The organism is Pseudomonas sp. DW-iso3 (assembly GCF_058725305.1).
In genome coordinates this window covers 167,355-223,808 of record NZ_JBZXDZ010000007.1, presented here as the reverse complement: position 1 = coordinate 223,808, position 56,454 = coordinate 167,355, and the positions used below count along the sequence as shown (strand labels likewise).

52 protein-coding genes, 1 pseudogene and 1 riboswitch (2 of these 54 running past the window's edge) are annotated in these 56,454 nt (G+C 61.2%); of the genes and pseudogenes, 18 read left to right on the top strand and 35 right to left on the bottom strand.

Annotation, left to right across the window (positions count from 1 at the left end; genetic code table 11):
- On the bottom strand, nt 1-431 hold the 5' portion of the coding sequence (locus AC4PS7_RS21735; protein WP_010207148.1) for a M48 metallopeptidase family protein. The gene continues 70 nt to the left of window position 1, outside the view; the window shows 431 of its 501 coding nt (coding positions 1-431); its start codon is at nt 429-431; the stop codon falls past the left edge of the window.
- Between the two features lie 42 nt (nt 432-473).
- Nucleotides 474-2,579, bottom strand: coding sequence for a putative bifunctional diguanylate cyclase/phosphodiesterase (locus tag AC4PS7_RS21730; RefSeq protein WP_010207149.1), 2,106 nt, complete (start codon nt 2,577-2,579; stop codon nt 474-476).
- A gap of 310 nt (nt 2,580-2,889) precedes the next feature.
- Between AC4PS7_RS21730 and AC4PS7_RS21725 the strand changes: the two genes are divergently transcribed.
- Complete coding sequence (locus tag AC4PS7_RS21725; RefSeq protein WP_492179741.1) at nt 2,890-3,555, top strand: polysaccharide lyase family 7 protein; 666 nt, start codon at nt 2,890-2,892, stop codon at nt 3,553-3,555.
- A 54-nt stretch (nt 3,556-3,609) separates the two neighbouring features.
- Here AC4PS7_RS21725 and fba read toward each other — a convergent pair whose 3' ends face one another.
- The 6 genes from fba to tkt form a co-directional block, all read right to left on the bottom strand.
- A complete protein-coding gene (fba, locus tag AC4PS7_RS21720; RefSeq protein ID WP_003177554.1) occupies nt 3,610-4,674 on the bottom strand; it encodes a class II fructose-bisphosphate aldolase in 1,065 nt (354 codons plus the stop codon).
- Nucleotides 4,675-4,956: 282 nt separating this feature from the next.
- Complete coding sequence (locus AC4PS7_RS21715; RefSeq protein WP_010207151.1) at nt 4,957-5,292, bottom strand: MliC family protein; 336 nt, start codon at nt 5,290-5,292, stop codon at nt 4,957-4,959.
- Nucleotides 5,293-5,353: 61 nt separating this feature from the next.
- Complete coding sequence (locus tag AC4PS7_RS21710; protein ID WP_021492698.1) at nt 5,354-5,581, bottom strand: hypothetical protein; 228 nt, start codon at nt 5,579-5,581, stop codon at nt 5,354-5,356.
- A gap of 29 nt (nt 5,582-5,610) precedes the next feature.
- A complete protein-coding gene (locus AC4PS7_RS21705; protein WP_010207155.1) occupies nt 5,611-6,774 on the bottom strand; it encodes a phosphoglycerate kinase in 1,164 nt (387 codons plus the stop codon).
- Nucleotides 6,775-6,791: 17 nt separating this feature from the next.
- The gene (gene epd, locus AC4PS7_RS21700) at nt 6,792-7,847 is read right to left on the bottom strand and encodes an erythrose-4-phosphate dehydrogenase (protein ID WP_010207156.1); all 1,056 of its coding nucleotides are present in this window, start codon (nt 7,845-7,847) and stop codon (nt 6,792-6,794) included.
- Nucleotides 7,848-7,987: 140 nt separating this feature from the next.
- The gene (gene tkt, locus AC4PS7_RS21695; RefSeq protein WP_010207157.1) at nt 7,988-9,985 is read right to left on the bottom strand and encodes a transketolase; all 1,998 of its coding nucleotides are present in this window, start codon (nt 9,983-9,985) and stop codon (nt 7,988-7,990) included.
- A gap of 258 nt (nt 9,986-10,243) precedes the next feature.
- On the opposite strand from tkt, the gene AC4PS7_RS21690 reads away from it, so the two are divergent.
- From AC4PS7_RS21690 to AC4PS7_RS21670, 5 genes are all read left to right on the top strand, one after another.
- A complete protein-coding gene (locus tag AC4PS7_RS21690) occupies nt 10,244-11,239 on the top strand; it encodes an ArsR/SmtB family transcription factor (protein ID WP_010207158.1) in 996 nt (331 codons plus the stop codon).
- 19 nt (nt 11,240-11,258) lie between these two features.
- A complete protein-coding gene (gene metK, locus AC4PS7_RS21685) occupies nt 11,259-12,449 on the top strand; it encodes a methionine adenosyltransferase (RefSeq protein ID WP_010207159.1) in 1,191 nt (396 codons plus the stop codon).
- Nucleotides 12,450-12,659: 210 nt separating this feature from the next.
- Nucleotides 12,660-13,010, top strand: a complete 351-nt coding sequence (locus AC4PS7_RS21680; protein WP_047542543.1) for a hypothetical protein — start codon at nt 12,660-12,662, stop codon at nt 13,008-13,010.
- Nucleotides 13,011-13,105: 95 nt separating this feature from the next.
- Nucleotides 13,106-14,770, top strand: coding sequence for an NAD-dependent DNA ligase LigB (ligB, locus tag AC4PS7_RS21675; RefSeq protein WP_031291100.1), 1,665 nt, complete (start codon nt 13,106-13,108; stop codon nt 14,768-14,770).
- Nucleotides 14,771-14,809: 39 nt separating this feature from the next.
- Nucleotides 14,810-15,205, top strand: a complete 396-nt coding sequence (locus AC4PS7_RS21670) for a DUF1090 domain-containing protein (protein WP_045791544.1) — start codon at nt 14,810-14,812, stop codon at nt 15,203-15,205.
- 6 nt (nt 15,206-15,211) lie between these two features.
- Here the strand turns inward: AC4PS7_RS21670 and AC4PS7_RS21665 are convergent, their stop codons facing one another.
- The gene (locus tag AC4PS7_RS21665; protein ID WP_010207165.1) at nt 15,212-15,661 is read right to left on the bottom strand and encodes a c-type cytochrome; all 450 of its coding nucleotides are present in this window, start codon (nt 15,659-15,661) and stop codon (nt 15,212-15,214) included.
- Between the two features lie 129 nt (nt 15,662-15,790).
- Here AC4PS7_RS21665 and mltA point away from each other — a divergent pair, with 129 nt between their 5' ends.
- Nucleotides 15,791-16,975 (top strand): murein transglycosylase A, encoded by a 1,185-nt coding sequence (mltA, locus tag AC4PS7_RS21660; RefSeq protein WP_045791543.1) that lies wholly within the window; start codon nt 15,791-15,793, stop codon nt 16,973-16,975.
- Between the two features lie 89 nt (nt 16,976-17,064).
- Here the strand turns inward: mltA and AC4PS7_RS21655 are convergent, their stop codons facing one another.
- Nucleotides 17,065-17,451: an MAPEG family protein gene (locus tag AC4PS7_RS21655; protein ID WP_010207167.1), complete on the bottom strand. Its 387-nt coding sequence runs from the start codon at nt 17,449-17,451 to the stop codon at nt 17,065-17,067.
- 191 nt (nt 17,452-17,642) lie between these two features.
- Between AC4PS7_RS21655 and AC4PS7_RS21650 the strand changes: the two genes are divergently transcribed.
- Nucleotides 17,643-18,902: a cation:proton antiporter gene (locus AC4PS7_RS21650; protein WP_042571432.1), complete on the top strand. Its 1,260-nt coding sequence runs from the start codon at nt 17,643-17,645 to the stop codon at nt 18,900-18,902.
- Here the strand turns inward: AC4PS7_RS21650 and AC4PS7_RS21645 are convergent.
- The 3 genes from AC4PS7_RS21645 to AC4PS7_RS21635 all read right to left on the bottom strand — a co-directional run bounded on the left by AC4PS7_RS21645 (nt 18,896) and on the right by AC4PS7_RS21635 (nt 22,290).
- Complete coding sequence (locus AC4PS7_RS21645) at nt 18,896-19,783, bottom strand: formate/nitrite transporter family protein (RefSeq protein ID WP_010207170.1); 888 nt, start codon at nt 19,781-19,783, stop codon at nt 18,896-18,898. The two genes, AC4PS7_RS21650 and AC4PS7_RS21645, sit on opposite strands and share 7 nt — an antisense overlap.
- A 71-nt stretch (nt 19,784-19,854) precedes the next feature.
- On the bottom strand, nt 19,855-21,786 hold the full coding sequence (locus tag AC4PS7_RS21640; RefSeq protein ID WP_137205780.1) for a patatin-like phospholipase family protein: 1,932 nt from the start codon (nt 21,784-21,786) through the stop codon (nt 19,855-19,857).
- Between the two features lie 99 nt (nt 21,787-21,885).
- Complete coding sequence (locus AC4PS7_RS21635; RefSeq protein WP_010207175.1) at nt 21,886-22,290, bottom strand: acyl-CoA thioesterase; 405 nt, start codon at nt 22,288-22,290, stop codon at nt 21,886-21,888.
- A gap of 198 nt (nt 22,291-22,488) precedes the next feature.
- Nucleotides 22,489-22,595, top strand: a riboswitch (S-adenosyl-L-homocysteine riboswitch).
- A gap of 21 nt (nt 22,596-22,616) precedes the next feature.
- Here AC4PS7_RS21635 and ahcY point away from each other — a divergent pair.
- The 5 genes from ahcY (at nt 22,617) to rhlE2 (ending at nt 29,166) form a co-directional block, all read left to right on the top strand.
- Nucleotides 22,617-24,026, top strand: a complete 1,410-nt coding sequence (ahcY, locus tag AC4PS7_RS21630; protein ID WP_010207176.1) for an adenosylhomocysteinase — start codon at nt 22,617-22,619, stop codon at nt 24,024-24,026.
- A gap of 167 nt (nt 24,027-24,193) precedes the next feature.
- On the top strand, nt 24,194-25,039 hold the full coding sequence (metF, locus tag AC4PS7_RS21625; protein WP_010207177.1) for a methylenetetrahydrofolate reductase [NAD(P)H]: 846 nt from the start codon (nt 24,194-24,196) through the stop codon (nt 25,037-25,039).
- Nucleotides 25,040-25,116: 77 nt separating this feature from the next.
- Nucleotides 25,117-26,199, top strand: coding sequence for a hypothetical protein (locus AC4PS7_RS21620; protein ID WP_010207178.1), 1,083 nt, complete (start codon nt 25,117-25,119; stop codon nt 26,197-26,199).
- Between the two features lie 73 nt (nt 26,200-26,272).
- Entirely contained in the window at nt 26,273-27,064 is a 792-nt protein-coding gene (locus AC4PS7_RS21615) for a substrate-binding periplasmic protein (RefSeq protein ID WP_021492688.1), read from the top strand.
- 221 nt (nt 27,065-27,285) lie between these two features.
- Nucleotides 27,286-29,166 carry an RNA helicase RhlE2 gene (gene rhlE2 / locus AC4PS7_RS21610; RefSeq protein WP_010207180.1) on the top strand — a complete coding sequence of 627 codons (1,881 nt, stop codon included), beginning with the start codon at nt 27,286-27,288 and terminating at the stop codon, nt 29,164-29,166.
- Nucleotides 29,167-29,390: 224 nt separating this feature from the next.
- Here rhlE2 and AC4PS7_RS21605 read toward each other — a convergent pair whose 3' ends face one another.
- Both AC4PS7_RS21605 and AC4PS7_RS21600 read right to left on the bottom strand, forming a co-directional pair.
- Nucleotides 29,391-29,969 carry a YceI family protein gene (locus AC4PS7_RS21605; protein WP_021492687.1) on the bottom strand — a complete coding sequence of 193 codons (579 nt, stop codon included), beginning with the start codon at nt 29,967-29,969 and terminating at the stop codon, nt 29,391-29,393.
- Nucleotides 29,970-30,001: 32 nt separating this feature from the next.
- A complete protein-coding gene (locus AC4PS7_RS21600; RefSeq protein ID WP_010207182.1) occupies nt 30,002-30,553 on the bottom strand; it encodes a cytochrome b in 552 nt (183 codons plus the stop codon).
- Nucleotides 30,554-30,825: 272 nt separating this feature from the next.
- Here AC4PS7_RS21600 and AC4PS7_RS21595 point away from each other — a divergent pair, with 272 nt between their 5' ends.
- Both AC4PS7_RS21595 and AC4PS7_RS21590 read left to right on the top strand, forming a co-directional pair.
- Nucleotides 30,826-32,232, top strand: a complete 1,407-nt coding sequence (locus AC4PS7_RS21595; protein WP_492179739.1) for an adenosylmethionine--8-amino-7-oxononanoate transaminase — start codon at nt 30,826-30,828, stop codon at nt 32,230-32,232.
- A gap of 38 nt (nt 32,233-32,270) precedes the next feature.
- On the top strand, nt 32,271-32,990 hold the full coding sequence (locus AC4PS7_RS21590; protein WP_042571430.1) for a 16S rRNA (uracil(1498)-N(3))-methyltransferase: 720 nt from the start codon (nt 32,271-32,273) through the stop codon (nt 32,988-32,990).
- Between the two features lie 3 nt (nt 32,991-32,993).
- Here the strand turns inward: AC4PS7_RS21590 and AC4PS7_RS21585 are convergent, their stop codons facing one another.
- The 3 genes from AC4PS7_RS21585 to AC4PS7_RS21575 are packed head-to-tail and all read right to left on the bottom strand — an operon-like array spanning nt 32,994 to nt 35,506.
- A complete protein-coding gene (locus AC4PS7_RS21585; RefSeq protein ID WP_010207187.1) occupies nt 32,994-33,896 on the bottom strand; it encodes a transporter substrate-binding domain-containing protein in 903 nt (300 codons plus the stop codon).
- A 25-nt stretch (nt 33,897-33,921) separates the two neighbouring features.
- Nucleotides 33,922-34,272 carry a RidA family protein gene (locus AC4PS7_RS21580; RefSeq protein WP_010207188.1) on the bottom strand — a complete coding sequence of 117 codons (351 nt, stop codon included), beginning with the start codon at nt 34,270-34,272 and terminating at the stop codon, nt 33,922-33,924.
- A 10-nt stretch (nt 34,273-34,282) separates the two neighbouring features.
- Nucleotides 34,283-35,506 carry a D-amino acid dehydrogenase gene (locus AC4PS7_RS21575; protein ID WP_047542537.1) on the bottom strand — a complete coding sequence of 408 codons (1,224 nt, stop codon included), beginning with the start codon at nt 35,504-35,506 and terminating at the stop codon, nt 34,283-34,285.
- A 108-nt stretch (nt 35,507-35,614) separates the two neighbouring features.
- Between AC4PS7_RS21575 and AC4PS7_RS21570 the strand changes: the two genes are divergently transcribed.
- Entirely contained in the window at nt 35,615-36,517 is a 903-nt protein-coding gene (locus AC4PS7_RS21570; RefSeq protein ID WP_021492682.1) for a LysR family transcriptional regulator, read from the top strand.
- 42 nt (nt 36,518-36,559) lie between these two features.
- On the opposite strand, the gene trhA is transcribed toward AC4PS7_RS21570, so the two are convergent.
- Complete coding sequence (gene trhA / locus AC4PS7_RS21565; RefSeq protein ID WP_431480331.1) at nt 36,560-37,177, bottom strand: PAQR family membrane homeostasis protein TrhA; 618 nt, start codon at nt 37,175-37,177, stop codon at nt 36,560-36,562.
- Nucleotides 37,178-37,322: 145 nt separating this feature from the next.
- Here trhA and AC4PS7_RS21560 point away from each other — a divergent pair, with 145 nt between their 5' ends.
- Nucleotides 37,323-38,243, top strand: a complete 921-nt coding sequence (locus AC4PS7_RS21560) for a LysR family transcriptional regulator (protein WP_010207193.1) — start codon at nt 37,323-37,325, stop codon at nt 38,241-38,243.
- A gap of 106 nt (nt 38,244-38,349) precedes the next feature.
- Here the strand turns inward: AC4PS7_RS21560 and madM are convergent, their stop codons facing one another.
- From madM to AC4PS7_RS21500, 12 genes are all read right to left on the bottom strand, one after another.
- Complete coding sequence (gene madM, locus AC4PS7_RS21555; protein ID WP_010207194.1) at nt 38,350-39,114, bottom strand: malonate transporter subunit MadM; 765 nt, start codon at nt 39,112-39,114, stop codon at nt 38,350-38,352.
- Nucleotide 39,115: 1 nt separating this feature from the next.
- Nucleotides 39,116-39,520, bottom strand: a complete 405-nt coding sequence (gene madL / locus AC4PS7_RS21550; protein ID WP_010207195.1) for a malonate transporter subunit MadL — start codon at nt 39,518-39,520, stop codon at nt 39,116-39,118.
- Between the two features lie 67 nt (nt 39,521-39,587).
- On the bottom strand, nt 39,588-40,487 hold the full coding sequence (gene mdcH, locus AC4PS7_RS21545; protein ID WP_047542533.1) for a malonate decarboxylase subunit epsilon: 900 nt from the start codon (nt 40,485-40,487) through the stop codon (nt 39,588-39,590).
- Complete coding sequence (locus AC4PS7_RS21540) at nt 40,484-41,071, bottom strand: malonate decarboxylase holo-ACP synthase (protein ID WP_021492679.1); 588 nt, start codon at nt 41,069-41,071, stop codon at nt 40,484-40,486. Before AC4PS7_RS21540 ends, mdcH begins: the two co-directional genes overlap by 4 nt.
- Nucleotides 41,065-41,835 (bottom strand): biotin-independent malonate decarboxylase subunit gamma, encoded by a 771-nt coding sequence (mdcE, locus tag AC4PS7_RS21535; protein WP_045791539.1) that lies wholly within the window; start codon nt 41,833-41,835, stop codon nt 41,065-41,067. The genes AC4PS7_RS21540 and mdcE overlap by 7 nt, the downstream gene beginning before the upstream one ends.
- Nucleotides 41,832-42,674: a biotin-independent malonate decarboxylase subunit beta gene (locus tag AC4PS7_RS21530; protein ID WP_010207201.1), complete on the bottom strand. Its 843-nt coding sequence runs from the start codon at nt 42,672-42,674 to the stop codon at nt 41,832-41,834. The genes mdcE and AC4PS7_RS21530 overlap by 4 nt, the downstream gene beginning before the upstream one ends.
- On the bottom strand, nt 42,667-42,966 hold the full coding sequence (locus AC4PS7_RS21525) for a malonate decarboxylase subunit delta (RefSeq protein ID WP_010207202.1): 300 nt from the start codon (nt 42,964-42,966) through the stop codon (nt 42,667-42,669). Before AC4PS7_RS21525 ends, AC4PS7_RS21530 begins: the two co-directional genes overlap by 8 nt.
- Complete coding sequence (locus tag AC4PS7_RS21520) at nt 42,966-43,799, bottom strand: triphosphoribosyl-dephospho-CoA synthase (protein ID WP_492179738.1); 834 nt, start codon at nt 43,797-43,799, stop codon at nt 42,966-42,968. Before AC4PS7_RS21520 ends, AC4PS7_RS21525 begins: the two co-directional genes overlap by 1 nt.
- Nucleotides 43,800-45,470, bottom strand: a complete 1,671-nt coding sequence (gene mdcA, locus AC4PS7_RS21515) for a malonate decarboxylase subunit alpha (RefSeq protein WP_021492675.1) — start codon at nt 45,468-45,470, stop codon at nt 43,800-43,802.
- Between the two features lie 164 nt (nt 45,471-45,634).
- The gene (locus tag AC4PS7_RS21510; protein ID WP_010207206.1) at nt 45,635-46,069 is read right to left on the bottom strand and encodes a hypothetical protein; all 435 of its coding nucleotides are present in this window, start codon (nt 46,067-46,069) and stop codon (nt 45,635-45,637) included.
- Nucleotides 46,032-46,661, bottom strand: coding sequence for a nucleotidyltransferase domain-containing protein (locus tag AC4PS7_RS21505; RefSeq protein WP_010207207.1), 630 nt, complete (start codon nt 46,659-46,661; stop codon nt 46,032-46,034). Before AC4PS7_RS21505 ends, AC4PS7_RS21510 begins: the two co-directional genes overlap by 38 nt.
- 61 nt (nt 46,662-46,722) lie before the next feature.
- Entirely contained in the window at nt 46,723-46,962 is a 240-nt protein-coding gene (locus AC4PS7_RS21500; RefSeq protein ID WP_042571422.1) for a DUF6124 family protein, read from the bottom strand.
- Between the two features lie 412 nt (nt 46,963-47,374).
- On the opposite strand from AC4PS7_RS21500, the pseudogene AC4PS7_RS21495 reads away from it, so the two are divergent.
- Nucleotides 47,375-47,650, top strand: a pseudogene (locus AC4PS7_RS21495) (HigA family addiction module antitoxin); the annotation flags it as partial.
- Nucleotides 47,651-47,768: 118 nt separating this feature from the next.
- Here AC4PS7_RS21495 and AC4PS7_RS21490 read toward each other — a convergent pair.
- From AC4PS7_RS21490 to AC4PS7_RS21475, 4 genes are all read right to left on the bottom strand, one after another.
- Entirely contained in the window at nt 47,769-48,224 is a 456-nt protein-coding gene (locus AC4PS7_RS21490) for a chemotaxis protein CheW (protein WP_010207210.1), read from the bottom strand.
- The gene (locus AC4PS7_RS21485) at nt 48,217-54,021 is read right to left on the bottom strand and encodes an Hpt domain-containing protein (RefSeq protein WP_431480329.1); all 5,805 of its coding nucleotides are present in this window, start codon (nt 54,019-54,021) and stop codon (nt 48,217-48,219) included. Before AC4PS7_RS21485 ends, AC4PS7_RS21490 begins: the two co-directional genes overlap by 8 nt.
- 184 nt (nt 54,022-54,205) lie before the next feature.
- Complete coding sequence (locus AC4PS7_RS21480; RefSeq protein WP_010207214.1) at nt 54,206-56,257, bottom strand: methyl-accepting chemotaxis protein; 2,052 nt, start codon at nt 56,255-56,257, stop codon at nt 54,206-54,208.
- Nucleotides 56,254-56,454 carry the end of a chemotaxis protein CheW gene (locus tag AC4PS7_RS21475; protein ID WP_010207215.1) on the bottom strand. It continues 324 nt past the right edge of the window, so 201 of the gene's 525 nt are visible here — the last part of the coding sequence; the start codon falls outside the window, past its right edge — the gene reads right to left on this strand; the stop codon is at nt 56,254-56,256. The genes AC4PS7_RS21480 and AC4PS7_RS21475 overlap by 4 nt, the downstream gene beginning before the upstream one ends.

The following is a 56,454-nucleotide window of genomic DNA, read 5'->3' as shown; positions in this document are numbered from 1 at the left end:
GGCATCATGTACTCACAGAGTTTGTAGAACGCTTTGTTGTGGTCCGATTCCTTGAAGTGCGCCAGTTCATGCACCACGATCATGCGCAGGAACTCCGGCGCGGCCTCCTTGAACAGGGCCGCAATGCGGATCTCTTTCTTGGATTTAAGGTTGCCGCCCTGCACCCGCGAGATGGTGGTGTGCAGGCCGAGGGCACGGTGGGTCAGGTCCAGACGGTTATCGAACAACACCTTATCGATGGCCGGGGCATTGCGCAGGTGTTCCTGCTTCAGGGCCAGGGCGTAGGCGTACAACGCCTTGTCGCTCTGCACGGCGTGGCGTTCGGGGTAACGTTGTTCCAGGTAGGCACCCAATTGGTCCTTGGCGATCAATTGGCGCACTTGCTCTTGCAGAGCGGCGGGATAGGCCTGGAGGTATTTCAGCGCGGTCATGGGGTCTGCAACAGGGTTCGAATGGGCGCCAGTGTAGCGAATTCAGCACGCGCGAGCGCGCGACCAATCAGCCACTTCCTCAGCCATCAACGGCGACGCCGCTATCGGGCCCTGTATAAACGGGCAACCATTGGCCTTGAGCCATCGGGCTTGCTCTTGGGTTTCTACCCCTTCAGCCACTACCACAACATCAAAATGCCCGCACAGCTCGATGATACTGCGCGCCATCACCGCATCCCGCGCCGAGTCGGGCAGGCGCGCGACCAGTTGTGGGTCGAGCTTGAGGGTGTCGAAGGCCAGATCACGCAGATGCGCCAGGGAACAATTGCCCAGGCCAAAATCATCCAGGGCGGTGCGCACACCAATCTGGCGCAACAACTTAAGCTGTTTGGTCGACTCCTCCAGGTTACTCATCAGGCAGTCTTCACTGATTTCCACCTCCAGCTGTCGACCCTGCAACCCATGTCGCTCAATGACCTGCTGCAACTGGGCCGCCAGATTAGGCATATTGAACTGGCTGCTGCTCAGGCTCACGCTCAGCACCAGCTCCTCATCGAACGCCGATTGCCAGGCCTGACGCTGGGCGGCGACCTGCTGGTAGATCCAGGTACTCAACTGGCTGATCAGCCGCGCTTCTTCAAGCAACGGCAGGAACAAACCCGGCGGCACATCGCCGACGCTCGGATGCTGCCAGCGCAACAGCGCCTCGACACCGCGTAGACGCCCGCCTTCCAGGGACACCTGGGGCTGGTAAACCAGAGTGAAATCCTTGTTTTGAATCGCCGTGCGCACGCTGTCTTCGAGCATCAGCCGAGAGCGGGCGCGCCCGTTCATTTCCTGATCGTAATAACGGTATTGCTGACGCCCGGCGCGCTTGGCCTCGTACATGGCAATGTCAGCCGCACGCAACAGACCGCTCAAGTCCGAACCACACTCCGGGAACATCGCAATGCCGATACTGACGCCCAGCATCACATCCAGGCCGTCGATCTGCTGGCACACCGATACTCGTTCGATCAGTTTTTCCGCAATCTTCGCGGCTTGCTCTGGAAATTCCAGCTCCAGCAACGCCGTGAATTCATCCCCGCCCATCCGCCCGAGCATGTCGCCGGATCGCAAACAGGCCTGCATCTGTTCCGAGACCCAGCGCAACACCCGGTCTCCTGCGTCGTGCCCCAACGAGTCATTGACCCGTTTGAAGCCATCCAGGTCCAGGTACAGCAACACCAGAGACTGCTCGTTACGCTCGCTGCGCAGCAGCATGTTCTCCACCGCCTGATGAAAGCCACGCCGGTTCAACAACCCGGTCAACGGATCGGTCACCGCCTGGAACTCCAACTGCTGATGCAAATGGCGCACTTCAGACATGTCCAGCACCGTCACCACCATAGCCTTCTGCTCGGCGGGCAACGGCGCGCATGACAGTGCCACCGGTACCTGCTGACCGCGACCGGTGCGTAAAATAGCGTCGTGCTGACGCCAGGTTTCGCCTTTGCGATAAGCCTCGAACATCGGGAACCCCAGCCAGGCCGGTACATGGGGTTTTTGCAGGAAACTCAGGAAGCTCTCACCCTGCAATTCGGTCATGGTGGCATTCAGAAGCCGCGAAATAGCCGGGTTGGCGTACTCGATCACACTCCCTTCACCCACCACCAGAATGCCCTCGGCGGCGTTATCCAGCACCGATGCATTAAAGGCGCGGGCGGACTCTAGGTCATGGCTCAAGCGCTGCAAGGCACGGCGATTGCGCTGATGCTCCAACAGAGCCTGGACCTTGGGCTTGAGGATGTTCGGATCAAACGGCTTGAACAGATAATCGACGGCGCCACTGGCATAACCCTCCAGCACTGCCGCGGGGGACTGGGCGTTGGCCGTAAGAAAGATGATAGGCGTCATGCACGTGCGTTGGCTGCCGCGCATCAGCCGCGCCACCTCAAAGCCATCCATGCCAGGCATGCGCACGTCCAGCAAGACCAGATCGACGTCGTGGGCGAGCAACAATTCCAAAGCTTCCAGGCCAGAACCTGCGGTAATCACCCGCCAGTCTTCACGCTGCAAGAGCGCACGCATACTGACTAGGTTTTCGGGGTAGTCATCGACCACCAAAAGAACTGAACTGCCATCGGCGTGGTGTGGAGCGCATTCCATGCTACGTCTCTTCCTAGGGAGCCACTCCGGTCAATTCTGACAGAAAACCCGGACAAACTCTGAGGCCTCACTCTAGCCCCGCTTCCAAAAAAGCAGAAGTAACGACGGTGCCATCATTGCGCCAATTTTCAGGAAGCCGACTAACGGTAACCCGCTACAGCCCGCGATTCCTGGGAAACATGGCTTTTTGGCATTCCCTTGACGCCAATAATTTGCCATCGACCATTTAACAAGACGGTTAACACCACCTATAAAGAACCTGTCTGGCCTACGGGCCAAAGCCTTCACCTTCTGTAAAAAGGCAAATGCCATGATCGACCTTTCCACCTGGAACCTGAGCATTCCGGTCGGCTCCCCGCCCGCCACCATCGACACTCCGAAACTGATGAATGGTTTCAACGACCAGTATTTCCAGGCCAAAGGCAGCAACGTGCAATTCTGGACCCCTGTCACCGGCACCCGCACCGAAAATGCCGTTTACCCGCGCAGCGAATTGCGTGAGACCTACGCCGATGGACGGCTGCGTAACTGGACCTATCCGGATGCGGACAACTTCCTGCGCGCGACCTTGGCAGTCAACCAAGTGCCCTCCACCGGCAAAATCGTGATTGGGCAGATTCATGCCTATGACAGCCAAAAGCCGCTGATCAAACTGGAGTATCAATTCAAGGAAAAAACCCAGACAGGCAACATCGTCGCCAAAGTCCGCATGCGCCCGGATGAGGATGAAGGGCGGGTAATCATCGTGGCGTCGAACGTGCCACTGGAGAAGAGCTTCACTTACGTGATCAACCTCAACAAAGCCGGGCTGCTCAGTGTGTATGCCGCCGATGGTGAGTGGAATGAGCGCATTGGCGCTGCGTGGGGGGCGAAGCCGTTGTACTTCAAGGCAGGAGCGTATGTGCAGGACAACAGTGGGGATAGCAAGGAAGGTGCACGGGTGACGTTTGCGAAGCTGGATATCGATCACGACTGAATACCAACCACAAAAAAGCCCGCATCACTGCGGGCTCCTTTTAAACACTGAGGCTTAATTCACCTTGGCGTTCAACTCACCTTTCAAATAACGCTGATACATCGCTTCCAACGAGATCGGCTTGATCTTCGAAGCGTTACCGGCAGTGCCAAACGCTTCGTAACGCGCAATACACACGTCACGCATCGCGGTCACGGTAGCGCCGAAGAATTTACGCGGGTCGAACTCGCTCGGGTTGGTGGCCATCAAGCGACGCATCGCACCAGTGGACGCCAGGCGCAGGTCTGTGTCGATGTTGACCTTGCGCACGCCGTACTTGATGCCTTCGACGATTTCTTCAACCGGTACGCCGTAGGTTTCTTTGATGTCGCCGCCGTACTGGTTGATGATCGCCAGCCACTCTTGCGGCACCGAGGAAGAACCGTGCATCACCAGGTGGGTGTTAGGGATGCGTTTGTGGATTTCCTTGATGCGGTCGATGGCCAGCACGTCGCCGGTAGGTGGCTTGGTGAACTTGTAGGCGCCGTGGCTGGTGCCGATGGCGATCGCCAGGGCGTCAACTTGGGTCTTCTTCACGAAGTCAGCAGCTTCTTCCGGGTCAGTCAGCATCTGGCTGTGATCCAGCACGCCTTCGGCGCCGATGCCGTCTTCTTCGCCGGCCATACCGGTTTCCAGGGAACCCAGGCAGCCCAGCTCGCCTTCAACCGACACGCCGCAGGCGTGGGCCATGGCAACGGTTTGTTGAGTGACGCGTACGTTGTACTCGTAATCGGTCGGGGTCTTGCCGTCTTCGCCAAGGGAGCCGTCCATCATGACCGAGCTGAAGCCCAGTTGGATGGAGCGCTGGCACACGTCCGGGCTGGTGCCGTGGTCCTGGTGCATGCACACCGGGATGTGCGGGAATTCTTCGATCGCGGCGAGGATCAGGTGACGCAGGAACGGAGCACCGGCGTATTTGCGGGCACCGGCCGAAGCCTGGACGATCACGGGGGAGTCGGTCTTGTCAGCGGCTTCCATGATGGCGCGCATCTGCTCAAGGTTGTTGACGTTAAAGGCTGGGACGCCGTAGCCGAACTCGGCTGCGTGGTCCAGCATTTGACGCATGCTGATAAGTGCCATTGTGTTGTCTCTCCCGGTCGAGGGTCGTTAATCGTGCAAGCCTGCCGTAGCGGCGGCTGCTATTCAAGTTATTGCCGGTCAGGTTTTACATGCCTGGCCTGCTGAATCGTTTTTTCAGGCGGGCTCAACACCTATCTCACTTTGAAACCGGCTCAATGTGGGAGCGGGCTTGCTCGCGAAAGCGGTGAAAAGCAGCTAGCGGATTCGGTGACTGATACACCGCATTCGCGAGCAAGCCCGCTCCCACACTTGGGCCTCATCAACTTTGAGATCGTGATCTCTCTATTGAGCCTTGCAGCCGCGGCCGATCAAATCATCGGTGGCGACCCAGTAAACCAGGCCTTCCTCACCTTTTGTGTGAAACGCCAATTGGTCGTTGGCATACAGCACGCCCGAGGCAGCGACGTCCTGTTTAAGACGGTAGATCTGGTCGGAACCGCCGAGACGCAACTCCACCTCGGATTTAGCCTGGTTGACGAAACGCCAGTTGACCTCGGCCTTGCTGTCGCAGGTCCAAGTGGTCCACTTGTCGGCAGTTTCTGCCTTGCTGTCGAACATGTTCATGCTGCTGCAGCCGGCCAACAAGGCCAGGGCTGCCAGGGCGAAAACGCCTTTCATTGCCAATCCTCACAGCGCGACCCGGAGGCCGCCGCTGCTGTCGGTTAGTTGATCAGACCCGTCAAGGGCAACCCTGTTCCTGACCGTTGGGCGCGGAGTCGTATTTCTCCAGCCGTTCGTTGCCGATGCGTTTGTTGATCACCGGCATGGTCTCGGCTTGCCAGTCCGCCTGGTAGCAGCTTTTTTTCTGCTGCGCCGCAGGCTTTCCAGCTTCCGGCTCCGCATTTGGCGTGCTGCCGCAGCCAGCCAGCAGGCCCGCTGCGATCACCATTGCCAACGACTTGGTCATAGGAACACTCCTTTTCCGGATCACGAGCCTCAGCCTTTGGCTCGGGTTTCCAACACTTCAACGGCGGGCAGTACTTTGCCTTCGACGAATTCGAGGAAGGCGCCACCACCGGTAGAAATGTAGGAGATCTGGTCAGCAACGCCATATTTATCGATGGCCGCCAGGGTGTCGCCGCCGCCGGCGATGGAGAATGCCGAGCTTTCAGCGATGGCCTTGGCCAGCACCTTGGTGCCGTTACCGAACTGGTCAAACTCGAAGACACCCACCGGACCGTTCCACAGGATGGTCTGGGAGGCTTTCAGCAGTTCAGCGAAGTTGGCTGCGGTTTGTGGGCCGATATCCAGGATCATGTCGTCGGCGGCCACATCCGCGATCAGCTTGACGGTGGCTTCGGCGCTTTCGGCAAATTCCTTGGCGACCACTACGTCCACCGGCAGTGGCACGCTGACTTTCGCGGCGATGGCACGGGCAGTGTCGAGCAAATCCGGCTCGTACAGGGACTTGCCCACGGGATGCCCGGCTGCGGCCAGGAAGGTGTTGGCGATACCGCCGCCAACGATCAGCTGGTTGCAGATCTGGCTCAGGCTGTTGAGCACGTCCAGCTTGGTGGACACCTTGGAACCGGCCACGATGGCGGCCATTGGTTGGGCCGGAGCCCCCAGGGCCTTGCCCAGTGCGTCCAGTTCAGCGGCCAGCAGCGGGCCAGCGGCAGCAACTTTGGCGAACTTGGCCACGCCATGGGTCGAGCCTTCAGCGCGGTGGGCGGTGCCGAACGCGTCCATCACGAACACGTCGCACAGCGCCGCATATTGCTGGGCCAGTTCGTCGCTGTTCTTTTTCTCGCCTTTGTTGAAGCGCACGTTTTCGAACAGCACGATGTCGCCAGCCTTCACGTCAACGCCGCCCAGGTAGTCAGCCACCAGCGGCACGTCGCGGCCAAGGGCTTTGCTGAGGTAATCGGCGACGGGCTTGAGGCTGTTTTCGGCGGAGAACTCACCTTCGGTCGGACGACCCAGGTGGGAGCAGACCATCACGGCCGCGCCTTTTTCCAGGGCCAGCTTGATGGTCGGCAGCGAGGCCAGGATTCGCGCATCGCTGGCGACAACACCGTCCTTGACTGGGACGTTGAGGTCTTCGCGGATCAGTACGCGCTTACCTTGCAGATCGAGGTCGGTCATCTTCAACACGGTCATGGGTCGCAGTTCCTGAATTACTGTTGAGGTTGTTTAGAGGCGATGTGCAGATAATGTTCCGCAACATCCAGCATTCGGTTGGCAAAACCCCATTCGTTGTCGAACCAGGCCAGGATATTCACCAGCCTTGGGCCGGAAACGCGGGTCTGGCTGGCGTCGACAATCGCCGAATGCGGGTCATGGTTGAAATCGCAACTGGCGTGGGGCAACTCGGTATAGGCCAACAGGCCTTTGAGCGGGCCGCTGGTGGCGGCGTCGCGCAGGATCCGGTTGACCTCCGTCGCATCGGTGTCGCTGACGGTTTGCATGGTGATGTCCAGGCAGGACACGTTCACCGTCGGCACCCGTACGGCTTTGGCCTGGATTCGCCCGGCAAGTTCCGGCAACAGTCGCTCAATGCCGCGCGCCAGGCCGGTGGACACCGGAATCACCGACTGGAACGCCGAGCGCGTACGGCGCAGGTCTTCGTGGTGATAGGCATCGATGACCGGCTGGTCGTTCATCGCTGAGTGAATCGTGGTGATCGACACGTAGTCCAGGCCGATCGCCTGATCCAACAGACGCAACAGCGGCACGCTGCAGTTGGTGGTGCAGGAGGCGTTGGACACCAGCAGCTCATCGCCGGTCAGGCAGTCCTGGTTGATGCCGTAGACGATGGTGGCGTCGACATCTGCCTCGCTGGCCATCGGCTGTGAAAACAGCACACGGGGTGCGCCGGCGTCGAGAAAACGCTGGCCATCGGCACGGGTGTGGTAGACACCGGAACATTCCAGCACCAGGTCAACGCCCAATGCCGTCCAGTCGATGCCTTCGGGGGTGGCACTGCGCAAGACCTGCACGCAGTTGCCGTTAATGTGCAGACAATCGCCTTCGACCCGCACTTCGCCGGGAAAGCGGCCGTGGGTGGAGTCAAAGCGTGTCAGGTATTCGATGCTCGCCATGTCGGCAAGATCATTGATCGCAACAATTTCAAACCCGGCATCCGCCCCTCGCTCGAACAGAGCACGCAAGACGCAACGACCAATGCGGCCGTAGCCGTTGAGTGCAACTTTGTAGCGACGCGGTTGAGGCATGGGGTTCTCGATTACCTTGGGTAAAAGGGTAGCTGTTAGACCGCTTTCGCGAGCAAGCCCGCTCCCACAGTTGAAATGCATTCCAATGTGGGAGCGGGCTTGCTCGCGAAGAGGCCAGTACAGCCACCTCAATCTACAGCTTAGTCTTCCAGCAGCTCTTCAGCCTGACCCAGGATGTTTTCCAGGGTGAAACCGAACTCTTCGAACAATGCTGGCGCCGGCGCCGACTCACCGTAAGTGGTCATGCCGATCACACGGCCTTCCAGGCCCACGTACTTGTACCAGTAGTCGGCGTGAGCCGCTTCGATGGCGATACGCGCACTGACCTGCAATGGCAGCACCGATTGCTTATAGCCGGCGTCCTGGGCTTCGAACACGCTGGTGCACGGCATGGACACAACGCGTACGTTGCGGCCCTGGGCGGTCAGCTTGTCGTACGCCTGGACGGTCAGGCCCACCTCGGAACCCGTGGAGATCAGGATCAACTCCGGCTCGCCGATGCAGTCCTTGAGCACGTAGCCGCCACGGCTGATGTCGGCGATCTGTGCGTCGGTACGCACTTGGTGCTGCAGGTTCTGACGCGAGAAGATCAGCGCCGAAGGGCCGTCCTTGCGCTGGATGGCGTGTTTCCAGGCCACGGCGGATTCCACCGCGTCGGCTGGGCGCCAGGTGTCCAGGTTTGGCGTGGTACGCAGGCTGGTCAATTGCTCGACCGGCTGGTGCGTAGGGCCGTCTTCGCCCAGGCCAATGGAGTCGTGGGTATACACGTGGATCACGCGCTTCTTCATCAGCGCAGCCATGCGCACGGCGTTACGGGCGTATTCCATGAACATCAGGAAGGTCGCGCCGTAAGGCACCAGGCCGCCGTGCAGGGACACGCCGTTCATGATGGCGCTCATGCCGAACTCACGTACGCCGTAGTACATGTAGTTGCCGCTGGCGTCTTCAGCCGAAACACCTTTGCAGCCCTTCCACAGTGTCAGGTTGGAGCCGGCCAGGTCGGCCGAACCGCCGAGGATCTCAGGCAGCAATGGGCCAAACGCGTTCAGGGTGTTCTGGCTGGCTTTACGGCTGGCGATGGTCTCGCCCTTGGCCGCGACTTCGGCGATGTAGGCCGAGGCTTTTTCCGAGAAGTCGGCAGGCAGGTCGCCGGCGAGGCGGCGGACCAGCTCGTTGGCCAGCTCAGGGAATTCGGCGGAGTAGGCCGCGAAACGCTGGTCCCACTCGGCTTCGGTGGCCAGGCCTTTTTCCTTGGCATCCCATTCGGCGTAGATGTCGGCCGGAATTTCGAACGGGCCGTGGTTCCACTTCAATGCTTCACGGGTCAGGGCGATTTCCGCGTCACCCAGTGGGGCGCCGTGGCAGTCTTCTTTGCCCTGCTTGTTCGGCGAACCGAAACCGATGGTGGTCTTGCAGCAGATCAGGGTTGGCTGCGCGCTCTTGCGGGCGGTGTCGATGGCGGTCTTGATTTCTTCCGGATCGTGGCCGTCGACGTTGCGGATCACCTGCCAGTTGTAGGCTTCGAAACGCTTAGGGGTGTCATCGGTGAACCAGCCTTCGACTTCGCCGTCGATGGAGATGCCGTTGTCATCGTAGAAGGCAATCAGCTTGCCCAGGCCCAGGGTGCCGGCCAGGGAAGCGACTTCGTGGGAAATGCCTTCCATCATGCAGCCATCACCCAGGAATACGTAGGTGTGGTGGTCGACGATGTTGTGGCCTGTACGGTTGAACTGCGCGCCCAGGACTTTCTCGGCCAGCGCAAAACCAACGGCATTGGCCAGGCCTTGGCCCAGGGGACCGGTGGTGGTCTCGACGCCTGGGGTATAGCCGAATTCAGGGTGACCCGGAGTGCGGCTGTGCAGCTGGCGGAAGCTTTTGAGATCGTCGATAGTGACGTCGTAGCCGGTCAGGTGCAGCAGCGAGTAGATCAGCATCGAGCCATGGCCGTTGGACAGCACGAAGCGGTCACGGTCGGCGAACGAAGGGTTGCTCGGGTTGTGTTTCAGGTAGTCACGCCAAAGCACCTCGGCGATATCCGCCATGCCCATCGGGGCACCGGGATGGCCGCTGTTGGCTTTTTGCACGGCATCCATGCTGAGTGCACGAATGGCGTTGGCACGCTCACGACGGCTGGGCATCGCTGATCTCCTGGGTTTGCTGAAAAGAAACGGAAAAAAGGACCGGCATTTTCCCTCAGCCACCGCCTGCGGGCAATGACAGATAGTCACTTGAGGACGTTTTTCCTGTGCTTTGGGCATCAATCCGTTGCAGAAACCTTTAACCGGTTCGTCTAACAGTTATAGCGGCGGCTTATAACCACCACTTATCGATCAATATCAAAACTTTTTGATATTGACCTTGCGATGCCCTCCACCCGTCACTAGACTGCTGGCCTTATGAATCTACCTATGCCCTCACTGCGCCCCGACGACGGCGATGAACTGGCAGCCTTGTGCAAGGCCGCTGGCGATCCGTTGCGTCTGAACGTGTTGCGCGCACTGGCCAACGATTCCTTCGGCGTACTGGAACTGGCACAGATCTTCGCCATCGGCCAATCGGGCATGAGTCACCACTTGAAGGTACTGGCCCAGGCCGACCTGGTAGCCACCCGCCGTGAAGGCAATGCGATTTTCTACCGCCGTGCGCTGCCCCATACCGAACTGCTGGGCGGCAAACTGCACGCTGCCCTGCTCGAAGAAGTGGACAACCTCAGCCTGCCAGGCGACGTACAGTCGCGCATCGGCCAGGTCCATGGGCAGCGCGCTGCCGCGAGTCAGGATTTTTTCGCACGGGTTGCCGAGAAGTTTCGCGCCCAGCAAGACCTGATTGCCGGTCTTGCCCAATACCGCGACAGCGTATTGGCGTTGCTCGACAAGCTGAGCTTCAGTGAAGAGGCCACGGCACTGGAAGTCGGCCCCGGCGATGGCGGTTTCCTGCCGGAGCTGGCGCGGCGCTTTCAGCAAGTCACAGCCTTGGACAACAGCCCGGCGATGCTGGAACTGGCGCGTCAGCTTTGTGAGCGCGAGTCACTGGGCAATGTCAGCCTGCAACTGGCCGACGCATTGAACAGCACGGCGTTAAAGGCCGACTGCGTGGTGCTGAACATGGTCTTGCACCATTTCGCCGCACCCGCCGACGCCCTCAAGCAAATGGCCGGGCTGCTGCACCCCGGCGGTAGCCTGTTGGTTACGGATTTATGCAGCCACAACCAGAATTGGGCCAGGGAGGCCTGCGGTGATCTCTGGTTGGGTTTTGAACAGGATGATCTGGCCCGTTGGGCCACCGCTGCGGGACTCGTTCCCGGGGAAAGCCTCTATGTAGGTTTACGTAATGGTTTCCAGATCCAGGTCCGCCATTTTCAGCGACCGGCTGGCGACACTCACCATCGGTAAATATCAGGAAAACATCGAGATGAGCGAATACTCCCTTTTCACCTCCGAGTCCGTGTCTGAAGGGCATCCGGACAAAATCGCCGACCAGATTTCTGACGCGGTGCTGGACGCCATCATTGCTGAAGACAAGTTCGCCCGTGTGGCGTGCGAGACCCTGGTGAAAACCGGCGTAGCGATCATCGCCGGCGAAGTGACCACTTCTGCCTGGGTTGACCTGGAACAGCTGGTGCGTGACGTGATCACCGACATTGGCTACAACAGCTCCGACGTCGGCTTCGACGGCGCGACCTGCGGCGTGATGAACATCATCGGCAAGCAATCGCCTGACATCAACCAGGGTGTCGACCGTGCCAAGCCTGAAGATCAAGGCGCCGGCGACCAAGGCCTGATGTTCGGCTACGCCAGCAACGAAACCGACGTGCTGATGCCTGCGCCGATCACTTTCTCGCACCAATTGGTACAGCGCCAGGCCGAAGCCCGTAAATCCGGCCTGCTGCCGTGGCTGCGTCCGGACGCCAAGTCCCAGGTGACCTGCCGTTACGAAGGCGGCAAGGTGGTGGGTATCGACGCGGTCGTGCTGTCGACCCAGCACAACCCGGACGTGTCCTACGCCGACCTGCGCGAAGGCGTCATGGAGCTTATCGTCAAGCACGTGCTGCCGGCCGAACTGCTGAGCAAGGACACCCAGTTCCACATCAACCCGACCGGCCAGTTCATCATCGGTGGCCCAGTGGGCGATTGCGGCCTGACCGGTCGCAAGATCATCGTCGACAGCTACGGAGGCATGGCCCGCCACGGCGGTGGTGCGTTTTCGGGTAAAGACCCGTCCAAGGTTGACCGTTCGGCGGCCTACGCCGGTCGTTACGTGGCCAAGAACATCGTCGCGGCCGGTCTGGCCGAGCGTTGTGAGATCCAGGTTTCCTACGCAATCGGTGTAGCCCAGCCTACGTCGATCTCGCTGAATACCTTCGGCACCGGCAAGATCAGCGATGACAAGATCGTCAAGCTGGTGCGTGAGATCTTCGACCTGCGCCCTTACGCGATCACCACCATGCTCGACCTGCTGCACCCGATGTACCAGGAAACCGCAGCCTACGGCCACTTCGGTCGTACCCCAGCGCAGAAGACCGTCGGCGACGACACCTTCACCACCTTCACCTGGGAAAAAACCGACCGCGCCAACGACCTGCGGATTGCCGCCGGCCTGTAATCGCTCTCGATGCACAAAAGCCCCGCCGGATTATTCCGGCGGGGCTTTTTATTGCGCGATGATCTTCACGTTTTTTGGATCCAAACCTTGCAGGCCTAATGATGGCCCTCTAGAATCCGCGCCCTCTCGGGCCCTTTACCTTATTTGGATATTGCCCTGCGCCAGCCCGAGACAGACAAACGCGCAGGCAATCGAACATTGAGGTTTTTCATGCGCATCTCCACGCTCGCCCCTGCCGCCCTTCTCTTCAGCCTGTTCGCCCTGCCGGTAAACGCCGCCGACCTGAGCGCATTGAGTGGTGCCCTGAGCGCCCAACTGGGTGGCGGCAACGCTGGCGATTGCCAGAAACAAGCAGCCGATCTGCAAGCCAAGATCGATGCAGCTGAAGCCCAGAAGGACACCTTGAAGGTGAAGGCCTTCAAAGCCGCGCAAGACCAGATCAACAAAGGTTGCAACAAACTTTCTGAAGCCCAGGCAAAAGCCGACGCGAAGCAGCAAACTCAAGAGGCGAAGGCCGATAAACCAGACGCCGTGAAGGCCCTGGGCGGTCTGTTCAAGTAAATAGAAATACCCAGTAAAAAGCCCCGCAGCGTCGGGGCTTTTTTGTGGCCGATCGGATCATTTAGGCTGGGCACCCTTTCCGAGCAAGGATGCTCATGATGCCTTTACTGCTAGCGCTTTTACTCAGCATTTTACCCTTCAGGGGGTGGGCCGAAGAGTGTCCCGACACAGCCCGGGCACAGGTCAACACACTGACCGAACAGATACGCCTATGGGACGACAGCTACCACCGCCTCAACCAATCCCCCGTCAGCGACGAACTCTATGACCAGGCGCGCCAACGTCTGACCCACTGGCGCCGGTGCTTCCCTGAGTCCCCCCCGAAACCCGACAACCCACTGGCGAGCTCACGCGGCACCCTACGCCACCCCATTGCCCATACGGGCCTTGAGAAACTGCTGGATGAACAGGCAGTCGGCGCCTGGCTGAGCACACGCCAGGATGTCTGGATTCAACCCAAGGTGGACGGTGTGGCGGTGACCCTGGTGTATCGACAAGGTCGCCTGCGCCAAGTCATCAGCCGGGGCGATGGCCTGATGGGCCACGACTGGTCGGCGTCCGCGCGCAGGATCCCCGGCATTGTCCAGCAGTTGCCGGAGCCCATCGACCTGGTGCTGCAAGGCGAACTCTATTGGCACCTCGACGACCACGTGCAATCGGCAAACGGAGGGCTCAATGCCCGCAGCAAGGTGGCCGGGCTGATGAACCGCCTCGAATTGAGCGACGCCGACGCCGCCGGCATCGGTCTGTTCGTATGGGCATGGCCCGAGGGTCCGGGGTCGTTTACCGAGCGTTTGGCCGCATTGGCACGCTGGGGTTTTACCGACAGCCGACGCTACAGTCAGCCCATTCGGGATATCGCCGAAGCCACGCACTGGCGCGCGTATTGGTACAACCATCCACTGCCATTCGCCAGCGATGGGGTGGTGTTGCACCAGGCACAGCGCCCGCCCGCCAGACGATGGAAGGCCAGCGAACCTTATTGGGCGGTCGCCTGGAAGTATCCGGCGGCCAAAGCCCTGGCGCTGGTGCGCAACGTACGATTCAAGATCGGTCGCACCGGACGCATCACACCCATGCTTGAGCTGGAACCGGTGCAGTTGGATGACCGCCAGATCAGTCGTGTGAGCGCCGGGTCATTGAAGCGTTGGCAAACGCTGGATATCCGCCCTGGCGACCAGGTCTCCATCAGCCTTGCGGGCCAGGTGATCCCCCGACTGGACGAGGTCATCCTGCGAAATGCTCACAGGGCCGACTTGGCGGCACCTGACCCTCGGGACTTTCATGCCTTGAGTTGCTGGCAACTGGACCCAGGCTGCGAAGAGCAACTGCTGGCGCGCCTCACCTGGTTGAGCGGCAATCAGGGCCTGGCGTTGCCGCACATAGGTCGCGAGACTTGGAACGTATTGATCCAGGCCGGTCTAATCGCAAGCTTTCTCGATTGGTTAACCCTGGATGTGGCAGAGCTTGCTAACATTGAAGGCTTCGGTGATAGCAGCCGTACGCGAGTGCTCGAAAGCCTCAACAGCGCACGGCAGCGGTCCTTTGCACAATGGCTCAAAGCCTTGGGCGTACCACCCGCGGCACGCAACAACCTGGAAGGCGACTGGCAGACGCTGGTCGCCAGAGACACCCAGGCCTGGCTGGCCATCGATGGCATCGGCCCGGGCCGCGCGGCGCAACTGAGCGCCTTTTTCCGCGACCCGCAAGTACAGGCCTTGGCAGACACATTACGCGTGGCCGGCATCGATGGGTTTTGAACCCGAGCCGACCATCAGATTGCGACCTTGGAGTTCCACATGAAATTTCTAGCCCCCTTTGCCCTGTTGACCGTCGCAAGCTTCATGGCCACCCCCCTGCTGGCCGCCGAAGAAACCCCGCAGCTCACCGGTTGCGCCGCCAAGCGCCAAGCCATCAGCACCCAGATCGAACAGGCCAAGGCCCACGGCAACAGCGCCCAGCAAGCCGGTCTGGAAAAAGCCTTGAGCGAAGTCACCGCCAACTGCACCGAGGCGTCCTTGAAGAAGGAACGGGAAAACAAGGTGCTTGATGCCAAGCATGAAGTCAGCCGCCGTCAGGCCGACCTCGACAAGGCCATGAAAAAAGGTGACGCGGACAAAATCAACAAACGTAAGGACAAACTCGCCGAGTCCCGCAAAGAACTGCAGGACGCGGTGGAAGAGCTCGACCAGTAAAACCGGTCAGTGGTCTCGGAACTGCTTATGGCATGCGCTGCAGGCATCTTCGACTTTCTGCACTGCCGGCCCCAGGTTGCTCGCTTTGTATGGCTGAACCTGGCTGGCGGTCACCAATTCACCGGTGGCCGCTTCAAGGTCGCGGGCCAGTTGCTGGAACTGCGCCTGCTTCTGCCAGACATCATCCTTGGCACTGGTGTGATCTTCTTCGCGCACGCTCGGAAAATGCTTCCAAGGCTCATGGGACAACGCGTCCAGCCTGACTGCGCCTTCGGCAAATTTAGCGCCGTCGAATGGGATCCGCCCGCGCAACATGCCGCCCAGGTCTTCGCCGGTTTTGAGCATCTGCTTGAAGATCGCCTTGCGCTGGCCCAGCGGCGAATTCGGATCCACGCCGCCACAGGCGGACAGTGTCAGGCAGGCCAGCAATACAACGGTCAGTTTTTTAAAAGTCATGGTGGCTTCGAGGTCACGGGAAACGGCGGCCAGTATCCTCGCCTCGCCCGTAAAGACCAATAGCCCTATTAATAATAAGGGTTGCCAAACAGCGCTGTGGCGCGGGCAATCGCTTCAGGAATTGTTTGTATGAATGTCACGTTGAAACCCTGGGGCCGCCGCCTGGCGTGGGCCCTGCCGATGATCGCGCTGCTGGCTGGCTGCGATGCGGGCAAAGAAACAGCCAAAGACGAAACGTCGAAACCCCACGCTGTCGCCACCTATGTGAGTGCGCCATGGGAAGCCTTGCCGGCAGTGTCCGACAGCGACCTGCTGGCGGGTTTTGAGTCCTGGCGCAGCGCCTGCCAGCGCCTCAAGGCCGACCCGGTGTGGGGCGCGACCTGTGCGGCAGCCGCGACAGTGCCGAGCAATGCCGTGGCGGTGCGCGGGTTTCTCAAGGAACGCCTGGATGTGTTCGGCCTACGCTCGGCTGACAACACCCCGAACGGCTTGATCACCGGCTACTACGAACCGGTCTACCCCGGGAGCCTGACCAAGACCGCCAAAGCCAACGTGCCGGTATACGGCGTGCCGGACGACCTGATTATCGTCAACCTGGAAAGTATCTACCCCGAACTCAAGGGCAAGCGCCTGCGCGGTCGCCTGGAAGGTCGCGTGCTCAAGCCTTACGACGATGCCAGCGTCATCAACGGCCAGGGCTCCACAGCCAAACCAATCGCCTGGCTGACTGACCCGATGGACCTGCAATTCCTGCAAATCCAGGGCTCTGGCCGCATCCAACTGGCCGGAGGGCGCCAACTGCGCATCGGTTATGGTGACCAGAACGGCTACCCCTATCGCCCGATCGGCCGTTGGCTGGTGGAACAAGGCGAGTTGAACAAAGAAGACGTCACCATGGGTACCATCAGCGCCTGGGCCAAGTCGCACCCGCAGCGTATCCCGGAACTGCTGGCGAGCAATCCCAGCTATGTGTTCTTCAGCGCGCGTCCCGACAGCAACGAAGGCCCGCGCGGCTCCTTGAACGTGCCGCTGACCGCCGGCTACAGCGTGGCGGTGGATCGCAAGGTGATTCCTTTGGGCAGCCTGCTGTGGCTGTCGACTACCAAGCCAGACGGTTCACCGATCATACGGCCCGTCGCCGCACAGGACACCGGTGGTGCGATCACGGGTGAAGTGCGTGCGGATTTGTTCTGGGGTACCGGTGATACGGCCGGCGAACTGGCGGGGAACATGAAGCAGCAGGGGCAGATCTGGATGTTGTGGCCCAAGGGAACAGCATTGCCGCACGTGCCGGATGCACCTGTCGGGAGCTGAAAGCGCTCTGCCAAACTCGGTTTATTGTGGTGAGCGGGCTTGCCCCGCTCGCCACAATAGCCCGCGCCCATAGGGGCTCCGCTCGACCTTTAGATCGATACGAAGAAGAAACTCGCAATCAACGCCATCCCCACGAACCACACCAGCGACCGCAGCATCGCCCAGTCCGCCAGGTAGCAGATGATGTACAGCAGGCGGCTGGTGATAAACAGCACGGCCAGCACATTGATGGTCACCAATTCGGCCGTACCGGCCAGGTGCGCAATGATCACTGCGGCCGCGAAGGCCGGTGTGACTTCAAAACTGTTGAGCTGGGCACTGTGGGCACGCTTGGCAAACCCTTCAAGGGTGTCCAGGAACGCGCGGGGGTCGTGGTTCTGCCGTGGACCGAACTTGCCACCGCTGAACTTGGCCACACCCGTGCACAGGTAAGGTAGAAAAATTGCGATCAACACACACCAGAAAGCCACCGTCATCACACATTCCTTTTGTAGTTTTAAACAGCGATTAGAGTTTTAGCACTAAAAATACCAAACCGCACTCACCGCTATGAGCCCTGGCTCGCCCAAAGGTTCTATGGCGTTTTAGCCAATGCCTTGCAACATCGCGCCACAGGTGCGGTCCATCCACCCAATAACGCACTGCCACCCAACTCCAAGGACCCCGGATGCTTGAACTTGTCGCCGCCTTTATCTGCCTCACCACCCTGCTCACCTATGTGAACTTCCGCTTTATCGGCCTGCCGCCCACTATCGGTGTGATGGTCACAGCTTTGGTGTTTTCGCTGATCCTGCAAGGGTTGAGCGTTCTCGGCTACCCTGGCCTGGAAGAGCGCATCCAGCAGTTGATCGGCCAGATCGACTTCGGCGACCTGCTGATGAACTGGATGCTGTCGTTCCTGCTGTTCGCCGGCGCCTTGCACGTAAACCTTAACGACCTGCGCAGCTATCGCTGGCCCATCGGCCTGCTGGCAACCTTTGGCGTACTGATCGCGACGGTGGTGATCGGTAGCCTGGCGTACTACATCTTTGCCCTGTTCGGCTGGCACGTGAGCTTCCTTTACTGCCTGCTGTTCGGCGCGCTGATTTCACCTACCGATCCGATTGCCGTGCTGGGTGTATTGCGTACGGCCAATGCTTCGAAACCACTGAAAACCACCATCGTGGGTGAATCACTTTTCAACGACGGTACCGCAGTCGTGGTCTTCACCGTACTGCTGGGCATCGCACAACTGGGCGAAACCCCCACGGTCGGCGCCACCGCCATGCTATTCGCCCATGAAGCCATCGGCGGCGTGGCGTTCGGCGGCCTGATCGGCTACCTGGTCTACCTGATGATCAAGAGCATCGAGCAGCACCAGATCGAAGTGATGCTGACCCTCGCCCTGGTGATCGGCGGCTCGGCGATGGCCACCGAACTGCACGTCTCGGCACCGATTGCGATGGTGGTAGCCGGCCTGATCATCGGCAACCTGGGCCGCAAGCTGGCGATGAACGACATGACCCGTCGCTACCTCGACGGTTTCTGGGAGTTGCTCGATGACATGCTCAACGCCCTACTGTTCGCCCTGATCGGCATGGAACTGCTGTTGTTGCCGTTCAATTGGCTGCACGTGTTCGCCGCCAGCTTGCTGGCCGTGGCGATCCTGCTGTCGCGCCTGTTGACGGTGGCCCCGGCGATCCTGCTGCTACGGCGCTGGCGCACGGTGCCACGCGGCACCATCCGCATCCTCACTTGGGGCGGCTTGCGCGGTGGTGTGTCGGTAGCGTTGGCCTTGGCACTGCCGCTGGGCCCGGAGCGTGACCTGCTGCTGAGCATCACCTACATCGTGGTGCTCTCGTCGATCCTGTTGCAGGGGTTGAGCATCGGCAAACTGGTCAAGCGCGTGACCCGGGACGAGCCCCAGGCCGCGCCGGACACTCACTGATCCTTGCTGATCTGCTGCGGATGCCTCGGGTCCGCAGCTTTCTTGTCCGGCAGGCTGCCTTCGCTGCGAATTTGCGCATGACTGATCAACGCAAAGATAAAGCTGCCGCCAATGATATTGCCTGCCAAGGTCGGTCCGGCGAACACCAGCCAGAAGTCCTTCCATGCCAGCTCGCCGGCAAACACCAAGTACGACACTTCCGCCGAACCCACCACGATATGCGTGAAATCCCCCAGGGCCATCAGGTAAGTGATCAAGATGATGATAAACATCTTGGCGCTTTCCATCGACGGGATCATCCACACCATGGTCGCGATCATCCAGCCGGAGATGATGCCCTTGGCGAACATCTGGCCAGCATCGTTCTCCATGATCTTGCGACCGATTTCGAGGAAGGCCAGGTCGGTCTTGGTATCGAAGATCGGCAGGTGCAACATCACATAGGCCACCAGCAGGGTGCCGCACAGGTTGCCGACCAGCACCACCGTCCATAGCCGCAACAGTCGCCCCGCGTTGCCCAGCGTGGGTTTGCTCATCACCGGCAACACGGCGGTCAGGGTATTTTCAGTGAACAATTGCTGGCGCGCGAGGATCACCGCCAGGAAGCCTGCGCAGTAACCGAAGCTGGCGATCACCTTGAAGGCTTCGCCCTCCGGCAGACGGGAGTTGAGCAACCCCATCGCCATCAGCGACAACCCCATGGTCAGCCCGGCAGCCAATGCGGACCACCACAACGCGGCGACACTGCGCTCCAGCTCCTGGTCACCCTGGGTGCGGATGATTTCATGCAACACCGCCGCACGGGGCGGCTGGTTTTTGTCCACGTCGTGCTGCTCTTCCTGCGACAGGTTGGGGGTTTTGCCTGCTTCGTCGGTGGTCATGATCATCCAGAGTCCAAGGGGTGCCTGTAGCTACGACACGCCGCCGCAATGGCTGTTCAGTGGCCAGGCAACTAAACCTGCACACGCCAGGCCTTGGCCTGCTCCACGGTGGTGGCACTGGACATCCGGTCCCAGGGTTTGTTGCGCGCCTTGTAGCGGTCGCTGATGGTATCGAGCACTCGGTTGAATTCAGTGGGCGTGGAAGACCACGCCAAATCCTGGGCCGCACGGTGTAACAGCTCTACATTGGCGTCGGGCTGGCCCGGCCGAAACAGCGAAGGGTAGATCACTTCCCGCGTGAAGCTTTCAGCTTTCATCGCAATATCACGCACGCTCATCTCAGCGACAGCGCTGCCAATGACCTTGGACATTGGCAAGGCGCCCGACGCGATCTGCTTGGTTGCCACTTGCAACAACTGCTGGAAATTGCGCTGACTGGCGACATTGAGACGCCGCCCCAACCAATCGATTTGCTCGGGACGCCGGGCCAGAGCGTCGAGGTTACGCAGGGCCGATAAGATTTTCGGCGTGAACACCAGCGCGCCCTTCGCCTGGTTGGCTTCGATAATCGCGCCATCCAGGGCGTGCAACGCCTGTTGGGCGTTCTTGCGAAACGTCAGCACATCTGCGGCGGCGGGATCTTTTTGCAGCGCTGGTTGCACACTGGCGAGCATTGCATCGTCCATGGCCAACACGGCGTCATCCAGCGATTGGAACGAGTGGCGCTCAAGCGCGGTGCTGCGACGCTCCAGATGCGCGTCTACCGCCTGGCGCGCCTTCGCCTGCAGATGTTGCTTATGCTCATCCTGCATCGTGAAGTTGACCGTGCCCGTGAGCAGGCCTCGAAAATCACCTTTTTCCGTCTTCAGGGGCAATGTCACGATCTGCTCGGCGAACGCCTCAAGCTTTTTGTCCTGAAAGGCTCCCGCAGCCGAATGCGGAACACAGGTGATGCGGTCTGCCAAGCTGCTGAAAAAACTGCCACTGCGCGTTCGCGCATCAGCCGCGTCGGACTCGAACTTGACGATCAAGGACTCAGACTTGGTCAGGGGACTCTCGGGAAATGCCCGATCCACCACACCTGGCGCCGGTGTATTGAGCAGCATGCCGCCGTCCTTGAACGCGGTGGTTTCAGTTGAGGTTTGGAAACCATGCCCCCGCTCCTCCGGGCTTTTGAACACCAGCGGCAACGAGCCGGAAATATGCGCCGCCCGGGCGATATCCATCTGCGGGGTCAGGCTGGCATTGAACACCACCAACTGCGGACGGCCAGCAAACATGCCGGTGCCGGTGATGTTGAGCTGCTTGATCGCAGGAATATGCCGGCTCAACACGTCAAGATCGCCAAACGTAGGGGCGGCACCGGCACTCAATTTGTCAGCAATGTGCATGACTTCGCCCGGCCGGGTTTCCCGAGGGGTTTGCGCGATATGCTCCAGAATCGACTGGCGCGACTCGTTGCGGATCACTTCTTCAAGGGGTAATGCCTCGGTCTGCAGGCGCGGCAGCAAGGTCATCAGCAACTGAGAAATATTGCCGGCAGCGCCGGGCAAGCGGCCGACCAGTTTGCCCAGTGTCGAACTGGCATCCTGCATCCAGGCCGTCACGACGTCCTTGCTGTTCAGCAGGCTGGGCAAATCGATGCTGTCCGACAACCTGTCGAACGCTTGCGCCCCCATGCCGCTGGCAATCAGTGCCGCGGAAATCGCACCGGCAGATGAGCCGGAGATCGATTGGATACCTTCCAGCTTCTGAGCATCCTCAAGTGCCCGCACCACCCCCGAGAAAGCAATACCCTTGGCGCCACCCCCACTGAGTACAAGGCTGGTAACGGCGGGTGCCGATAAAAATACGTCTACCCGGCCCTGGTGATCACGCAGAAGCGTCACATTGCGCGCACCAACCCCCTCCACCAGAGGCGTCTCCCCCGTTTGATGGGTCGGGGAGAAGGCCTCTTTATTCAATGAGGGTTGGAGTGTGGCGATTGCATTAAACACTTTCATGCACGGGCTCTCTCTACGGGATGTGGCCCTGAGTGATGAGAGCGCCTGCGAAAGATCCGCACGGAATGATTTGGTAAAGCAAATCACCCCACTGCGGGGTTACTCGGGAAGGCTATCGTCCTTGAACTGATCCTTCACGTACCGGATCTCGGTGCGACCGTGGGGTGCCGGCAAACCGTCTTCACCCAGGTTGACGAACACCATTTTCTCTACTGTGAGGATGCTTTTACGGGTGATCTTATTGCGCACTTCGCAGGTCAACGTGATAGAGGTGCGACCGAACTCGGTGGCGGTGATGCCCAGCTCGATGATGTCGCCCTGGCGCGAGGCGCTGACAAAGTTGATTTCGGAGATGTACTTGGTCACCACGCGCTGGTTGCCCAGTTGCACAATGGCGTAGATCGCCGCTTCTTCGTCGATCCAGCGCAGCAGACTGCCGCCGAACAGGGTGCCGTTGGGGTTGAGGTCTTCAGGTTTTACCCATTTGCGGGTGTGGAAGTTCATGGTCACTCCAAAGCGTCTTGCCGAATGATGGGCAACATCATGGCAGAGCGTGGGCCCAAGCTCTATGTGCCATTACCTATCAACCCCATCAGCGATCTTCATATGGCCGACGGAAAGGCTTGGGAAGTCTGGCGCACAAGGCTATAATCGGCGCCGTTTCAAAACGGTCATCTCTGGTTGATACCGTTCTCCCGCCACCTGTCCGAGGGGCGCTGCAGCAGGTTCAACCTGTCAGGCTCGGATGGGGCGTTGTCCGGCCTGGTCCACCTGGCCTGATACTAAACGCACAACGGCGCCCATTCGCACACTACGAATGGAGGCTCTTCATGAGCGCAGTAAACACGCCTGCAGATTTCAACGACTACAAAGTCGCCGACATGTCCCTCGCCGCCTGGGGCCGTCGCGAAACATTCATCGCCGAATCCGAAATGCCTGCCCTGATGGGTCTGCGTCGCAAGTACGCCGCTGAGCAGCCGCTCAAAGGCGCCAAGATCCTCGGTTGCATCCACATGACCATTCAGACTGCCGTGCTGATCGAAACCCTGGTTGCCCTGGGTGCCGAAGTACGCTGGTCGTCCTGCAACATTTTCTCGACTCAAGACCAGGCCGCTGCCGCTATCGCTGCTGCCGGTATCGCCGTGTTCGCCTGGAAAGGCGAAACCGAAGAAGAGTACGAGTGGTGCCTGGAGCAAACCATCCTCAAAGATGGCAAGCCATGGGACGCCAACATGATCCTCGACGACGGCGGCGACCTGACCGAGCTGCTGCACAAGAAGTACCCGCAGATCCTCGACCGCGTCCACGGTGTGACCGAAGAAACCACCACTGGCGTGCACCGCCTGCTGGACATGCTGGCCAAGGGCGAGCTGAAAATCCCGGCCATCAACGTCAACGACTCGGTGACCAAGAGCAAGAACGACAACAAGTACGGCTGCCGTCACAGCCTCAACGACGCCATCAAGCGCGGCACCGACCACCTGCTGTCGGGCAAGCAAGCCCTGGTGATCGGCTACGGTGACGTGGGCAAGGGTTCGTCCCAGTCCCTGCGTCAGGAAGGCATGATCGTCAAGGTCTCCGAAGTGGACCCGATCTGCGCCATGCAAGCCTGCATGGACGGTTTCGAAGTGGTTTCGCCGTTCATCAACGGCCAGAACGACGGCACCGAAGCCAGCATCGACAAGGCCCTGCTGGGCAAGATCGACCTGATCGTGACCACTACCGGCAACGTGAATGTTTGCGACGCGAACATGCTCAAAGCCCTGAAGAAGCGCGCCGTTGTCTGCAACATCGGTCACTTCGACAACGAAATCGACACCGCTTTCATGCGCAAGAACTGGGCATGGGAAGAAGTGAAGCCACAGGTGCACAAGGTTCACCGCACCGGCGCTGGTGATTTCGACCCACAGAACGACGACTACCTGATCCTGCTGGCCGAAGGCCGTCTGGTTAACCTGGGCAACGCCACCGGCCACCCAAGCCGCATCATGGACGGCTCCTTCGCCAACCAGGTACTGGCGCAGATCTTCCTGTTCGGCCAGAAGTACGCCGACCTGTCGCCGGCCCAGAAAGCCGAGCGCCTGACCGTGGAAGTACTGCCGAAGAAACTCGACGAAGAAGTGGCCCTGGAAATGGTCCGCGGCTTCGGCGGCGTGGTGACTCAACTGACCAAGACCCAGGCCGACTACATCGGCGTGACGGTTGAAGGTCCGTTCAAGCCGCACGCTTACCGCTACTAAGTAACCGGCTCTCTCCCTATCGGAGCGGGCTTGTGTGAGAGCGGGCTTGCTAGCGAATACGGAGTGTCAGTCGGAGCAATCATGACTGACCCACTGCATTCGCGAGCAAGCCCGCTCCCACATTGACGGTGTAAGCCTTCCAGTTTTGAGTTTCCAAGGATACGACCATGTCCCAAGACCGTCGCTACAGCTTCGAGTTCTTCCCGACCAAGACCGATGCTGGGCATGAAAAACTGATGGCGACTGCCACGCAGTTGGCCAGCTATAACCCCGACTTCTTCTCCTGCACCTACGGCGCCGGCGGCTCGACCCGTGACCGCACGATCAACACCGTGTTGCAACTGGAAAGCCAAGTCAAAGTTCCCGCCGCTCCGCACTTGTCGTGCGTGGGCGACAGCAAGGACGACCTGCGCGGCCTGCTGACCCAATACAAGGCCGCCGGCATCAAGCGCATCGTCGCCCTGCGCGGTGACCTGCCCTCCGGCATGGGCATGGCCAGCGGTGAGCTGCGCTACGCCAATGACCTTGTGAGCTTCATCCGTGAAGAAACCGGCGATCACTTCCATATCGAAGTGGCGGCCTACCCGGAGATGCACCCCCAGGCCCGCAACTTCGAAGACGATCTGCAAAACTTCGTGCGCAAGGCCAACGCCGGCGCCGACAGCGCGATCACCCAGTACTTCTTCAACGCCGACAGCTACTTCTATTTTGTCGAGCGTGTACGGGCCATGGGTGTGAACATCCCGATCGTGCCAGGCATCATGCCAATCACCAACTACAGCAAGCTGGCGCGCTTCTCCGACGCCTGCGGTGCCGAGATCCCACGCTGGGTGCGTAAACAACTGGAAGCCTATGGCGACGACGTCAAGAGCATCCAGGCGTTCGGCGAACAGGTCATCAGCACTATGTGTGAAGATTTGTTGCAAGGTGGCGCGCCAGGGTTGCACTTCTATACCCTGAACCAGGCTGAACCCAGCCTTGCCATCTGGAACAACCTCAAGCTGCCACGCTGAAGTTTGTCCGGCTGTGCCAAGGCCCTCGTCTCTACGAGGGCCTTCGTCGTTTTACATGCCACGGAACCTAGCAGTCCATGAATACAGTGCCCACGACTTCCCGCCCACAACTGGTCTACCTGGTCTTCGGCTCCGAGACCTACCACCAGGAAGCGGTGTTCAGCATCGCCAGTGCGCTGGCCTTCCTGCAGGACACCCCGGAAGCCGCCGTGGACATCCAGGTATTCAGCGACAACCCGGAGCCCTATCGCCTTTTGCCAGTGCGCGTACGCCCGCTGGACGAAGCCACCCGTAAACGCTGGAGCGAGCCCCACGGCTATCACTTCCGCACCAAGCATGTGGTGTTGCGCCAAGTGCTGGAAGAATCGCCGGTGGCCATGCTGATCGACACCGACACTTTTTTCCATCACTCACCGATGGACCTGTTCGAGCGCGTGCAGCCTGGCACCCTGCTGTGCAACGCCTTCTACACCAAGTACGGCGACAACCACGAAAGCCTCCTCTACACCGCCCTGCGCCAGCGCCTGCTGGACATGGGCGTGGCCGACGATGACATGATGACCCTCAACTCCGGGGTCATGGGCCTGACGCAACAGGACGCGCATATCCTCGATCGCTCCATCGAGTTGATGGACGAATTGTTCCCCCATGCCCAGGGCGCCTACACCCTGGAAGAATTCTGCCTGTCGATCGCCGCCTATCGCACCGTCAACGTGCGCGAATGCCCGGACCTGATCCACCATTACTGGAGCCGCAAGCAGCTGTTTCGCGCCAAGGTCAAGGCGTGGATCGCCAAGCATGGGGCGGCCCCGACCAGCGCACTGGCACTGGCCGACACTCGCCAGGTCTCCTCACACCTGCCGCGCCCTCCCCGCCTGCAGCGCCTGTTATACAAACTGATCACCCTGGTATTGCCCAAGCACCAGCAGCAGTTCATCCGCGAAATTCTCTATGGCTGCTACGAGCACGAGAATGAATTCGACCAGGCGTGTGGCCCGGTGTGGTGGGACAAGGCCCGACAGAACCAGGAAGAACGCCAGAAACGCCCGATCGATGCCCACCAGCTGGAACACTGGTTCGCCAACCCCGTGGTGCGCCTGATTCTCGGCAAGCGCCGCGTGGCGATCTATGAGCATTTGATGACGTCGCCGGCCAAATAGCGCCACCTAGCCCCGCCTGCGGATGCGCGTGCCAGAGCTTCTCTTTAGGGCGGGAGCATCGTAACCTCAGGCCATGCCCGTCATTCTCAAGTTGTTGACCGCTACCCTCTTTACTTGCCTGAGTCTGGCCGCTTATGGCGAGAAACTGCGCATTGTCACCGAGCCATGGGCGCCTTATGTGTACGACGACAATGGCACCATGCGCGGCCTGGACTACGAAACCACGGCGATCGTGTTCCAACGCCTGGGCGTCGAGGTGCAATGGCAGTTCCTGCCCTGGAAGCGCTGCCTGGCCATGCTCGACCAGGGCCAGGCCGACGGGGCACTGGACATTTTCCACAGCCATGAGCGCGACGCCTTGCTGCTGTATCCCAGCGAACCACTGTCGGATGTGGAGTTCGTGCTGTTCTACGCCAATGAGCGCCCACACCCCGTACAAGCTCTCGAAGACCTGCGCGGCCTTACGGTCGGCACGTCGCCGGGCTACCTGTACGGCGCCGACTTCAGCGATTCAGCGCTGTTCAACCACGAACCGGCTCCCAGCCATGAGGCCAACTTCGGCAAATTGATGCTCGGGCGCATCGACCTGGTGATCACGGACCGCAGGGTGGGCCAGCATGTGATCAAGGCATTGGGCCTGGAAGGCAAGGTCAGCCAGGCGCCGGCGGTGGTCAGCCGCCAGCAGCAGTTCCTTGCGGTGCGCCGTGGCGCGGGCATGGATCTGTTGGTACAACGCTTTGCCGCCGAGCTCAAACGCTTCAAACAAGAACCGGCATATAGCGCATTGAGCGCCAAATATGGTGGAATCCAAGCGATTACGGGCGCTGGACACACCGTTGAGCAGCAGGAAAGCAGCGCGCCGTGATTGCTCTGTTATACTCCGGCCTTTCCGCCAGGCTCACGCCCGGCCGCTGAGGTCTTGAAAAAGGCACCCAACCCCGCTACAGCGCAGCTTTCAGCCCGCGCGAGCCGGTGGAGTGCCCGCCAGACGCAGCAGGACCGGACGGGGTTGCGCTCCCCTAAGCGCCATTCACGCCCGGCAAGATTATCCCTTTGGGCCAAGCCCTAACTAAAACAGGATTACTCATGTCCTTTGCTTCCCTCGGTCTCTCCGAGGCTTTAGTCCGCGCCATCGAGGCAGCGGGCTATACCGAGCCTACTCCGGTGCAACAGCGGGCCATTCCCGCCGTGTTGCAAGGTCGCGACCTGATGGTTGCGGCTCAGACAGGTACTGGTAAAACCGGCGGCTTCGCCCTCCCGATTCTGGAGCGGTTGTTTCCCAATGGTCACCCGGACAAATCCCAGCGTCACGGCCCGCGCCAACCGCGTGTTCTGGTCCTGACCCCCACCCGCGAACTCGCCGCCCAGGTGCACGACAGCTTCAAGCTGTATGCCCGCGATTTGAAGTTCGTCAGCGCCTGTATCTTCGGCGGCGTCGGCATGAACCCACAGGTTCAGGCCATGTCCCGTGGTGTGGACGTGCTGGTCGCGTGCCCAGGTCGTTTGCTCGACCTGTGCGGCCAAGGCAGCGTCGACCTGTCCCACGTGGAAATCCTCGTGCTGGACGAAGCCGACCGCATGCTCGACATGGGCTTTGTCCATGACGTGAAAAAGGTGCTCGCCCGCCTGCCGGCCAAACGTCAGAACCTGCTGTTCTCGGCAACGTTCTCCCAGGACATCACTGCCCTGGCCGGCAAGCTGCTGCACAACCCGGAACGCATCGAAGTCACGCCGCCGAACACCACGGTCGAGCGTATCGAGCAACGCGTATTCCGCCTGGCCGCCAGCCACAAGCGTGCGCTGCTGGCCCACCTGATCACCGCCGGCGCGTGGGAACAGGTGCTGGTCTTCACTCGCACCAAGCACGGCGCCAACCGCCTGGCCGAGTACCTGGACAAGCACGGCCTCACCGCCGTCGCCATTCACGGCAACAAGAGCCAGAACGCGCGCACCAAGGCCCTGGCCGACTTCAAGGCCGGCTCCGTACGCATCCTGGTTGCCACCGATATCGCCGCCCGCGGCCTGGATATCGACCAATTGCCACACGTGGTCAACTTCGAGCTGCCAAACGTCGATGAAGACTACGTGCACCGTATCGGCCGTACCGGCCGTGCCGGTCGTTCGGGTGAAGCCATCTCCCTGGTTGCACCGGACGAAGAAAAACTGCTGAAAAGCATCGAACGCATGACCAAGCAGAAAATCGCCGACGGCGACCTGATGGGCTTCGATGCCAGCGCCGTGGAGGCCGAGAAGCCTGAAGCGCGCGAGCGTCCGGACGTGCGCAACCCGCGCAACCCACGCGGTCCGAAGGGCGATGGCCCGAACGGCGGCGGGGGTGGCGGTGGCCGTCGCGACAAGGGCAAAGACAAGGGCAAGGAAAAATCTGCCAGCGGCCGTGGCGAACGCCCGGCCCGTGAGCAGAAGCCCCGCGAAGGCACTCCGGCCCGCGAACAGCGCCAGCCGAGCCAGCCGCCACGCGCTGCTGCCGACCGTGCTCCGGACGAGTTCCTGGACGACGATGTGGATAACTTCGGTAACCGCGTCGACTACGTGCCCCAGGCCAAGCCGGCCCAAGGCCGTGGCCGTCGCCCAGGCGCCCCGGCACAGGGCGCTGGCGCAGGTGCTCCCCGTGGCGGCCAGCCACAAGGTGGTCGTCAGAATGGTCCACGCAACAGCAGCGGCGGCACTACTGGTACGCCGCCAGCCAAGCGCAATGGCCCGCGTAACGGTGCGCCGCGTGATGGCCAGGCTCGCCGCGAAGACTCGCGCAGCAACAACCGCCGCCCGGCCCGTGACGACCAGCAACGTTCGTCCGAGCCAGCCGTGCAGAACCCTCGTGGTGGTCCGGCGCCAAAGATCATCCACAAGGAGTCGAAGGCTGATCGCTTCCCGACACCCGAGCAGTTGGATCAACTGCCAGGCCGTCCTCGTGGTGAAAAACCAGCGCTGCTGACGCGCAATCGCTGAGTTCCAAAGCGCCATAAAAAAGCCCCGCCTCTTTCGAGACGGGGCTTTTTTTTGACTCAACACAGATCAGCGGTGGGAGCTGCCTTGCCTGCGATGCGGGCACCTCGGCGCGTCAGGCCCACCGAGTCGATGCAATCGCAGGCAAGCCAGCTCCCGCGTTGATTGCATTCCTGGCATAAAAAAACCGGATCGCAGGATCCGGTTTTTTTGGGTAAAAACAGAAATTACTTCTGCTTCACACCTTCCAGCGAGATGTCCAGGTCCACAGTCTGCGAGGACGGGCCTGGGCCTTTGATGCCGAAGTCGTTCAGGTTGACAGTGGTCTTGGCGTTGAAGCCGGCACGCTCGCCGCCCCACGGGTCTTTGCCCTCACCGTTGAAGGTGGCCTTGAAGGTCACAGGCTTGGTCACGCCGTGGAAGGTCAGGTCGCCGGTCACATCAGCGGTTTTGTCGCCGGTGGACTTGACTGCGGTGGAAACGAACTTGGCGTCAGCGAACTTGGCAACGTCCAGGAAGTCTTTGCTGGCGATGTGCTTGTCACGCTCGGCGTGGTTGGACCACAAGCTGGCGGTTTTCACGTCGACTGCGATTTTGCTGGCTTCTGGCTTGGCGGCATCCCAGCTGAAGGTACCGTCCCAATCCTTGAAGGTACCGTGGATGAAGCTGTAGCCCAGGTGGCTGATTTTCCAGTCGATGAAGGCGTGCTGGCCTTCTTTGTCGATCTTGTAGTCAGCAGCCATCACCTGGCCTGCGGAGAGCAGAGCAGTACCGATTGCCAGAGCAGCGAGGGTCTTTTTCAACATGCTTTCTATTCCTTGTGAGTCGAGGTTGAACATCAGGCTTTGCGCCCCAGCATTCTCGTAAGGGTCGCATCACGATCGATAAAGTGGTGTTTCAACGCAGCCACGCCGTGCAAGCCGGCGAAGACCACCAACACCCAGGCCAGGTACAGATGCACCAAGCCGGCGTTATCTGCCTGGTCCGGTAATCCGGAAACCACGGCAGGAATCTCAAACAGGCCAAACACCGGAATACCGACACCGTCTGCGGTGGAAATCAGGTAACCGGCGATCATCACGGCAAACAGCCCGAGATACAGGAACGCGTGGCCAAACGCAGCACCGATACGGGTCATGCGGCTGTAGCTGGCCAGCGGTGGCGGCGGTGGGCTGACAAGGCGCCAGACAATACGCACCAGCATGATGGCGAACAGCGTGATGCCAATGCTCTTGTGCAAGTCGGGCGCGTCTTTGCGCCAGGCACTGTAGTAGTCGAGACCGACCATCCACAGGCCCAGCGCGAACAACCCGAACACCACCAAGGCTACGCCCCAGTGCAAAACCATACTGACCCAACCATAGCGGGCCGACGAATTACGTAGCTGCATGTCCCAAATCCCGTAAGAGCTGTGCCCAAGACTAGCGATTTACCTATCGAATTAAAGCCGAAAATTTCGCTTTGAAATATCGAGAAATACGATCTTGAGATTATGCACAGTACGTTAACGATGGATTAAGGACTATTCCTAAGAAACGTGACAGATCGTCCTACGTTTACTGCGAATTATCTCTAATAGGTTGTGACACAGCCGTCCATTGCATAGGCTTGCGCGATTGATTTACCTGCGCCGGCCGCAGGACCGCTTCGAGGAGATAACCGATGGGCTTGAACAACCAGTGGATGCAACGCGACCTCGCAGTGCTGTGGCATCCCTGCACCCAGATGAAAGACCACCAGCAACTGCCGCTGATCCCGATCAAGCTCGGTGAAGGCGTGTGGCTGGAAGACTTCGAAGGCAAGCGCTACCTCGATGCTGTCAGCTCCTGGTGGGTCAACGTATTTGGCCACGCCAACCCGCGCATCAACCAGCGCATCAAGGACCAGGTCGATCAGCTGGAACATGTGATCCTGGCCGGCTTCAGCCACCAGCCGGTGATCGAACTGTCCGAGCGCCTGGTGCAAATGACCCCCGAGGGCCTGACCCGCTGCTTCTACGCTGACAACGGCTCGTCCTGCATCGAAGTCGCGCTGAAGATGAGCTTCCACTATTGGCTCAACCGCGGCCTGCCGAACAAAAAACGCTTCGTCACCCTGACCAACAGCTACCACGGCGAAACCATCGCCGCGATGTCGGTGGGCGACGTGCCGCTGTTCACCGAAACCTATAAGGCGCTGCTGCTCGACACCATCAAAGTACCGAGCCCGGATTGCTACCTGCGCCCCGAGGGCATGAGCTGGGAAGAACACTCGCGCAATATGTTCCTGGCCATGGAACAGACCCTGGCCGACAACCACGACACCGTCGCCGCCGTGATCGTCGAACCGCTGATCCAGGGCGCCGGCGGCATGCGCATGTACCACCCGGTGTACCTCACGCTGCTGCGCGAAGCCTGCGACCGCTATGGCGTGCACCTGATCCACGATGAAATCGCTGTAGGTTTCGGCCGCACCGGCAGCATGTTCGCCTGTGAACAGGCCGGCATCCGTCCGGACTTCCTGTGCCTGTCCAAGGCCCTCACCGGCGGTTACCTGCCGCTGGCGGCCGTGGTCACCACCGATGACGTGTACGACGCGTTCTACGACGACTATCCGACCCTGCGCGCCTTCCTGCACTCCCACAGCTACACCGGCAACCCGCTGGCGTGCGCGGCGGCGCTGGCGACCTTGGATATTTTCGAAGAAGACAACGTCATCGAAAACAACAGGGACCTGGCCCAGCGAATGGCCACCGCCACGGCGCACCTGGTGGACCACCCGCACGTGTCGGAAGTGCGTCAGACCGGTATGGTGCTGGCCATCGAGATGGTCCAGGACAAAGCCACCAAGACCGCCTACCCCTGGCAGGAGCGTCGTGGCCTGAAGGTGTTCGAGCACGCCTTGGAACGCGGTGCGCTGTTGCGGCCATTGGGCAGCGTGGTGTATTTCCTGCCGCCCTATGTGATCACGCCCGAGCAGATCGACTTCCTCGCCGAAGTGGCCAGCGAAGGCATCGACATTGCCACCCACAGCAACGTCAGCGTTGCAGTGCCGAAGGACTTCCACCCAGGCTTCCGCGATCCGGGTTGATCAACGAACCCCTACGTAAACCTCTTCAGAGAACAGAAATGAGATTGTCCCGCTTCTTCACTGACACCCCGCTGAGCCTCGGCGATCACGAATTGCCGGAAGCCCAGGCGCACTACATCAGCCGCGTATTGCGTATGGGCGAAGGCGATGCCGTGCAATTGTTCGACGGTTCCGGCCTGGAGTTCCGGGGCAGCCTGCTGGAGGTCGGCAAAAAGCGCGTCACCGTGCAGCTTACGGAAAGCTTCAGCGGCCAGACCGAATCGCCACTGCGCATTCACCTGGGCCAGGGCCTGTCCCGTGGCGAACGGATGGATTGGGCGATCCAGAAAGCCACCGAGTTGGGCGTCAGCGAAATCACCCCGATTTTCAGCGACCGCTGCGAAGTGCGCCTCAAGGACGAACGCGCCGACAAACGCCTGCAGCACTGGCGCCAGGTGGCGATCAGTGCATGTGAACAATGCGGGCGCTCCACGGTGCCGGTGATTCATCCGCCGCTGCTGTTGGTAGACTGGTTGAAACAGACCCAAGCGGACTTGAAGCTGGTGCTGCACCCCGTGGCCGAGCCGATGGTCAGCCATGCCAAGCCATCGAGCCTGGCCTTCCTGATCGGCCCTGAGGGTGGGCTGACCGACCTGGAAGTCGACACTGCGCAAGCCGCCGGCTACCACGCCGCCCGCCTCGGCCCGCGTGTATTGCGCACCGAGACGGCACCGGTGGTGGCGTTGGCCGTCGCCCAACAGTTGTGGGGCGATTTCTAGGGCTTACTCCACCGGATCACTGATCGGCTTGGCAATAATCGCCTTCAACTCACGGGTCATCGGGAATTCCAGGTTCAAGCCCTTGGGCGGAATGGGTGATTCGAACCAGCGCTGGTAAATCCCGTTGATCTCCCCACTGCGGTAAAGGTCGCCAAGTGTCTCGTTGACCACCGCAAGAAACTGCGGGTCGTCCTTGCGCAACATGCAGCTGTAGATTTCCCGCGATTGCTCCTCGCCCACCACCACCCAGTTATGCGGGTCCTTGGCCTTGGCCCGCTCGCCATAGAGCAACGCGTCATCCATGTAAAAGGCCGCAGCGCGACCGGTCTCCAGCATCTTGAACGCCTCACCGTGATCCTTGGCGCTGATCACGAACATGTTGGTCTTGTGCTCGGCGTTGTAGCTTTTGAGGAAGCGCTCGTTGGTGGTGCCGGCGGTGGTCACCACGTTCTTGCCTGCCAGGTCGGGAAAGCCTTTGATACCGCTGTCCTTGGCCGTGAGCAATTGCCCCTTCACGTAGATAAACCCGTAGGAAAACGCCACCTGCTTCTGCCGCTCGGCGGTTACGCCGGTGGAACCGCATTCCAGGTCGACGGTACCGTTCTGCACCAAGGGGATGCGGGTCTGGGACGTCACCAGGTTGTATTTCACATTAAGCGTGGCCACGCCGGTTTTCTGCTGGATGCGCTCGACAATCTTGCTCGCCAGCTCCACCGAATAGCCCATGGGCTTGCCACTGTTATCCCCCACGTAGGAAAACGGCACCGACGCATCGCGATAGCCCAAGGTAATGGACTTGGCGCTGGCGATCTTGCCCAGCGTGCCGTCCAGCGGTGCTTGATTCGCATGGGCCTGTGCGCCCAGCAAGAGTCCCAGGGTGCAGCCGGTCAACAGGATCTTTTTCATTGTTATTCTCCGTTGGTCTTTGAAGTCATTTACGTACAGCGATCACACTGATTTCCACCCATACACTCGGTCGCGCCAGTTCTGCCTGCACCGTGGTGCGCGTCGGCGCTAAACCCGGTGACAGCCAGGCTGACCACACTTCATTCATCGGTGCGAAACCTTCACTGATGTCTTTCAGGTAAATCGTGGCGTTGAGCAGATGATCCTTGTCGCTGCCCGCCTGGGCCAGCAACGCATCGATCCTGGCCAGCACTTCACGGGTTTGTGTCGCCACGTCCAGACCATCGCCGGGCACCTGGCCCGAGAGGAACACCAAGTCGTTGAACGTCACTGCGCCCGAGAGGCGCTCGTTACTGCTGATGCGGGTGATAGTCATGCAGACATCCTCATGCGGCGCGGGGTGCCAGGCCCTGCATATCAATAGAAGGCGCGTGTTGGCCAATCAACTCGGCCAGCAGCTGGCCGCTGCCACAGGCCAGGGTAAAACCGAGGGCTCCGTGGCCCAGGTTCAGCCACAGGTTACGATAGACACTGGCGCCGATCAGCGGCACGCCGGTCGGGGTGGCCGGGCGCATACCGGCCCACTCCACCGCCTGGTCGTAGTCGCCCGCCAGTGGAAAGGTCTCCAAGGCCTGACGTTTCATCAGCGCCAGGCGTTTGGGCTCAAGACGGGCGTCGAAGCCGACGATATCCACCATGGCCGCCACCCGCAGTTGTTCGCCAATGCGCGCGTAGACGATCTTGCGGTCGTAATCGGTGATGCTCACGTTCGGTGCCTGGTGTTGCGCGCCAATCGGTACGCTCAGGCTGTAACCCTTGAGCGGGTAAAGCGGCAACGGCACGCCCAACTCCGCGCTGCGATACCCAGCCGCCAGCACCAGGTGTTCGACTGGCATAACCTCATCGCCCAATTCGATGGCCTGCACCCTACCCTTGGCGTGGCGAATGCCGGTGACCTTTCGGCCCAGCATAAAGCGGCAACGTCCCGACGCTTCCAATCGCGCCGCCAGCCGCTGGCAGAAGGCATGACAATCAGCGACTTCCTCATTCGGCGTATAAATCCCACCGACAAAACCACCGTCCGCCAGCGCAGGCTCCAGGCGAGCGCAATCGGCGGTCGACAGCACCTGCTGTTGCAGGATATCGGTGACCTTGCCACGCGCGCGCTCAAAAGCGTTGGCATTGCGAAAGGTCACCAGCTTGCCGTTGCGCCGCCAGTCGAAGCCATCCAGGCGATCGAGATCGCGCCACACTTGCAAGGTGTCCTGGCTCAGGGACGCCAGGCGCAACAGGTGGGCGGCATTGCGTTTGTTCACCGAGCCACGGCAAGCGCCGAGGAACGCGGCCATCCAGCGCCATTGCTGGGGGTCGAGGCGCGGCCGCAGTTTCAATGGTGAGTCACCGCGCAACAACCAACCGATGGCTTGCAGCGGCACCCCTGCATCGGCCAGTGGCGCCACGTAGCGATAGGACAACTGCCCGCCATTGGCAAAGCTGGTCTCGCTGCCCAGGGTCTCGCGTGCATCGATCAGCGTCACCTCATGACCTGCACGCACCAACGCATAGGCGCTGGCCAGACCAATCACTCCCCCCCCAATGATGCACACCATTTCCGCCGCCCACCTTTAAATCCAGAGGCCTCAAGCCTAGGGGCAGGTGACAGGCTGCCGACAATGAATAAAGATGGATCACCTATAAACAAAGGTTATGGACTTGCCATGCGCTTGCGTCATATCGAAATCTTCCAGGCCATCCGCCAGACCGGCTCCGTTAGCGCCGCCGCGCAATTGCTGCATGTGTCGCAACCGGCGGTGACCAAGGTGCTGCAGCACGCCGAATTGCAACTGGGCTTCCCCCTTTTCCTGCGGGTGCGCGGCAAATTGCAGCCCACACCGGAAGCCCTGGCGCTGGAAAGCGAAGTGGAGAAAGTCACCGAAAGCCTGCAAGGCGTGCGGCGCCTGGCCAAAAGTCTGCGCCGAGCACCGGGCCAGAGTGTGCGCATCGGCGCGATCCCGGCGCTGGCGTTATCGCTGCTGCCGCCGGCGATCTTGGAATGGAAGCGCGATTACCCGGAGATGGCGTGCGAGCTGTCCAGCGACCATAGCCGCGAGTTGGTGCAGAAGCTGCTGATGCGCGAGATTGACCTGGCGTTGACGCTCAACTTCTCCGGCCATCCAGGGCTGACCACGCAAGTGCTGGCCAATGGTGTGCTGGTGGCACTGGCGTCTAAAGGCTATTGGTCCGACGCCGAACTGAGCCAACCATTGCCCCTGGCGGACCTGGCAGGCACGGCGCTGATTGGCCTTTCCAGCGCCGACCCGCTGGCAGCGAAACTCGATAGCTACCTGGAAAACGTCGACCCACCCCCCAAGGTCACGATCTCGGTGCAAACCTATTCCCTGGCCCGCGCGATGGTGGAGTCCGGGGCCGGCTTGACGGTGATCGATCCGTTCACCGCGCTGGGTGCGTCGACGGCCACCACCTGCATCCGCCCGCTCACGCCGCCGCTGCCGATCACCCTGTACGCCCTGACCCGCGCCGATGAGCCTCCGCCGCATATGCTGGCGAATTTGCTGGAGATCTTCGGCCACCGCGCCCGGGAGTTATTGGAGCGGCTGTAGAGACCGTTCTGTCGAAGCAACGAGGATCGCAGGTGTTGTCCGTCAGAGCACGTAATGCATGATCGCCACGAAGTGCAGCAGGCTCCCGCCAATCACAAACAAATGCCAGATACCATGGGAGTGGCGCAGGCGGTCCTCCAGGGCAAAGAAGATAATCCCGACGGTATACAGCACCCCGCCCGACGCCAACCAGATAAACCCCGCCGTGCCCAGCGCGGCGAGCAGCGGTTTGACCGCCACCAGCACGATCCACCCCATCACCGCGTAAATCACGATCGACAGGATGCGCGCCTCTGAGCGCGGCTTGATCTCCTGCAGGATGCCAATCACCGCCAGCCCCCACACGATGCCAAACAGCGTCCAGCCCCACGGCCCTCTCAGGGTCACCAGGCAGAACGGCGTGTAGCTGCCGGCGATCAGCAGGTAGATCGAAAAGTGATCGACCTTCTGCATGATTTCTTTCCGCCGCCCGCGCACGCTGTGGTACACGGTGGAAGCGCTGTACAGCACCATCAAGGTAAAACCATAGATCGCCACGCTGACGATCTTCCAAGGGCTGCCGTCGAGGCTTGCCACCACCAACATCCACACGGCGCCAATGCTCGCCGCGACAGCACCGAGCAAATGGCTCCAGGCGTTGAATCGTTCCCCGTGGTACATCGCTCTCCGACCTCCTGTAACCGTCATGGGCTGGCTGCCAAGCGTCCAGCCTTGCGCATAAGAGTGCAAGCGGCTTATGACGTTCCGAGGACGCGAGAGGGTTTTGCGGGCACAATCAACAGCATTCGAACAAGAGCCCACGGCCATGCTGATCGACGAAGAATTCACCCTCAAGAAACTGGAAATCTTCCTGGCGTTCATGCGCACCGGCAACCTGGCCCGCGCCGCCGCCGAGCTGCAAACCAGCAATGTCAGCGTGCACCGCGCCATCCACTCCCTGGAAAACGCCCTGCGCTGCCCGCTGTTCAAACACGAAGGGCGCAACCTCACGCCGCTGGAAAGCGCCTACGTATTGGAAGAACGCGCGCAGAAACTGGTGGCCGATGTGGTCGACAGCGTACGCCTGACCCGCGAAGCGGCCGGCTTCTCCGCCGAACGTTTCAAGCTTGGCTCGTTGTATTCGCTGACGGTGAAAACCGTGCCGCAACTGATCATGGGCCTGAAGATCCGCCGCAGCGAACTCAATATCGACCTGATCCTGGGCTCCAACTTCGACCTGCTCTACAAGCTCAAGAACATGGAAGTGGACGCGATCCTGATCTCCCTCGACGAGCACGCCAACGACCCGGACTGCGAACAAATCGCGCTGTTCTCCGACGATATCTTCCTCGCCACTCCCGCCGACTCGCCCTTCGACCGCGAGCGTGAGATCGACCTCGCCGACGTGCGTGACGCAACCTTCATCACCCTCACCCAAGGCTTCGCCACCCACCAGGATGGCAACCGCGTGTTCAAGCAGGCAGGGTTCGAGCCGAAGGTGGCGATGCAGGTGAATGACATCTTCACGCTGTTGAGCATGGTCAGCTCAGGCGTAGGTTATGCGCTGCTGCCGGGGCGGATTGCAGCCGTGTATGAGAACCGCGTGAAACTGATACCGCTGCAACCCAGGTATCGGTTGCAGCAGCATATTGGCGTGGTGTTTCTGAAGGCCAAGGAGCGTGATCCGAATTTGCTGGCATTGTTGGCGGAGTGTCGGATGTATGCCAATCGACAGGTGACAGCCTGACACACCGCTTTCGCGAGCAAGCCCGCTCCCACACTTGAAATGCATTCCAAATGTGGGAGCGGGCTTGCTCGCGAAGACGCCCGACCCGACAACACACATTCCGAAGTTAGCCGACCAGCCCCCGTACGATGAAATACAGCAACGAAGGCCCAAGCAGGCAACCCAGTCCGGTGTGGAATGTCGCCGTCAGCGCGCCATACGGCACCAACCGCCGATCCGTCGCCGCCAGGCCCGCCGTCACCCCACTCACCGTGCCGGCCAACCCACCAAACACCATCGCCGAACGCGGGTTATCCAACCCCATCCAGCGTGCCGCGACCGGCGTTCCCACCATGACCAGAATCGCCTTGATCAACCCGGTGGCAATCGACAGCGCCATCACATCCGAGGTCGCGCCAATCGCCGCCCCCGTCACTGGGCCGACGATATAAGTCACGGCGCCAGCACCGATGGTGGTCATGCTGATTGCATCGCGATAACCAAACGCCCAGGCCATGCTCGCACCGACGATAAACGGCAGGATCGTGCCCAATAGCAGCGCAATCACGCCGATCATCCCGGCCTTGCGCGCCTCGGTGGCTTGCACTTCAAACGCCGTTGCGACGATGGCGAAGTCGCGCAACATCGCGCCCCCCATCAACCCGATGCCGGAGAACAGCGCCAGGTCAGCCAGGCCTTTCTGGCCGCCCGTGATCGTGCCGCCGACCCACGCCAGGACCAGGCCGATGACGATAGCAATCGCCGAGCCGTGGATGCGCCCGAACGTCAGGCGCTTGGACAGCACCACGGAAATCCACATCACCACGCCGACAAAGGCAAATGCGGTGATCAGGCCGTTATGTTCCAACCCTTTTTCGATGAGATCCCACATATCAACGACCTCCCACTGGCGCGATCAGTGGCTCTTCATCGGGCAAGGGTTCGCCCTTGTGGGTACGGCTGATCAGCGCGATGGTGCAACCACACAGCACCACTGAACCAATCGCTGCCAGCACCGCAACGGGGCCACCATGCAAAGCGGTCACTACGTTTTGTTGTGCGGCCATCGCCACCACCACCGGGATGTACATCGCGCCCCAGAAGCCAACGCCCATTTCGCAGTCCTTGGTCATGCCGCCGTGTTTGTGCATCCAAAGGCGGGCGCAGATCAGCAGGATCATCGCGATGCCTACCCCGCCCACATTGGATTTGACGCCGAGCAACACGCCAAGCATGTCGCCCATGATCACGCCCGCAAGCGTGCAGATCGCCAGCAATGCCACACCGTAGATAATCATTGTTGTTGTCCTCAAAGTGCTCGATCGAAATTGTTGTTTTTGTGCTTCGAAAGCCTTGGGTAGTGCTTTATCGGTGGCGTAGCCCCTCCTCTTCCAGCAAGGCCTGCAAGGTATCCAGGCGCGCACCTTCGCAGGCGATCACCGTGCCCTGTTCAAACACCCGGCGTGACAGGCCAGTGAGCACGGCGCCCGGTGGCAATTCGATTTGCAGGCGCACGCCGCGCTCGTAGGCGCTTTGTACGGTGCCGCGCCAGTCGACGATGCGGCACATGTTGAAGGCCAGGTCGTCGCGCAATTGCTCGGGGTTGTGGATAGGCCGCGCGCGGGTGCTGCTCAGGTAGGTGATACGCGGCGCCTTGAGCGGCACAAAGGCTTGCGCCAGGACCTGGGCCGGTTGCTCCAGCAACGCGCAATGGGACGGCACGCTGACGGCCAGGCGCTTGGCGACGCCGTTGCCTTTGATGCGGTCGGCGACACGCTTCATCGCTGCGTTGCTGCCGGCGATAACGGTCTGATTGTCGGCGTTGATATTGGCCAGGTACACCGGGCTGTCGGGGCTGTGGATATCGGCCAGCAGGTGTTCGACAGTGGATAACTCGGGGCCGATGATCGCCGTCATGCCGTAGCCCTGTGGATAAGCGTTCTGCATCAGCTCGCCGCGCAGGCTGACGAGCCTGATCGCATCGGCAAAGTCCAGCGCACCCGCGATCACCGCCGCAGGGTAAGCCCCGATGGACAGTCCCGCGACGTAATCCGGCGTGCGTTGCAGCTGGCGGGCGTGGGCTACGCCGACAATCAGTAGGCAAAGCTGCACCGCGCGGGTGTTCGCCAGGGCTTGCGCCGAATCCAATGCGCGAACGTCTTCACCCAAGGCATCGCTGGCCTGTTCCAATACATCGGCCGGCAACGCCTGGAGCATGCCGGGGCGCTGGGCGCCCTGGCCGGGAAAGACCAGAAGGCTGCTCATGCCACGGCCTGCCAGGGATCGATGACGAGGTGCGCACCGCCGGCGGTTTTCAATAGCACCCGCCGCGATGGACTCGCCCATTCGCGCAAGGCGACAGCACCGAACGGTGTTTGCAGTTGCAGGTCCACGGTACACGCGGCCTTGTCCAACGTTGCCAGCAGGTCGCGCGCATCGTTGCGATCCAGCGGCGCGGGCGTGCGCAGAATCAAGTCCAGATCGCTCTGGGCATGCATTGCTTCAATGCCCGTTGCCAGCTCAAAACCTGCGCTGCCGGTGATGCCCCAATTCAAGGGTGCCAGCATCGGTCGCAGCTGTTCGAGTGCCTGCAAAGCCGGTAAGTCGCGTGTCGAGACAACGTCACGCAGCGCTTCCGGCACGACTCGCCGCTGCACAGCAGCAATCGGCAGTTCAGCGGCAAAACGCTGCTCACGCAGACGCCCGCGCACGCCCACCGCGACCAGACCCGGCGCGACAATTGCGCGACGCACCACCACCGTGCCAACCGCCTCCACCGCCCACGCCGCAGCGTCAGCGGGCAGGTGCGCCGGGGTCATGCCCCAGAGCAGGTCGTGAGCGTTCACCATTGCTCCCGCAGCAGTTGGCGCACGTGGCTGGAGGCGGCGCGGTTGGTCGCGCCGAGGCGCCCGCTCAAGTCGGTGCTGGCAATATCCTTGATCGCACTCACCAGGCAATCGCTGACCTGCGCCACATCCTCCGACGTAGGCTGCTCAATCTGGCTGACCGACAAGGTTTCCCACAGCAAACCCAGGCTGGCATAACTGTCGATGTCATAGGCCATGGGCGGCACGCTGGCGGCCAGGGCTTCCAACTCTTCGACGCTGCGCAGCGTCACGCGCGCGGCCGAGGCCTTGCCCATGGCGTGCACCATCACACCGGGATCACGCAGGGCGATCAGGCGGTTGGCTTGATACCCATGGGCGAGAAACGCGCCGGACATGGCCTTGCCCACCAGCAGCGCGATCACCGGGTGCCCGGCGAGGCGAGCACGGGCGTAGCTGTCGGCGGCGGCCGCCAGGGCCTGGTGGATGCCGAGGGCTTCTTCGCGACGCCCGTAGGCTTGGCTCGGTACATCGACGATGGCGATGATGGGGCGCTTGTCGCCACGGGCGATGGCTTCATCGACGGCCTTCGCCAGACCCCAGCCTTCCAGCAGACCGACCTCACCCTTGCGTGCGCGGGGAAAGTGGTTTTGCGCGTCGGTAACCACGGCGATATAGCGCACGGGCTGTTCGCCCAGTACACCATCGGCGACTTTCAGCGAATTTGGCAAACCTTCAACGGCTGTCGCTCCGACGCTCAATGCGTTGAACCACTGCAAACCTCTCATGAGCGTTCTCCTTGATACAACTCGCGCACCGTCACCGGGTCGATCTGCGCCGTGGCGTCCAGTTCGGCCAGGCGTGCCAGGTAATACTCGGCCTGGCGGCTGCGTTGCTGGGTGGGCAGGCCTTGTTGCAGCAATGCGCTGACGGTCTGTTGAAGCTCGACCACATCATCAGCCACATATCGGTCGGCCAAGCCGCTGTTGAAACGTTGCTCGCCGCCGGTGAGGCTCCAGATGAAAGGCCGGTCGCGGGAGTCGTACTCGTCAAGCCCCGCTTCCTGTTCGATCACTTGCGGGCCATTCAAGCCCAGGCGGGCTTCGCGGGTGACGACAAGGTAACTGCACAACCCGGCCGCGATGGACATGCCGCCGAAGCAGCCGACACTGCCGGCCACCACGCCGATCACTGGCTGGTACTGGCGCAGGTCAACAATCGCCGCATGGATATCCGCGATGGCTGCCAGGCCGAGGTTGGCTTCCTGCAGGCGCACACCACCGGTTTCCAGCAGCAACACGGCGCGAGTGGGAATGCCCTTGCGATTGTCTTCGGCTGCCAGCTCCAAGGCGCCGGCGATTTTCGCGCCACCCACTTCACCGAGGCTACCGCCCTGGAAGTTGCCTTCGATGGCAGCAATGACGACAGGCTTGCCATCGACGCTGCCCTTGGCGATCACCACGCCGTCATCGGCCTGGGGCACCACGCCTTGGCGGCCGAGCCACGGTGACATGACGCGCTGGAACGGGTCGATCAATTCGCGGTAGGAGCCGGCGTCCAGCAGAGCCTTGGCCCGCTGCCGAGCGCCCAACTCAACGAAGCTGTGTTTGGCGAGTAAGTCAGTCATGGCCGATCTCCTCGAAACCCTGCTCCAGGCGCAAACGCACCACGCCGGGGGTGGCACCGAAATCGTGGATATCAATCTTCAAGGCCGGTGGCGTCTGTTCCTGGAAGATGCGTTCGAACAGATGCTGCCAGCGTTGTTCGGCGCCATTCACCGAGGTCTGCACCTGGATGGTCAGCCTGCCCGGGGTACCCGGTTCCAGCAGCACCTCCAGGTCGCCCGAGCCAACGCAACCTACCAGCGCTCGGCCTGTTGGCGGCTGCCCGGCGGGGAATTCAAAGGATAAGGTTTCCATCACAACGCTCCGTCGAGGCGGTCGATAAACAGACAGGCGGCCAGCAGGTCGGCGGCGCCGCCGGGGGAGGCATTCAGGGCCAGCAGGTGTTGATCGAGTTCATGTAATTGACGACGACCGGCCAGAGTGGCGCTGCCCCCCGCGTCCAACACGGCGCGCGCACCGCGTTGCATGGTGCTGATCCCTTCGGGACCGGCGCGGTAGAGCACGCAGGTGTCGGCCAGCTCGGTCATGATCGCCAGCAGGGCATCCAGGCGTGCGTTCTGTTCGCCTGCATTTTGCTGGCGGCTTTTGTGCAGTTGCGGCAAGCCGCGTTGCACAACCGAGGGGAAGCCGAGCTGGGCTTCTTCACGGGCACCGCGAGCGCCGTAGCGTTGCGCGACCTGGGCACCGTGGCTCATGGGTTGTGGGGCGTAGCGGTCGTTGAGCAGGGCTAATCTGGCTGCGTTCAGGGTGACGGCGCGGGGTTCCAGCGCCGCCGCTGCGGTCAGCAAGCCCAGGGCCCAGATCGCGCCGCGATGGGTATTCACGCCGTTGGTGATGACGAGCATTGCTTGCTCACCCTCACGGCCGATACGACCGAGAGCTTCGCGCAAGGGCACGCCAACTTCACCCCATTCAATCGCCGCTTCAGCCATCTCCTTGAACATCGGCCACAGCGACAGCGCCGAGGCGTGCATCAGGCCCAGATGCAGATCGTGGTGGGCGCCGTTTCCACGACGGTCCACCAGAGCGGGTTTGGGCGACAAGTCAGCTTCATCGATCAGTGCATCGACGGCCATGTCCGCCAGGCGTTCGGCGAGGGTCAATTCATGCAATTTGAGTGCGCGCATTTACCAGCTCCTGAATTTGGCGGGCGGGTTGTACAAACCACCGGACCAGTCCACCAGGTCGGCCACACTTTTGGCGGCCAACAGCTCGCGGGTGGCGTCAGTACGGCGGATACCCAAGTCTTCGGGCAAGGCGATCAGGCCTTCGCGGCGCATGCGCGCGGTGTCCTTGGGGTTGTGGCGCATGCCGATGGCCGTGACACCTGCGACAGCGGCGATCATCGCCTGGCGCTCTTCGAGGGAACGCGCCTTATACAGGTAGGCGATGCCCTCTTCGGTAAGCAGGTGGGTAACGTCATCGCCGTAGATCATGATCGGCGCCAAGGGCATGCCGCTTTTGCGGGCAACTTCCACGGCGTCGAGGGTGTCGACGAAAGTGGGTTTGCCGCCTTCCTGGAAGGTCTCGACCATTTGCACCACGAGTTTCTTGCCGCGTTCCAGCAGGGCTTCCGGGGCATCGTCGTGGCGCATGTCCAGCCAGGCGGGCGTGCCATGGCGACGGCCGCGCGGGTCGTGGCCCATGTTGGGTGCGCCGCCAAACCCGGCAAGGCGGCCACGGGTCACGGTGGAGGAATGGCCGTCGCCATCGACCTGCAGGGTGGCGCCGATAAACAGGTCCACCGCGTATTGGCCGGCGAGTTGGCAGAACATCCGGTTGGAGCGCATCGAGCCATCACGGCCCGTGAAGAACACATCCGGCCGGGCGGCAATGTAGTTCTCCATGCCCAGCTCGGTGCCGAAGCAGTGCACACTTTCCACCCAACCGCTTTCAATCGCGGGGATCAGCGTGGGGTGCGGGTTGAGGGTCCAGTTGCGGCAGATCTTGCCCTTGAGACCCAGGGATTCGCCGTAGGTGGGCAGGATTAACTCGATGGCGGCGGTATTGAAGCCAATGCCATGGTTGAGCGACTGCACATTGTGTTTTTCGTAGATGCCACGGATCGCCATCATCGCCATCAACACGTGCACCGGCTTGATATGGCGCGGGTCGCGAGTGAACAGCGGCTCGATGTAGAACGGCTTGTCAGCCACCACCACAAAATCCACCCAGCTCGCCGGGATATCCACACGGGGCAGATCGGTGACGTCATCCACCAGTTGATTGACCTGCACGATGACGATGCCATCGCTGAACGCGGCAGGCTCGATCAGCGCCGGGGTGTCTTCGGTGCTGGCGCCGGTGTAGATATTGCCGGCACGGTCAGCCATGAAACCGGCGGAAAGCACGACGTTGGGGATCAGGTCCACCACCAGCCGTGCATAGAGTTCGATATAGGTATGAATCGCGCCGATTTCCAGCAGGCCGTCCTCCAGCAACTGACTGATGCGCAGGGACTGGGTGCCGGCGAAGGAGAAGTCGAGTTTGCGGGCGATCCCCTTTTCAAACAGGTCCAAGTGCTCGGAACGGCCGACACTGGGCATGATCATGTGCAAGTCGTGAAGCTTGGCGGGGTCGGCTTTTGCGAGGGAGCGCGAGAGGAAGTCGGCCTGTTTCTGGTTGTTGCCTTCCAGTACAACACGGTCGCCGGGGAGGATCAGCGCCTCAAGCGCCTCGACGATCTTGTCACTGGGCAACACCGCCCCGTCCGCATACTGCTTGACCAGCGCGAGCCGCCGCTGCTTCTCGTCGCGCCGCCGCGTCCAGCGCGAGTCGGGGGTTATTGTTGTTGTCATGGTCGCTCCACGGGTTTGCTGTCGTGGGGCTTACCTTAGGAGTGATTGAGGGGGCCATCAATCAAGCTCGGCGGCGGATCGTTACGGTTGGAGTAACAGAGCACCAACAAACATGCAGCCTCCTGTTGGGGCTGGCTCGCCAACTCCTACAGTTGACCGGTGATTCATTCCCACCTATGACCAGCAAGCAATGCTTCCATATTGCTCATTAATGTCTTAGCACTTTCCATTAACTGGCCCAGCAGCGCCTCATCTTCATCCATGTACCCTTCATATTCCGCCAGGTTCCGACGTTCATGACACAACGCCAACAACCTCACCTGCACCTTGCCGGCGTCTGCGGTATGAACCAGGCATTGAAAGACCAGATAGCGTTTGTCCGAGCGATACCCTTGCAGGCGCAAAGCCGTAAGAGCAATGGCATGGGCGGCGTTGTAAGCCAGGTCGAAACGACTGGCGAATGATAACTGTGGATTGCCAGCATCCCTCAACCGATCTCTGGCTGAACGCACCAGCCCATCACACTCCTTGCGATCCGGCGGCTCAGCCTTCAAGCCGCCGCTACGTTGCAGGTTCTCCAGATTTACCTTGTTGTCCATCCGTGGATTCCAGGGGGTCGCTCCCCATAAGATTGATCTTGTCCTGCTGCACGACCCGCTGCACAAAACTGTTCCCGGCATTCCATTTGCCGATCCAGTCTTCGGGAGTGTAAAGCGTCGGGTTGAGGGTGCGGCCCAGTTGCTCTTCCAGCGGCATGAGCCGCTCCATGACTTCACTGTAGTTGAGGCTTTCGCCGATCAACATGAGATCTATGTCACTGGATGAGTGCGCCTCGCCTTTGGCGATGGAGCCGTAGATAAACGCCCAGGTTATCTGCTTGGCGAACGGCGCCAGTACAGTGCGCAATGGTTCATCCAGGCTCAGGGTCTTGCGCACGATGGCCAACAATTCCGAATAAATCGGGCATTGGGGGTTGGCTTGATAATGGGTCTGGTTGCCTTGGCGCGTCATGCTCAAGATGCCCGCCAACTGCAGACGTTCAAGCTCGCGGGTGAGGCTGCCCTTGCCCACCTGGGCCCATCGCGCAATTTCATTGGTGAAGAAGCTTTGGTCGGGTTTGCCGAACAGCAAGCCCAGTACTTTTTGTTGGGTGACGGTGAAGAGTGCAGTGCTGAGCGGCAAGGTGTGCATGGCAGCGGCCAAAGAGTCCCAAAAAGGGAACGATAGGTCCCTTTTTGGGAACGATCAAGTTTTAAGCGACTGGAGAAGGGGAAATCTGTTCCAGGGCACGGTCCACTAATAGCTGCCCCAACGCGGCCATTTGCTGGATGCCGAGCATGATTGCGCGCTGGGAGGTGTCCAAGTCGAAGGCCAGATTGCAGGTGAGTGCGTTGAGGGAAGACAGGGTTTCGCTGGCGTTGACCAGCAGGGTTTCGGTGTTTTCGTGCGGGTTTACGGTGAAGGGCGGCGGATTGGGGGTAGGTTTGACCATGATGAAGCTCCTAAACAGTGACTAAGGAGCGCCACCGTTCGCTTGCACGCGAATGAGGGTGGCGACCGTGCGCAGGTGTGCAAGACCGGGCCTGTTTAGGACACCCAGCAGGTCCGAAGACCTCCTGCGCGCAGCCGCCATAAAGCAGCGAGCACAAAAAACGCCCGTTGGATGGCTGGGCGTTTGTACGCCTAAACAGTTTCGTCGGACTTGCACGTCCGTGTCACCGTTTTTTGCGATGACAGAACGAAGACTAGGCGCGCTGACGGCACGCGACAAGTTCATGCACAGCCCAAAATCTTGCAGGAAAAATCCGAGAGCCCATTCGGCCTACAACTTCATATCTATGGTCACAGCGCCCAACCCTTCCAGCGGGTAGCTGCGGTATTCATAAACCTCCCCACGAACAAGCCACCCGGCTCACCCAGGTGAAATCCTGCTTGAAGATGTAATCCCTACCCTGGACATCACCATCACCGAAATGGCCCGGCGCCTGGGATTCGCCCGTGAGACGTTTTCGAGAATTTTGCATGGGCGTGCGCCTGTCAGTCCTGACTTGGCGGTGCGGCTTGAGCGGGCAGGTGTGAGCACTGGGCAGTTATGGCTGTCGATGCAAAGCGCCTATGACTTGTGGCAGGCCGAGCATCGGGAGCAGCCAGTGATTGAGCGGTTTGCGCGGATTGATTGAGGCCTAAAGGCACCCACAATCCCCTTTAGGAGCTGGCTTGCCAGCGATAGCGGTGGGTCAGTTGTTAATGAGTGGGCTGGCAGACCGTCATCGCCGGCAAGCCGGCTCCTACAGGGATCTATGCCAAACCGGATTCGACCAGCAGGGCCTCAAGCCCCATGAGATCCGGCACCTTCGCCACATGCTCGCCCACCTGCACCGCCGCCAGTTCCAGCGGGCACAGCGGCACGTCCACGTAGCTCAATTCACTATCAAGCTTGTACGACCGGGGAATGCCCTGGATCACCAGCGCAATAAACTTCAGCGTCGGCCGCCCCCCCAAGGCATTCAACACCACAATGCGCGAGCGCTCGCCGGTCACACTCGCCTCGCCGCACACCGCTTCGAAGCTGATCAACGGGATTTGCCGATCGCGCCAGGTCACTTGCCGCAAATACCACGGCGGTGCATCGCTGGCCGGTTCGCCGCGCTGAAAGTCGATCAGTTCGGCGATGGCGACGTTGGGTAGCACCAGATGGCGGTCGGCCAGGGGCAGCAGCAGGCCGGTGAGTTGGCTGGTGCGGTGGTCAAGCATGGGACTTGCTCCAGTAGGCAATGCTTTCGAGCAGCACCGACTCTTGGTACGGCTTGCCGAGGTAGTCGTTGACGCCGATGGCCATGGCGCGGTCGCGGTGTTTCTGGCCGGTGCGCGAGGTGATCATGATGATCGGCAGGCGCATCAACCGGGGGTCGTTGCGCACTTGGGTGGCGACTTCAAAACCGTCCATGCGCGGCATTTCGATGTCGAGCAGCATCAGGTCCGGGGTGTGTTCTTCGAGCACAGCGAGCGCGTCGATGCCGTCTTTGGCGGTGAGGACGTTCATGCCGTTGCGCTCCAGCAGACGGCTGGTGACTTTGCGCACGGTGACGGAATCATCCACTACCAGCACCAGCAACGGGCGCTTTTTCAGCGGGTCGTTGAGGATCAATGGCAGGTCAGCCGTTTGCGCCGGCAACGCGGGTTGCCGCGCACGGATATGCGCCAGCAAGTCGATAATCAGCACCACGCGGCCATCACCCAGGATCGTCGCACCCGACAAACCCTGCACACCAGCAAACTGCGGGCCCAGGCCTTTGACCACAATCTCCCGCGTACCGGCCATGGCGTCCACATGGATGGCCACGCGCCGCTCGTTGCACTGCACCAATAGCACCGGGACCGGTTGATAGTGGCCCAGCAGTTTCGGGCGGCTGACGGTGTGCAGCAGGTCGCCCAAGTAAAACAGCTCGTAGCGCTGCCCGGCGTATTCATATCGCGGCGGGTCTTGCTGATAGTGCCCGGCCAGCTCATGGGGCAGCACGCGCACCAGGCCTTCGATGGTGTTGAGCGGAATCGCGTATTGGTCGTCTGCACACTGCACCATCAATGCGCGGTTGACCGACACGGTGAACGGCAAGCGAATGCGAAAGTGCACGCCTTCGCCCGGCGTCGAATCGATGACCATCGAGCCGCCCAACTGACGCACTTCCTCATGCACCACGTCCATGCCCACGCCGCGACCGGAAATCTGCGTGATCTTTTCCGCCGTGGAAAACCCCGGTTGCAGGATGAACTGCAACACGTCGCGGTCGCTGATGTCTTGATTCGGGTCGAGCAACCCACGCTTGATCGCCTTGCGCCGTACGGCCTCCAGCGGAACACCGGCGCCGTCGTCACGCATGTCGAAGACGATGTCGCCGCCTTCGTGGGTCAGGTCCAGGGTGATGCGACCTTTTTCCGGTTTACCAGCCAACAGCCTTGCGTCGCGGGATTCCAAGCCATGGTCCACGGCGTTGCGCAGCATGTGTTCCAGCGGCGCGGCCATGCGCTCCAGCACGTTGCGGTCCATCTCGCCCTCGGCGTTGCCGACGATAAACTCCACGTCTTTGCCCAACTCCTCCGCCACCTGACGCACGATGCGCTTGAGGCGCGGCAACATGCGTTCGAACGGCACCATGCGCGTGCGCATCAGGCCTTCCTGCAACTCGGTGTTGATGCGCGCCTGTTGCTGCAACAGGTCGTGGGCGTCCTCGTTGCGGCGCTCAAGGGTGTCCTTGAGGTCGAGCAGGTCGGAGGCGGACTCGGACAGCGCGCGAGACAGTTGCTGCAACTGCGAATGACGGTCCATTTCCAGCGGATCAAAGTCTTCATAGCCCAGGCGCTCGGCTTCGGCTTGCTGGCGGCTGAGGATGCGGCCCTGGGTTTCAGTGTCGAGACGTCGCAGTTGGTCGCGCATGCGCTCGATGGTGGTTTCCACTTCGGTGAGGGCGATGCGTGCGTCGTTGACTTGTTGTTCGATGCGGCCACGGAAGATCGAGGTTTCACCGGCCAGGTTGACCAGGTCGTCGAGCAGCTCGGCAGAGATCTTCACCATATCGGCCATCGGGTCGACGACGGCCTCCGCCTTGCCTGCAGGCAGCGCCACCGGCGTCACCGGTTCGTCGCTCGGATGTACCAGGGTTTTGATGCGCTCGATGAGCTTGTCCACCGAACCGACCGGCAAACCATCCGCCACCGCGTCGATCATCTGCGCCAAACGGTCGTGGCAGCCTTGCAGCAACGCGAACAGCTCCGGGGACGGCGCGAGCAAACCAGCGGACAGGCCTTCGTAGAGAAACTCCAGCTCATGGGCCAGGTCGCCGATGGGCGCGATCTCGACCATACGTGCGCCGCCCTTGAGGGTATGCAGGTCGCGCAGCAGGGTTTCCACTTCTTGGCGATTGCCCGGCTCTGCCTGCCAGCGCGACAGCGCAGCACTGGAACTGTCGAGGATGTCGGCGGCTTCTTCGAGGAAGATATCCAGCAGCTCAGGGTCGGCGCCGGACGCTGGCGGTGCGGCGGCCGGTGCCGCTGGCGCGCTGCCCTGGCGCAACGCCCGCACCCTGGCGATCAGCTCGACACTGTCGCTCAGCGGCTGGTGATGGTGCAGTTCTTCAAGCTGCAAGGCGAGGCGTTCATGGCTCGCCATCAGCACGTGGGACAGTTCGGCAGTGTAGCTGTAGCGGCGGTCCACCAGCCCTTCGTACAGGCATTCCAACTCATGGGCCAGATCGCCAATGGCCTCGATTTCAGCCATGCGCGCACCGCCCTTGAGGGTGTGCAGGTCGCGTTGCAGCGACGACAGCGGTGCGGCGTTGTCGGGCTCCAGCAACCAGCGCTTGAGCGACTGCCCGGCGCTGTCGAGGATGTCCACGGCTTCTTCGAGGAAGATCTCGACGATCTCGTCGTCCCTCTCCGTTTCGTGATCCAACTGCTGTGTGGCGGCGCCCAGTTCGGAAACACTCAACACCCGGCTGCCGTCGCTTTTGATCAGGCCGGTGGCGGACGGGTCGAGGGCTTCATCCAGCAGCTCGCGCAGGGCTTCGACGCGGGCTGGCGCCGGGCTGATTTCCTGGCCGGCGGCCAGTTGGTCGAGCATGCTGATCAGCGCTTCATGGGCCTGTTCGGCCTCATGGAAAAACCGCTCACTGACGGCCAGGCTGCTTTCCTCAACAGCGCCATACAGGTCGAGCAAGGCTTCACACAGTGCATCGATGGCGTGCAGGTCAGCGACGTGTGCGCCCTCCCCCAAGGTGGTCAGTTCGTCCAGCAGCGCGGTGAGTTCCTGGCGCTCGCCGGGGTGTTGCTGCCAGCGACGCAGCAGGTTTTCGGCATCGAGCAGGATGTCCATGCCCTGCGCGAGGAAGTTGGCGATCAGCTGAGGGTCGCGCTTGATGCGCACGTCGAGCAGCGCTTCAAGCTGATGATCCAGTAGGCTTTGGGTACGGTTGATCAAGTCCTCTGCACCTTTGATCGGCGCCAGGGGATCGCTGTCCAGATCGCGTAAACCCCGTTGAAACAGACCTTCGGCTTCCAACAGCAACTCCACCTCGTCCAGGTCCAGCGGCAGGCGGTGGGCCTTGTATTCGCGGGTCAGGTGGTCGAGCGGGCGGGCCAGCTCGGCGATCGGCAACACGCCCGCCATGTAGGCGCTGCCCTTGAGGGTATGCAGGGCGCGTTGCAGTTCATCGCTGACTTGCAATGGCACGTGCTCGGCGGCCTGGTGCAGGAAGTGATTGAGGCTGTCCAGATGGCTCTGGGCTTCGTTGCGGAAGATCTCCAGCAGCATCGGGTCATGAGGCTCGGCGGCCGGCACCGGCATGCCGCTGGCCAAGGCGTGGGCGCGGGCGGCCAGGGCGTCGACCTCATCCCTTTGGCGCTGGTCGTCGATGGCAAAGTCAGCGATCAACTCCGGCAGCAAGGCCACCGCTTCATCCAGTACCTGCTGCACGTCGGGGCCAAGGGTCACGCTACGCTCGAGCACACGGTTCAGCAGGTTCTCCACCGCCCAGGCCAGCTCGGCCAAGACCAGGGCGCGGACCATGCGGCCGCTGCCCTTGAGCGTGTGGAAGGCACGGCGCATTTCGCCCTGGGCGATTTTGTCCGCGCTGTTGGGTAGATTGCGGTGCAGCACCTCAAGCACTTCGTCGGTCTCTTCAAGGAAGACCTCGCGCAGTTCATCGTCGATGGGTTCTTCATCGGCCGGCGGCGGCAGCAGGCTGCCGGGGCGCTGGAGGGCGGGCGGGTTAAGGCGCGACGTGGGACTGGCCAGCGCGTCGAACTGCGACTGGCTCGGCGTAACCTCCACCGCACGTGCTCCGTCCGGTGCAACCAGGGCTTGGCGCCAGGGTTTCTCGGCAGGCAGGTAACCCAGCGCCGCCAGGCCGTGCGTGGCCAGCTCCAGCACCCGTTCCCCTGCGGCATCGGGGTCTTGGAGCATCCGTTCGAGGTAGTATTCCAGGCTGCTGATCACATCGGCGAAATGCGCCAGTTGCCCCTCGGAGGGTGGTGCGTCGTTACCCATCAACTGTTCATCAACATAATCCGTGCAGCCGCGCATCAGGCTTGCCGCGCGGGGCAGCGGAATCATCGCCAAAGCGCCGCGCACCTGGCTCAGCAGCTCCGGCAGGGACTCAAGGCGTTGGCGGTCCCAGTCGGCTTCAATGCAGTCGATCACCAGCTCCTTGGCTTGCTTGAGGCACTGGCAGGATTCACGGATCACCAGCTGATGGATCTGGGTCAGGTCGGTGGTGGGCAGGCGGTTTTCTTCGCGGCTTTCTGGCTCGACGGTACCGACCATGCCCGCCAGTGTGGCTTCGACGTAGAGCAACGCGCCGGCGACGTCCACCAGCACTGCGTCGTTGGGTTCGCGTTGGCCTTGAACCAGGCTCAACACCACGGCGAGTTGGTCGATGATGACTTTACGCGGCTGGCCGAAGCCCAGCACCGCCAGGGTATCGGCGATCTGCCGCAGCGGCGCGAGCAACGCATCGAGGTCGCTGGTGTGCTGGCGGTCACTGCGTACGAACAAATCGAGGCGTTCCTTGACCCGCACCAGCTCTTCACACAAGGCCCCCAGCACCGAGCCCATGGCGTTGCGGTCCGGCCCGGCCAGGCGGGCGCGTTCGGCGTCGACTAACGCACTGTCGGGCAAGGCTTCATCCAGGCCGTAGCGCTCTTTCAGGCTTTGCATGCGCGGCGTCGGCCGGGTGACCTTGGCGACATAGAACAGCAGGCTCTTGAGCAGCTCATCCGGTGCCGGCTGGTTGATCCCGCCGATGCCCTGGGCCAGCAGACGCTTGAGTTGTTTGTCGCTGGCCTTGAGCAGGCTGCGCAGCGCCGGGCTGTTGGCGATCACGCCAGTGAGCATGCCTTCGACCAGTGCCGAGGTGACTTGCCACAGCGGCAACAGCGGCGCGCCTTGGCACAGCGTTTCAAGGCGCGCGAACACCCGCGCCATGTCTTCCAGGTTGCTGGGCCCATGATCTTCGCGCAGCAGCCCGGCAAGGGCCTGTTGCAGCAGTTGATGCCACTGGCGCAGTTGCTCTTTCAGGTCGGGCACCGCGCGTTGGGCCAGGGCCTCGTCGGGCAGCGGCGCTATCGTCAGCAGTTGCGGGCTGAACAGGCTGGTCTCCGACAGCAGGCTTTCGCCGCGCGCGCTGCGCAGGTCATTGAGCAGCGGCAACACCACCAGCGGCAGGTCGCGGCGGGCGCTGTGCACGCGGTCCAGGTACAGCGGCAACTGGTTGAGGGCCTGTTGCAGCAGGCGGATGCTTTCATCGCGCTGGCTCACGCCTGCGGCTTGCAGGGCCAGGGCCAGTGCTTCGATTTCCTCGGCGAGCAAGGCTGCGCCGTAGAACTCGACCATTTGCAACGCGCCATGCACTTGGTGGACAGCGGCCAGGCACTCGCTGATGGCGTCTCCGTCGCTGGTTTCGACATACGCGTCCAGCGCCGAACGGGCCTGTTTCAGGGTTTCGGCAATGTCGCCCTTGACCCATTCGAGGGCCACGTAGTCGTGCCGATCAACCATAACTGCTCCGCTTAGAATTCGTGGGTTGCTGATGTTGCCAAGATCTCCCGACTGGTGGAGATCAAATGTGGGAGCTGGCTTGCCTGCGATAGCGGTGGGTCAGCAACACATCTGTATCTGACAGACCGCTATCGCAGGCAAGCCAGCTCCCACAGTTGGACTGTGGTGTTCTTCAGATAGCATTTCAATCATTGACCTGCTTGGGCGGTGGCAAGGTGAAGCCCGACACCGAGCGCCGCAACTGGCTGGCCATTTTCGCCAGGTTGCCAATGCTTTCAGCCGTCGCCGTGGAGCCCGACGAGGTCTGGGTGGTGATCTGCTGGATCACATTCATCGTCAGGGAAATCTGCCCCGCCGACGAGGTCTGTTGCTGCGCCGCGTTGGAGATGCTCTGGATCAGCGCCGCCAGGGTTTTCGACACGCCTTCGATCTCTTCCAGCGCCACCCCGGCGTCCTGGGCCAGTCGCGCACCGCGCACCACCTCGGTAGTGGTCTGCTCCATGGAAATAACCGCTTCGTTGGTGTCGGCCTGGATCGCCCGCACCAACGTTTCAATCTGCCGGGTCGCCGCCGATGAACGCTCGGCCAGGCGCTGCACTTCATCGGCGACCACCGCAAAACCGCGCCCGGCATCCCCCGCCATGCTCGCCTGGATCGCGGCGTTGAGGGCGAGGATGTTGGTCTGGTCGGCAATGTCGTCGATCAGGCTGACGATGTCGCCAATCTCCTGGGACGACTCGCCCAAGCGTTTGATGCGCTTGGCGGTGTCCTGGATCTGCTCGCGAATGTTGTCCATGCCGTGGATGGTGTTGTGCACCACCTCGTTGCCCTTGTTGGCGATTTCCACCGAGCGCTCCGCTACCGCCGAGGACTCGGCGGCGTTGGCCGAAACCTGATCGATGGACTGGGCCATCTGGTTGATTGCGGTGGAAGCTTCAGCGATCTGCTGGGCCTGATGCTCCGACGCCTGGGCCAGGTGCATGGCGGTGGCCTGGGTGTCCTGCACCGCACCAGCGACTTGCCCGGCGGTCAGGTTGATGGTGGCGACCAGGTCGCGCAGTTGGTCGACGGAATAGTTGATGGAGTCGGCGATGGTGCCGGTGAAGTCTTCGGTCACCGAGGCGGTCACCGTGAGGTCGCCGTCGGCCAGGTCTTCGATTTCATCCAACAGACGCATGATCGCGTTCTGGTTGCGTTCGTTCTTCTCGGCAGTTTCGTGCAATTGGCGGTTGGTCTCGCGCACCATCACCAGGCCGATCAGGATGATCGAGGTCAGCGCCAGAAGGCCCAGCACATAGCCGCCGATGGTGTCGAAGCTGCGCCCGCTGGCGAGGTTTTCAAACCCGGTGGCCAGGTGCGAGGCTTCCTCAAGCAGCGTTTGCGACAGGTTGAAGATATTGCTCGCCGAGGCTCGCACCTGGAACAACTGCGGCGAGGTTTCGAGGATTTCATCCACGGAGCCGGAGACAAACTCGAACAGCTCGGCGATTTCCGTCAGGCGTGCGCGGGCGTCGCGGTCTTCGACCTGGGTGATGCGCAGGCCGGGGTTGCCCTGGAGCATGCCGCTGAGCACCTGGCCAAAGCGGTTGGCATCACGGCCAAAGGCGTCGGCGGCCTGCACGGCGGTTTCGTCGCCGGCCAGCACGGTGTTCACCGCGCCAAGGATGCGTTCGGCCAGCAGTGATTGGCGCTGGGCCAACGCTACTTGGCTGGCCGGCGCGCCACGCTGCAGGAGGATGTCAACGACCTTTTCCGACTCCATCTGCAGTTGCGGCACGGTTTCGGCAAGGGTCGCCGCCACCTGATGCAACGACAGCACGGTCTGCTCACTGGCGAGGATCGCATCGGTGTTCTTCAGCAGCGCTTCCCAGTCGGTCTGTACCGCGCGCATCTCGGCGCGTACGGCGCTGGGTGCGGCAGGCAGGCCGGTTTGCGGATCACCTTTTTTCAGGTAACCCCAGCGCTGGGCGAAGTCGTTGCGCGCCTCCCCCAGCAACTTGAACGCAGCCGCCTTGCCGGCGGCGGCTTCGGTGGCGTTCTTGGCAATGCGCTGGGACAGCACGCGCAACTCACCGGCGTGGCCAATGTACTGCTTGTCATAGGTGGACTGGGTGTTGAGGTAGGCGAAATTGGCGAACAGCAACATGATGAACACGATCAGTGCAATAAATAGCACGACGATCTGCGAGCGACTGCGCGAGCCGGCCTGGGGTTTTGGCGTGGTAGCGGTGGTCATGCGGCAACATCCATGAAGCCAGGGGCCTGGGCCAGAGCGAAGGGGCTGAAGACCTGCCACAGCGGGTCGCCATCGAACCGGCCCTGGATAAACGGAGCGGCGGGGGCGTCGTTGGCCAGCCATGCGTCTTGTGCGAAATGCTGCATCCCCATCACCTCGTCCACCAGCAGCCCCACAAACAGGTCGTTATATTCCAC

Coding starts and splice junctions, on each gene's coding strand:
- AC4PS7_RS21730 (WP_010207149.1), bottom strand. CDS start 2,579: ATGGAATGCGCTCCACACCACGCCGATGGCAGTTCAGTTCTTTTGGTG.
- AC4PS7_RS21725 (WP_492179741.1), top strand. CDS start 2,890: ATGATCGACCTTTCCACCTGGAACCTGAGCATTCCGGTCGGCTCCCCG.
- fba (WP_003177554.1), bottom strand. CDS start 4,674: ATGGCACTTATCAGCATGCGTCAAATGCTGGACCACGCAGCCGAGTTC.
- AC4PS7_RS21715 (WP_010207151.1), bottom strand. CDS start 5,292: ATGAAAGGCGTTTTCGCCCTGGCAGCCCTGGCCTTGTTGGCCGGCTGC.
- AC4PS7_RS21710 (WP_021492698.1), bottom strand. CDS start 5,581: ATGACCAAGTCGTTGGCAATGGTGATCGCAGCGGGCCTGCTGGCTGGC.
- AC4PS7_RS21705 (WP_010207155.1), bottom strand. CDS start 6,774: ATGACCGTGTTGAAGATGACCGACCTCGATCTGCAAGGTAAGCGCGTA.
- epd (WP_010207156.1), bottom strand. CDS start 7,847: ATGCCTCAACCGCGTCGCTACAAAGTTGCACTCAACGGCTACGGCCGC.
- tkt (WP_010207157.1), bottom strand. CDS start 9,985: ATGCCCAGCCGTCGTGAGCGTGCCAACGCCATTCGTGCACTCAGCATG.
- AC4PS7_RS21690 (WP_010207158.1), top strand. CDS start 10,244: ATGAATCTACCTATGCCCTCACTGCGCCCCGACGACGGCGATGAACTG.
- metK (WP_010207159.1), top strand. CDS start 11,259: ATGAGCGAATACTCCCTTTTCACCTCCGAGTCCGTGTCTGAAGGGCAT.
- AC4PS7_RS21680 (WP_047542543.1), top strand. CDS start 12,660: ATGCGCATCTCCACGCTCGCCCCTGCCGCCCTTCTCTTCAGCCTGTTC.
- ligB (WP_031291100.1), top strand. CDS start 13,106: ATGATGCCTTTACTGCTAGCGCTTTTACTCAGCATTTTACCCTTCAGG.
- AC4PS7_RS21670 (WP_045791544.1), top strand. CDS start 14,810: ATGAAATTTCTAGCCCCCTTTGCCCTGTTGACCGTCGCAAGCTTCATG.
- AC4PS7_RS21665 (WP_010207165.1), bottom strand. CDS start 15,661: ATGACTTTTAAAAAACTGACCGTTGTATTGCTGGCCTGCCTGACACTG.
- mltA (WP_045791543.1), top strand. CDS start 15,791: ATGAATGTCACGTTGAAACCCTGGGGCCGCCGCCTGGCGTGGGCCCTG.
- AC4PS7_RS21655 (WP_010207167.1), bottom strand. CDS start 17,451: ATGACGGTGGCTTTCTGGTGTGTGTTGATCGCAATTTTTCTACCTTAC.
- AC4PS7_RS21650 (WP_042571432.1), top strand. CDS start 17,643: ATGCTTGAACTTGTCGCCGCCTTTATCTGCCTCACCACCCTGCTCACC.
- AC4PS7_RS21645 (WP_010207170.1), bottom strand. CDS start 19,783: ATGACCACCGACGAAGCAGGCAAAACCCCCAACCTGTCGCAGGAAGAG.
- AC4PS7_RS21640 (WP_137205780.1), bottom strand. CDS start 21,786: ATGAAAGTGTTTAATGCAATCGCCACACTCCAACCCTCATTGAATAAA.
- AC4PS7_RS21635 (WP_010207175.1), bottom strand. CDS start 22,290: ATGAACTTCCACACCCGCAAATGGGTAAAACCTGAAGACCTCAACCCC.
- ahcY (WP_010207176.1), top strand. CDS start 22,617: ATGAGCGCAGTAAACACGCCTGCAGATTTCAACGACTACAAAGTCGCC.
- metF (WP_010207177.1), top strand. CDS start 24,194: ATGTCCCAAGACCGTCGCTACAGCTTCGAGTTCTTCCCGACCAAGACC.
- AC4PS7_RS21620 (WP_010207178.1), top strand. CDS start 25,117: ATGAATACAGTGCCCACGACTTCCCGCCCACAACTGGTCTACCTGGTC.
- AC4PS7_RS21615 (WP_021492688.1), top strand. CDS start 26,273: ATGCCCGTCATTCTCAAGTTGTTGACCGCTACCCTCTTTACTTGCCTG.
- rhlE2 (WP_010207180.1), top strand. CDS start 27,286: ATGTCCTTTGCTTCCCTCGGTCTCTCCGAGGCTTTAGTCCGCGCCATC.
- AC4PS7_RS21605 (WP_021492687.1), bottom strand. CDS start 29,969: ATGTTGAAAAAGACCCTCGCTGCTCTGGCAATCGGTACTGCTCTGCTC.
- AC4PS7_RS21600 (WP_010207182.1), bottom strand. CDS start 30,553: ATGCAGCTACGTAATTCGTCGGCCCGCTATGGTTGGGTCAGTATGGTT.
- AC4PS7_RS21595 (WP_492179739.1), top strand. CDS start 30,826: ATGGGCTTGAACAACCAGTGGATGCAACGCGACCTCGCAGTGCTGTGG.
- AC4PS7_RS21590 (WP_042571430.1), top strand. CDS start 32,271: ATGAGATTGTCCCGCTTCTTCACTGACACCCCGCTGAGCCTCGGCGAT.
- AC4PS7_RS21585 (WP_010207187.1), bottom strand. CDS start 33,896: ATGAAAAAGATCCTGTTGACCGGCTGCACCCTGGGACTCTTGCTGGGC.
- AC4PS7_RS21580 (WP_010207188.1), bottom strand. CDS start 34,272: ATGACTATCACCCGCATCAGCAGTAACGAGCGCCTCTCGGGCGCAGTG.
- AC4PS7_RS21575 (WP_047542537.1), bottom strand. CDS start 35,506: ATGGTGTGCATCATTGGGGGGGGAGTGATTGGTCTGGCCAGCGCCTAT.
- AC4PS7_RS21570 (WP_021492682.1), top strand. CDS start 35,615: ATGCGCTTGCGTCATATCGAAATCTTCCAGGCCATCCGCCAGACCGGC.
- trhA (WP_431480331.1), bottom strand. CDS start 37,177: ATGTACCACGGGGAACGATTCAACGCCTGGAGCCATTTGCTCGGTGCT.
- AC4PS7_RS21560 (WP_010207193.1), top strand. CDS start 37,323: ATGCTGATCGACGAAGAATTCACCCTCAAGAAACTGGAAATCTTCCTG.
- madM (WP_010207194.1), bottom strand. CDS start 39,114: ATGTGGGATCTCATCGAAAAAGGGTTGGAACATAACGGCCTGATCACC.
- madL (WP_010207195.1), bottom strand. CDS start 39,520: ATGATTATCTACGGTGTGGCATTGCTGGCGATCTGCACGCTTGCGGGC.
- mdcH (WP_047542533.1), bottom strand. CDS start 40,487: ATGAGCAGCCTTCTGGTCTTTCCCGGCCAGGGCGCCCAGCGCCCCGGC.
- AC4PS7_RS21540 (WP_021492679.1), bottom strand. CDS start 41,071: ATGGTGAACGCTCACGACCTGCTCTGGGGCATGACCCCGGCGCACCTG.
- mdcE (WP_045791539.1), bottom strand. CDS start 41,835: ATGAGAGGTTTGCAGTGGTTCAACGCATTGAGCGTCGGAGCGACAGCC.
- AC4PS7_RS21530 (WP_010207201.1), bottom strand. CDS start 42,674: ATGACTGACTTACTCGCCAAACACAGCTTCGTTGAGTTGGGCGCTCGG.
- AC4PS7_RS21525 (WP_010207202.1), bottom strand. CDS start 42,966: ATGGAAACCTTATCCTTTGAATTCCCCGCCGGGCAGCCGCCAACAGGC.
- AC4PS7_RS21520 (WP_492179738.1), bottom strand. CDS start 43,799: ATGCGCGCACTCAAATTGCATGAATTGACCCTCGCCGAACGCCTGGCG.
- mdcA (WP_021492675.1), bottom strand. CDS start 45,470: ATGACAACAACAATAACCCCCGACTCGCGCTGGACGCGGCGGCGCGAC.
- AC4PS7_RS21510 (WP_010207206.1), bottom strand. CDS start 46,069: ATGGACAACAAGGTAAATCTGGAGAACCTGCAACGTAGCGGCGGCTTG.
- AC4PS7_RS21505 (WP_010207207.1), bottom strand. CDS start 46,661: ATGCACACCTTGCCGCTCAGCACTGCACTCTTCACCGTCACCCAACAA.
- AC4PS7_RS21500 (WP_042571422.1), bottom strand. CDS start 46,962: ATGGTCAAACCTACCCCCAATCCGCCGCCCTTCACCGTAAACCCGCAC.
- AC4PS7_RS21490 (WP_010207210.1), bottom strand. CDS start 48,224: ATGCTTGACCACCGCACCAGCCAACTCACCGGCCTGCTGCTGCCCCTG.
- AC4PS7_RS21485 (WP_431480329.1), bottom strand. CDS start 54,021: ATGGTTGATCGGCACGACTACGTGGCCCTCGAATGGGTCAAGGGCGAC.
- AC4PS7_RS21480 (WP_010207214.1), bottom strand. CDS start 56,257: ATGACCACCGCTACCACGCCAAAACCCCAGGCCGGCTCGCGCAGTCGC.